Origin of the sequence: Flavobacterium flavigenum, assembly GCF_027111255.2 — a bacterium.
Lineage (GTDB): Bacteria > Bacteroidota > Bacteroidia > Flavobacteriales > Flavobacteriaceae > Flavobacterium > Flavobacterium flavigenum.
Genome location: NZ_CP114285.2, coordinates 5248102 through 5305772 on the forward strand (window position 1 = coordinate 5248102; position 57671 = coordinate 5305772).

Here is a 57671-nt window from a genome sequence, read left to right on the forward strand (position 1 = left end):
CAAAAATAATTTTTAAAATAGCGAGTAATGGTATCGCTAAAAACATCCCTGAAATTCCTGCAACACCACCTCCTATAGTAATCCCTATTATCGAAACCATAGCATTTATTTCGACTTTTGAGTTGATGATTAAAGGTACAAGTATATTATTATCAATAAGCTGAACAATTATGTTTACTACAAGAATACCTATAATCATAGATATTTCGGGTGTTCCTGAAAGAGAAGATAAGATGGTTAAAATACCTGCAATCATAATTCCGATGTAGGGAATTAAATTTAAGATTCCAGTCATAAGTCCAAGTAAAATAAAATATTTTGCTCCTATAATCCATAGTCCTAACCCTGTCAAAATAGAAACTACAAACATTTCAAATATAAGTCCCAAGATGTAATTGTTTATCGAAATTTTTATTTGAGTAATGATTTGTTGCAATTTCGCATGGTCTTCTTTATCGAATAATTTTGCTAAAAAAAGAATAAAATGAGTCTTATATAATAGGAATAAAAATGTAAAAACAACGACAAGCATACAATTAAACAAGACTTCACTTAATGATCCTATCGCCATTCCTATAGTTCCGTATCCATTTTGTACAGAATCGCTGGTTACTTTTTCAATGTACTTTTTTTGTTCCCATATACTGATTTGAAATTGTTCATGGATATAAGACTGGACATTATTAAAAAATGATATTGCATTCTTTTTAATGATATCAAAATCATTTGCAATGTCAGTAACCTGATAAGAAATGAAAGCTAGGATTGCAGCGATACAAAGTACAAAAATCAGGACTGAGAGAAATGAAGCAATATAAATAGGTAATCGTAATTTAAAATGCAAGAAAGAGTGTACCGGCAATAGTAAAACCGTAAACATAAATGCCAGCATCACTGGAGTTATTATATTACTACCGATGTAGGTTATTGCTCCAATACAGATCAAACTTAACAAAATAAATGTAAGTTTTGCATAAAATGGCAATTGTAAAGGTTGGTTCATTTTTTGATTTTTTAAACTAAAGTTGTGCTAAACAAATTTTAAAATTTATTTGTTTTAAATCGTTCCAGCTTTTAAATTTTAGTTTATAAAATTCCCATCAAAGGGTTAATCAAAAAATTCTTTGTCCTCATATACTGGAGGCATAATCGAAATTCCTTTTTGTAACAGAAGATTGTTTGGGTAGATAATTTTTTCCCCTTCTTTAGTTTTTAAATTCACATGAAAAGCATTGATATCCTCTATTTCTGCTTCAATAGGGAAATCTTTATCGTGGATTTTTATGGTATCACCAATTCTAAAAGGAAATGAAAAAAATAAGATCATTCCGGATGTTATATTGCTTAAAATAGACCACTGTGCAAACATAGCAACACCAATTACAGTGGCAATGGAAGAAACTGTTATAAAAATATCTTTCGTCTCAACCCCCCAAATAACAATCAAAGCTATTGTTGCCAAAATATTCATTAAAACATGAATGTATTTAATAACAAGATTGGTACGGTGTTCTAATAAGTGAGTAGTACTGGCGTATCTGCGTACCAATTGCGCAATAATAACCCGTAGTGCAGCTAAGGCTAATAGCAGAATTATAGTGGTTAGGATTTCCTTGCTATATTCTTTAAATGAAAACATAAATTTAATTTTACTCTAATATACTCAAATATTCGTAAACCTTTGCAGTTGGAAGCCCCATAACATTGGTATATGAACCTTCAACTTTTGCAACAGCCATAAAACCAAGCCATTCCTGTATTCCATAAGCTCCGGCTTTATCATAGGGTTTGTAGTTTTCAATATAATATAAAATAGTTTCGTCTGATAAATTATTGAAAGTGACTTTTGTAATATCGTGTAAAAGGGTAGCAGCAGAGCTGGTTTTAAAACAAACAGATGTAATTACTTCATGAGTTTTTCCCGACATCGATTTTATCATTTCGAAAGCTTCTTTATGATTTTTAGGTTTCCCTAATGCCCTGCTTTCGTGCCATACAATAGTATCACTGGTAATTAAGATTTCATTCTGTTTTAATTCTCCATCAAAGGCATTTGCTTTTAAGAGTGCTAAAAAGTCTGTAATTTCAACTGCTTTTAATTCTGGAGGATATATTTCTTCAACATCTTTTAACCTGATTTCGAAGTCAAGATCCAGGTCTTTAAAAAATTGCTGTCTTCGTGGTGAGCCTGATGCTAGGATTAGCTTGTATTTTTTTAGTTTTTCTTTAAGCATTATAATGAATGTTTAAGGTAATAACCACAATTGATAGAACTCCGAAAAGTAGAATGAGTTTGAGTACAGTGCTTAAATGATTGAACTCCTTTTTTGACTTTGCAGTAAATGTTTTGATTATAAAGTAAAGCAGTGGTGCCAAAACCAATACAAATGCATATAAAGTAGCTATAAATAGCCCATTTTCTACAAGATAATTTTTAATATAAAGCAATAATGAAATAAAAGGGATTATAGAAAGAACAGAAGCAATTTTTGCTGTTCGGCTAATACCAATAGCAATAGGAAGTGTATTCATTCCCTGATTATAATCTCCGTTAACATCTTCTATGTCTTTGATTATTTCCCTGATAAAATTAATCATAAAAGCAAATATGGCATAATCCGTTAAAATAGAAAACAAACTGGTCATTTGTGCTTTGTTTTCTGCTATTGTTGCCGGAAAAATATCGAAAATACCAATAATGATAACGCTCATTGCTAATAAAAAAGCTACAACAAGATTCCCTAAAACCATAATTTGTTTTAAGGTTGTGGAATAAAAATAAAGCATTGAAGCGATTAATATAAAAATAGTTGCAAATCCCGGTCTCTGTATCACATTCGATAAATAGAAACCAATTCCAACGCCAGTAATATTAAGGACGATATAAATGTTATAACCTAAAGATTCTGATACGGTTTTTCCAATGATAACATCCTGAGGTTTGTTTATCTGATCCGTTTCAGTATCAAAAATGTTATTAATTACATAGCCGGCCCCTGCAATTAAAACGGTACTTAAAACTAATAGAGCATATTGCCAGTCAGACAAGGCTAAGGGGATATTTTGACCTTTTAAAAAAGCATAACGAAATATAACCTGCATAAAAGCAAGCATTAACAGATTTTGATAACGAATAAGTTTGAGGTATTTCATTTTGATTTGAAGGTTTGGATTAACAATTAATAATTAAAAGCGGATAATTATTTAGTCGTGTTTTCCATTAAAATATTCCATCCATTTTCCCTGCACTTTCATGACTTGTTCGATAACATCACGTACAGCGCCTCTTCCGCCTTTAACATGCGAAACGTAACGACAGATATTCTTAATTTCAGGACTTGCATCTTGCGGGCAGGTTGGTAAACCTACTAATTTCATAACATGAAAATCAGGAATATCATCGCCCATGTATAACACATTTTCCGGTTTTATGTTATGTGTTTCAGTATACTGTTTAAAAGTCTCTACTTTATCAGGAGTTCCTAAATGTATGTCTGAAATCCCTAAATTACGCAATCTTATACGAACACCTTCATTGCTTCCGCCTGAAATAATACATACATTAAAACCACTTTCTACAGCAGCTTTCATTGCGTAACCATCGCGGATATTCATGGTGCGAAGCATTTCTCCTTCATTGGTTACAAAAACGGAACTATCTGTAAGTACGCCATCAACATCAAAAACAAACGTTGTGATGTCATTCATTATTTCTTTAAAGTGTTTTGCCATTATGTTGTATAGATTGTGTTAAGAGTTTATAGATATTTCTTTGGTTTTCATCAGTCAGATAATTAAGATGCGCCTCAATAGTAGTAGAATCATGTCGTTTCGCCGGCCCTGTCTGTGCATCAGCAGGACTAAGGAATTTTATTTTATCTGCAGTTTCAAGAATTAAAGGTTTTAAAATATCAAAAGGAACCTGATTGTTTTCACAAATTTCCTGCCCTATTTGATATAAATGATTCGTGAAGTTGTTCACAAAAACAGCCGAAACATGCAATGCTTTTCTTTGCTCTGAACTAATTGAAAAAACGGCTTCCGAAATACTTTTTGCTACGGTCTCTAAAATAGTGTAGTCTTCCGGATTTTTTGCTTCCAGACAAATTGGGATAATTGAGAAATCAACAGATTTTGCTTTAGAAAAAGTTTGTAAAGGATAAAAAACGCCTTTTCTGTTTTTTGAGTCTAAAACATCAATCGAAGTTGTGCCAGATGTATGAACAACCAATTGGTTTTTAAAGGGAAGATGTTCTGAAACCTCTGAAATAGCATCATCAGAAACAGAAATTATATATAAATCGGATTCATGCAAATTGGCAAACTCTGTAACAATTCGATCAGCATTCACTAAGTTAAGCACTGATTCTTTTTTTCTGGAAAAGACTTGTACAATTTCAATCTGTTCACTTTTAGTGAAAGCTTTTATCAAATGTTGTGCAACATTTCCGGAACCAATTACTGTTATTTTAATCATAACGCAAAATTAGCATTTTTTTAAAGAAATTGAAACGTCAAAGTTTTGAATTGCGCTTTATAAAATTTGAAGGCAGACAATATAATAAGTCTTTAAAATTGAATTGTAATAGAAAACCTGTTTAATTAGGAATGCTTTATTTTCAGAGTACTCTTTTTGGTTTTTATTAACAAAAGACAAATACTGCAAATCAACATTTTTAAGTACTTTTGTGCCACTTTTATACACAGTAATTCCTTCAAAAATGGATAAAAAAATATTCTCTTTTTTGTTTTCTACAAGATTAATGGCCATTCTTTTTTTAACATTTGCAATTGCAATGGCCGTCGGAACTTTTATCGAAAGTAAATACAATACTGATACAGCCCGAATTTTAATTTACAACACCTGGTGGTTTGAAGCTATAATGGTGTTTTTTATGATTAATTTCTTCGGAAACATCAAACGCTATCAGCTATTGAAAAAAGAAAAATGGGCAACTTTATTACTTCATGTTGCTTTTATTTTTATTCTTTTAGGAGCATTTATTACACGTTACATCAGTTATGAAGGTATGATGCCAATTCGCGAAGGAGCTGCTGAAAACCAAATCTATTCAGATAAAACATTTTTAACCGTTTTTGCAGATGGAGAATACAAAGGAGAAATGAAACGCAGGACTTTTGAGAAAAGTCTTTTGTTTTCACCCGTAACCAATAATGATTTTACGCTTTCAGGTCAATTTGATGAAACACCTTTTGAAGTTAGTTATGTGAATTACATCATGGGGGCCAAAGAAACCATAAAACCCGATCCAAAAGGAACTTTATATATTAAATTAGTTGAAGCCGGAGCCGGTGGGCGTGAAGAACATTTCTTAAAAGAAGGAGAAGTTCAAAATATCCATAATGTTTTATTTGCTTTGAATAAACCAACAGATGGTGCGATAAATATTAATACAACCGGAAAAGAATATACCATTCAGACTCCTTTCGAAGGTGATTTTATGCGAATGGCAGATCAGTTAAAAGGAAAGGTAACCAAAGATAATGTACAGCCTTTAATGATGCGTTCTTTATACAGTATTGGTGATATCCGGATCGTATTTCCGGATCCAGCAGTAAGAGGAGTTGTTGATTATGTATCGAATAATGACTACAAAGCTAAATCTCATACTGATGCTTTAATCGTAAAAGTTAAAGCAGAAGGTCAGGAAAAAGAAGTACGCCTTATGGGATCGAAAGGAAGTGTAGGAGAGCCTCAAACTGTCAAAATTGGAAAAATAGAATACAGTTTATTCTACGGAAGTAAAGCATATACTTTGCCTTTTAAAGTAAGATTAAACGATTTCATTGCTACTAAATACCCGGGAACAGAAAAAAGTTATTCTGCATTTGAAAGTAAGGTTACGGTTCAGGATTCAACAGAAACTTTTGATGCCAGAATTTACATGAACCATGTTTTAGATCATAAAGGATATCGTTTTTTTCAATCAGGATTTGATCCGGACGAAAAAGGAACAATTTTATCTGTTAACCATGATTTTTGGGGAACGTCAATTACTTATTTAGGTTATTTTATGCTCTATTTTGGTATCATGGCTATTATGTTTACCAAAGGTTCTCGTTTTACAGATCTAAAACGTAAACTTGAGAAAGTAAAAGAGAAAAAAGCAAAATTGATTACAATTTTAGTTTTGATGCTAAGTTTTAACGGTTTTGCACAAGAGCCTCATGTACATGCACCTGGAGATAATCATAATCACAACCACACGCACGCTCATAATGAAGATCCAAACGATCACGCTAATCATGTAACACGCCCGCCAAGCCAGAAGCAAATAGATTCATTACTGAATATTTATAAAGCACCTGAAGCTCACGCTGCAAAATTTGGTCGTCTGATTATTCAGGATGCAGGTGGAAGAATGAAGCCTATTAATACTTTCTCGTCTGAATTATTACGAAAAGTAAGCCACAGTGATACATATAACGGAATGAATTCTGATCAGGTATTCTTATCAATGACACAATATGGCCAGGTTTGGATTCAGGTTCCTATTATTTATTTAAGAGCAGGAAACGATAGTATCAGGAAAATCATTGGAGTAGATAAAGAGGCAAAAAACGCCCCTTTTGTGAAATTTTTTGATCAGAATGGTAATTACAAATTATCTCCTTATTTAGATGCAGCTTATAAAGCAGCAAACCCAAATCAGTTTGAAAAAGATTTCATTGAAACAGATAAAAAGGTCAACTTGATGGAATCTGCTTTAATGGGGGGTATTTTAAAAATATTCCCGGTTCCAAATCATCCTGGCGATAAATGGATTTCATATATGGAATTAGATCATGCAGGTTTAAAAGGAATGGAGGCAACGTATACCAAGCAGATTTTACCTCTTTATTTTAACGCTTTAAATAATGGTTCTATTTCAAAAGATTTTAAAACTGCAGATGATTTAGTCGAAAGTATCAACGGTTTTCAAAAGAAATTTGGAGCTAAAGTACGCCCGAGTGAAGAAAAAATTGATGCTGAAATTGCATACAATAAATATGATGTTTTTCAAAAATTAACATATTGGTACATTACAGCAGCAATCATCATGTTTATTTTTACAATCGTAAATATCTTTTTTGAAAAAAAATGGATTCGTTTTTGTGTAAATGCATGTCATATTGTTATTGGATTTTTCTTCGCATTGCACACTTTAGGCTTAATTGCACGTTGGTATATTTCAGGACACGCTCCGTGGAGTAATGCTTACGAATCTATCATATATGTAGCTTGGTCAACAATGTTTTTTGGATTAGCTTTCGATAGAAAATCAAAATTAACTGTTGCTTCATCAGCTTTTGTGACAGCGATGATCTTAATGTCAGCATATTTGAACTGGATTGATCCGGAAATTGCAAATTTACAGCCTGTTCTTAATTCATATTGGTTAATGATTCACGTTGCGGTAATTGTAGCAAGTTACGGTCCAACTGCATTAGGATTTATACTTGGTTTTGTGTCATTACTATTAATTTTCTTTACAACAGAAAAAAACAAAGCCAAAATGGATTTAAACATACAGGAAATCACATACATCAACGAAATGGCATTGACAATTGGTTTGATTATGTTGACCATAGGGAACTTTCTTGGAGGACAATGGGCCAATGAAAGCTGGGGACGTTACTGGGGTTGGGACCCAAAAGAAACCTGGGCATTGATCTCAATTATGGTATATGCTTTTATAATCCACGCCCGTTTTGTACCTGCATTACGAGGAAAATGGACATTCAATCTGATGAGTATGTTTGGTTTTATATCCATTTTGTTCACCTATTATGGTGTGAATTTTCACTTAGTTGGTCTGCATTCATACGCGAGCGGAGAAGCAAAATCCCTTGACTGGATATATTATTCATTAATTGCGATTTCAGTGATAGGGGCTATAACGTATCCTAAATACCGAAAATATTATAAAAAATAATATATGTTATTTATGTAGAAAGGTTCAGCTGTTATGGTTGAACCTTTTTTGTTTATCATAATGAAGTTTATTAAATTTGAAATTTTAGGAGCTATTTCCTGCTGTACACTATATCTTTTGTAGCGAACACCGCTACAAAAGGATGACGTTCCCATCAGGGCTAAATAAGAAATTTAGGTTTTTTTATCGCCTCTATGCTATTGATTATTAATGACAACAAGGCCTTATGGATGATAGAGCTTAGAATGATTTAGGTATTAAAGATTTTGTTTTCATAAGCCAACAAGAAAGGATTCGTGCAGGAGCTGGGGCTCTGTAGATTAATATAGCGGAGAGATTTTTTAAATAATTTATTCTAAAGATAATCAAAAACTGTAATTGTCTGGTTAAGAAAGCCTGGTAATCAATTTAGCGCAGATAATATTGTGCGATTTGTACGTCTGTGGGGCTTTAATTTTCAATCCAGCTATAGAATTTGATGTTGTTCCAGCCATAAATAGAAATACTCACTCCATCATTTTTTTTAATATTTTTAGCAGCATAATTGTTTAAAATAGCCGCCAGTTTGCTAAATTCCTGTGCATTACTATATTTAAAAAATTTGCTAGGATGATTGACCCAATTTCCACTAGTTGTTTCAGGATAAGGGATTCTTCCTTCGCCTTCGAACTCAAATTCTGTAAAATCCGGATTTTGCTTTATTAAGGCATAAAAATCATTATAAATTTGTGTGTTATCTTTATTTGTTCCGCAAAGGTAGGCAAATGAGTTTGTCGGGATTCTAAAAGTTTTGTTGTATAGTGAAGTTGTGAAATGCTTTTCGAGGGATGTAATAGCTATCTTTTGGTCATTAATCTCTATGGAATACTGATCAATTTTATCTCCGTTTATAAACGTAATTTTATTTGTGTTTTCCGGTAAGTCAATGTAGGATATTGCTGGTCCAATTGCAGTAAAACAGCCATTCGGTTCTGCTATTTTGTCGAGTCGAACGATGAGTTCGTTTCCTTTTGCAAACTGAGTAGTACTTATACCAAAATTGATGCAGGGAAATTCCTCTTCGGTAATTAATTTTAATTTTAAAACAGGTGATTGTGAGAAGTCTGTAGGATATACTTCCTCCGGCATAAAATTAATAGCCGGTACATTTGAAGTTTTGGTAATGTATTCACGATAGTCGGAATTATCGATCTTGTTGTCATCAGAACTGCAGGCATTAATCATAAATCCAATCAGAATCAGTAATGTAATTTTTTTCATAAGAGTTGTTTTATCTACATAGATGATTTTTTTTACAAAAAGTTGCGTATAAGCTATGTATAAAATAGGATATTAATTTTAATACTTGCCTGTTATTTATAATATTAGCACTAACGTTGTGAATCTGTACGGTCGGAATCTATAATAGATATTTTAAAAACGATATAAATCGTTCCAGCCCACGCTCCCGAACGAATCCTTTCTTGTGGCTTTTAAAACCTAAATTTCATCATGAGCAAAAAATTACTTTTCATAATGACTTTTAGTCCCGCTGTCCTTCCAATCTTTTATTTTTTAAAGAAAAAAATAAAAGGATTTTCCCTCCCATCGGGGCTAAATAAGAAATTTAGGTATTAATTAGTAAAACAGATAATCTGCAACATAGTCATCATCTTTATTAATACTGGTTGGGAAATTATTACTATTATATTCTAAAGAGTTAGTTGTATATTTTGTATTTGGTTCTGATGAATAACTATACGATATTTGGTTCTGCATATTTCCTGAATTGGTTGAAAATCCGCTATTATGCATAGAATCATAAAAAAATCCAAATAAAATTAACTTATTATAACCAGTAACATTCTTTAAAGGATGGTTCTTATTATCATAATGAAATATGATTGAACTTTTAGGTGAATTTCCAGTCAAAAATTCGAATTGGCTTATTTCCTGATTGTCTATTTTAAATCTGCCTGTATAATTGTAATAGCTGTTATAATCTGCAACATATGAAAACTCTACTGTCCCATTGGCGTTATAAATAAAATCAACAGTTACAGGTGCATCAAGATATTTTTTAAAACGTTTAAGTGTCCCGTCAGGATAGTATTCAAAATTAACGTATTGTAACAATTCATTTTCACTATTTGGATTTTGATACCATTCTATTTTTACTATATTGTCGCCCTGATATGTGAATACTTTTTTTTGTCGGTTACTTTTTTGCTGTAGTAATTTGTTTCCATCATAAGTAAAAATAGTTTCATAAGTTGTACCGTAATTATGTGTTACTATTTTCTTCAATAAAATGTTTGAGGAATCAGTTGTGTTATTATCATTAGTACATGATAAAAAGAATGAAAGGCATAGTAAAAAAATAATTTTCTTCATAGGTTTGGTTTCGGATTTACTGGATAAGATATGGATAGGAATGCATTTTGTACTCGCAAAGTAAAGCAAAAATAATTTGCCCCACGCTCCGATAGCGCAGAATTGCATTCTGTGCCCACCAACTAAATAAGAAAATTGTCTTATAATCTGATAAAATGTCAAACAAAACCACATCTAAAATATTTTCTAAACCTAATATAATTTAGTGCTGAAGTATAATATTTGTATTAAACAATTCTACATGTTTTGTTAGCTTTACTTTGCGGGCACAGAATACAATTCTGCGCTATCATTGTGCATAAATCTGCGCGATTGGGGTATTTTGTAAACGATGTAAATCGTTCCAGCCCATGCTCCCGCACGAATCCTTTCGTGTGGCTTTTGAAACCTAAATTTTATCATGAGCATAAAATTACTTTTCATAATAGCTTTTAGTCCCGCTGTCCTTCCAATCTTTTATTTTTTAAAGAAAAAAATAAAAGGATTTTCCCTCACATCGGGGCTAGACAAGAAATTTAGTTTTTTTATAGCCTTTATGTTATTGATTAATCAGGACAACAAGGTCTTATGGATGATAGAGCTTAGAAATGATTTAGGTATTAGATATTCTATTTTCATAAGCCCGCACGAAAGGATTCGTGTGGGATTGGGGCTTTAAGTTTGCCTATCACGTTGGTTTAGTAGCAGTTCTCTGTCTTATTTCCACTTGGCAATTAATTCCTGATCGATTTAGATCATCAGCGATTTCTTTAAATTTTGGAAAATGGTTATTCCAAGCTTTTGATTCATCAAAGATTATTTTGTCATCTTTATTGACTAGTTCCATTAGTTCTTTTGTAGGGCACTTAATAGCCGATTTAAGTTTTGAAATATCTTTTTTTCTATAAGGAATTTCTAAAAGCCAGTACTCTTCAATATTTTGAATTTTTAGTTCAAAATGATGAATCCAATCAACGAAAGGAGCAGATCCTTCAAATTCAGCAATTTTTCCATCTTTACTAATTAGCAAACGTCCAACTCCGATCCAATTCGTTCTTTGATTCCAATCCAGATGCTTTTCTTTTTCTTTACACCACAATAATGAGAAACAGTATTTATGTTCCTCAATTCCCTCTGTTAAAACAATCATTTCTTCTTCAAAATCTTGCTGATTAATCCAATAATTTGCCTTTTCTATTATTTGAGTTTTCATTAGGATTTTAAGAATTTCTACTACAGTGAATTTGTGAAAAAAACTTCGTTTGTATTTGATCAAATATAACAAAAAGTTTTGCCAAAATAAGAATTCCCACGCTCCTACATGAAAGGATTCTTGTGAGAGGAAAATATAAAAAAACACTTGCAAAACGTTTTTACAAGTGTTTAATTAAATTTTTATCTAAATAATCTTATCGCTTATTTACGATTTGATCTATTGTAGTAGTATAAGGAATTATCTTATTATTATCTTTTTTGAGATATTACCTATCTTTAAAATATAATTTCCTGTTTGTAAATCGGAGACAATTAATTTATCTTCTACAATCTCTGATGCATTATAGGATTTAACAAGTCTTCCGTTTATGCCAAATAATTCAATTTTTTTTGAATTCAAATCGATATTTTTAATGTAAACAAATTCACTGGAAGGATTGGGGTAAACAACCAGTTCATTTTGTTTATCAATATCATTCAATCCTAAGGTAGGTAAAGATATTTTGCTAACTTTATTTAAACCTGAACCTTGTCTGGCAACATATAATTCATTATTTCTTATTGTTATCCCATAAGCACTTCCTAGGCCAGATGAAAAAACACTTTGCGAGCCGTCTGCACCACCATTTGCCAAAAGATAAATACTTCCTCCAAAGCCAGTAGAGACATATAAATCTCCATTAGTATTTAACGTTAAATCATAAGGACTATTAATCCCTGTTATAAGATCAGTGACAGTTCCGGATGGTGATATTTTTACTACTTTATTTGCAGAGCCCCCACAAGCGACAAGTAAGTCACCGTTGGCATCAAAAGTAAGACCCCTAGGGGTTTTTAAACCTGATTTAAAAGTTGTTATGGTACCGGATGGAAAATCAATTTTTTTAATATTTCCAGGTCCGCTTTCTGAAAAATAAACAGCTCCTGAAGCATCAATTGCAACGCCATAGGCATTCCCAATTGCAGAATAATTGGTAATTGTTCCTGCCTGAGTTACTTTTGCTACACTAGTAAAGAACTCGCTGGGAGCCCAAATATTACCGTTACCATCTAAAGTAATTTGATTGGGAGAGCCTTCTAAGCGATTCGTAATTGTTGTTTTATTACCTAATAAATCAACTTTAATGATCTTGTAATTTAGATAATCTCCAATAAATAAATTTCCTTGACTGTCAAATACGATTCCCGATGGGGGACTGATAGAAGTAACGTAGTCTGTAACAGTTTGTGCACTTACTGTAAATGCACTAATTAAAAAAAAAAGTAAAGTTTTTTTCATTTTTGAATATGTTAATTAAGTTGCTAAATTAGTAATTAAATTCTTATTTAGAAAAGCACAAACATTTATAATTATATTAATTTTTTGACAAAATTGTAAAGCATTATTGCTGAGCTACTTAAAATTTAAGTTACGATATTGAACGAAATTTTCTGAATTGTATAATCCTTCTATTTGAAAATCCGCTCTTTCAAGTGTTGTTATCAAAGCTGCGAAAATCTCTCCGGCTTTGCGCCATTTTAAATTTTGTTATAAACGAAAACTTGTCAAAAGTCTCCGATTTTTAAACTAAAATCAATACAGATTATATTCTGTAAATGATTTTAGGTTTAAAACGCCTACAACAGGAGTATCTGCTTTTTGAACAGTTAATAATCCCAGCTCCCGCGAATCCTTTCGTGTGGCTTTTGAAACCTAAATTTTATCATGAGCAGAAAATTACTTTTTCACAATAGCTTTTTAGTCCCGCTGTCCTTCCAATCTTTTATTTTTTAAAGAAAAAAATAAAAGGATTTTCCCTCCCATCGGGGCTAAATAAGAAATTTAGGTTTTTTTATCGCCTCTATGCTATTGATTATTCAGGAAAGCAAGGTCTTATGGATGATACAGCTTAGTATGTTTCGGTATAAGAGATTCTGTTTTCATAAGCCCCCACGAAAGGGTTCGTGATGGAGAGGGGATTATTACTGTTTAAAAACACTTCGTAAAAAGTACGGAGACTTTAAGAGGTTTAGAATTATAAGGTGGTCAAAAAAAAAATTGCGCAAAGTCTATCTTGACATTTGCGCAGCTTTTTATAAGGAATACTTCAGAGAGTGAAACCACCAACTACGCCCAGCACCTACTTTTTAACAAACCGCATCACACCATCGCCCAGTTCCGTGCTCACCCGCATTAGATAGCTTCCATTAGCAAGTGTTGTAACATTCACACCACCTTGGGGTCCGGGTATTACATTTTCAAGTACCGACTGCCCTAAAAGATTATACACTGTTACCGACTGAATATTAGCTTGTTTGGGATTACTGATAAATACCATATCGCCCGCAGGAACAGGATAAAGCGCCAATTCAATCGTTTCAAATGATATAGTATGCAAAGACGTCTGCACCGTCACCACCGAAGTATTCGTCACAACAGGGAGATTGTAGTCAAAATAAATCGAAGCTGTATTCTCTAGCGCAGCACCTTCTGCAAGTGAATTCAATGAACGAATTTTAAAAACCAAATAGCCATCATTATTCTCATCAGCAAACCCAAGCTGTATGTTGCTGAACATAAACTCGACCTGATTACCTTGTATCACGCGGGTAGTAAAAGGATGGCTACCGTCTACCGGACTCAAACTAGCGATATCAAATTTAGTGGTATCAATCATATCGGTCACCTTAATATTTTGCGCCGATGCAGTACCCAAATTCTCGAATCGGATGCGGTAATACATATAATCACCTACATGTTCGGGGCGTACATGGTCACCTCCGAGGCAAATTTTATCGTTAGGGTCAAACGAATTTACTACCGTTTGTTCCAATGTCGCTTCATTATTCGTCGCAACTTCGTCTTGGGCAATGTTTACCTCTGCTGAAAATTTCAATACATCATTGCTGTTCAGTGGTGGCGTATCGGTAGGGGTGTTCAAGTTTAATTTTACAATATATTCAACTTCAGATAACGGTAATAAACCCGCAATATTCCATGTCACAGAGCCAAAACCTGCGCTTGCGGCCAAAGGGGTACTTTGGATGTATTCCGCCCTAGCGGCATCGTACGCAAATCGTACAGTACCTGTTGCCGTTTGATTGCCATTGTTCTTAACCAAAACTTTATAATAGGCATCAAAACCTGGTCTCGCTGTGTTAATTGGCACTATCACAACCGACAAATCATGGTGGATTCCAACTGCGGTCACACAGAAATTCTGGTTTGCATAATTCGTTGCCGATGGCATATTCAGACTGATACTTGATGGCGAAACGCTGAACCAAGTCGAATTGTCAAGTATGGGCGTGATAACACTTGTGCCATTTTTGAGCATTACGCTATGGTAACCATTGGAACTGGAATAATAAAAACTTTGGTTCGTACCGTTTACCAGTTTGTACTTAAGATACGGAAATCCGGGATCGGCATCCGTACACCCATTATTTTGCATGTCCAATCGGGTATAGCCGTTTACAAGGTAGCTATCTGTACCGAGCAAGCGAATCATGTTGGTCTTATTAAACTGACCTCCAATATCTCCATAATCACCACAGTGCAAGATCATACCGTTAGGTTGCTGCACTACCCTGCGTACCTCCGAGTATTCTGTAACCCTAACGCTAGTACCAGCCGTCGATGGCGAAAAAGAATAAGTTACTGAACCGTTTGGTAACAGCATAGCAATACCATAAATACTGCTCGCGCTAAAATTACCTCCAATCAGGATATTGCCGTTAGGTCGCACCAAAATGTCATTTATTACAGGATCTGTGTCATATATTGGGGATGTAAACGTGTTGTCATAACTTCCGTCGGGGTGCAGTCGTGCTAAGCTCTTAGAATTGTTACCGTCGCAAGAATCGAACCTTCCGCCCACCAGTATTTTTCCGTCAGGCTGTAATGCCAATGAAGACGTATAACCATTACGACCTGTAAAACCGCTGTTGATATCAAATGTTGGATCTATTGTGCCGTTGGCATTTAGTTTCTCAAGATGGAGGGACGTCCCAACCCCTCCAGGGTCCGGCATGCGTATTGAGCCGGCTACAATCAACTTGCCATCTGGCAATACCAATACGGCAATGCACTGCTCTATTTCGGGATGCTCATCATAAAAAGTGGTATCTAAAGCACCATCGGCGGTCAGGCGAAGCAGTTTTTTAGAAGAGTCATTTCCAACCAGTAGCTTCCCGTCTGGCAACAAGTTCAAACAGTAGATATAAGAAGACGCTGGCAAAGCTGGCGTGTCGAAGGTTGTATCAATACTACCGTCGGTGTTTAGCCGAATCATAGGTTTGATTACACCTGCTACAGTAAATTGGGACCCCAATATAATTTTGCCATCAGACTGTATCACTATCGGACATTTATGATTATTTGCCGTATTATCGGTCAATACCTTAAAAGTAGCATCACTTGAACCGTCTCCATTGAGTCGTTCTATGGTTCGCGTCCATCCCGTTTTGGAATCATATTGGGTAGCCTCAATGACAATTTTGCCGTCGGACTGAAGCGCCATATCGTTGACTTGTTTTTCATAATTATTCCAAACCGTAGCAGGAATGAATCCCGGATCGGCACTAGCCGCATTTTGCGCTTGAGATAAAGCAGGAAGCAATAAAAGTAAAAGTAATAGTTTTCGCATGTTTCAGATTTTGACCAAAGATAGTAAAGTAATGATATGAAACGCATTTAAATTGCAAGTGATGTGGAAGTTGAACTGGCTCGTTTACAACGAGTCCCTATTTACTTTTGAAAACCAAATAAAGCGTTTGCAACGCGGCTTTTTAGATAGATTACCTAAATATTAAAATTTATATTGACCATTTATTTTAGTAGTTACAAACTCCCTGCGCCATTTTAAATTTTGTTATAAATGAAAACTCGTCAAAAGTCTCCGACTTTACAACTAAGTTCAATAAAGATTATATTTTGTAAATGATTTCAGGTTTAAAACATCTACAACAGGATTATCTGCTTTTTCAACAGTTAATAATCCCGAATTATCAACATGATTACTTGCACTTGAATAAATATAATCTGATGGTTTTGCCACAAGACCAGACCACAAAAGGATTGAAATGTATATAATCTAATTTATACCACATAAAATCATTTGAATAAATTTCTTCAGCATGATTTCCGTATTGCCACCCGAGCCTGAAAGGCGAACTGACGAAGTAGAATTGATAGTCTTTATTTCTGCTGTGGCTTTGTGTTGCTAATTTAAAACGTTCCAACATCCATTGGCTTCGCCGAACCACTTCGTTAGGTTTCTTTTCTACTCTCGGGACTGTTTTGTATTTTTTCTAAAATTGATTTTGCGGTAAATTTTTTAAAATCCCGAATCAAATCAGATAGTTTTCCTTCTTCTGATTGTACAATTAAGTGAATATGATTACTCATAATTACATAACCATACAAAATCATGCCTTTGTTTTTAATGCAATAGTCTAAACTTTCTATGACTATGTCCCTATAAGTTTGCCTTGTAAAGATATCAATCCAGTCTACGACTGTAGCAGTTATAAAATGTGGTAAGGTTTGGTCACGAATTACGTATCCTTCTTTCATTTTAAGTTTTTTTTATAAATATAATGTTTTTGTATTTATAGCTGTTTAAAAAATATTTCGTAAAAAGTCGGAGACTTTTAAGAGGTTTAGAGTTTATAATTGTGTTAAAAAAATTGCGCAAAGTCAGAGACATTTGCCAGTTTTTTATAAGAACACTTCGGAGAGCGGGGGAGAACACTTCATAGAACAGGGAACTTAACTTTTTAATTTGAAGCTTTTTAAAGTGTTAGTGATTGTATTCTTAAACTCAGTTATGTAATAATCAGAAACTTTAGAATTAATTAGTTTTTTACTGTCTAAATCATAAACAGGATTTTCAAATTTTTCCAGTTGAAGCGTATTAAGATTTACTTTGTTATTTGTAGGAGGGATCATTAATTCTTTAGTTAAGTTATTGAAATGATAGATTCTAAAATTTGAAAAGAAAAATGCTTTATTTACACTATATGAATTTATTGTAAAAATTGAAAAATTATGCTCAGTATAGAAAAATAAATCTGTTGCATAAAAAGGATCGTAATGAGTTAGCTTTCTATAGATTATTAAATCTTGTATGGAATTATTTGTGCAAAAACTGGAAAGTGTTTCTATCACACTTTTATCAATTTTTCTTAAATCATTTAATTTTTCAATATTAGCAAAATCATATTCTAAAAATTTATGATTAATCTGTTCTTCAGTTAAAAGTTTTTCGGTTAAATCCTTTATATTAAAATCTAAGGAGTATTCTATATTAGTTTTTATCTTACTTAATTTGTCAGAATTAAAATATCCCATGCTTTCATTTATGTTGCTGATGATTCCAACTTGGCAATAAAAAAATTGAGAGCATAAAATTAATATTGCGGATAAATGTAATTTATTATGCATTTTAATTTTTTAAATGTTTATAATTGTGCAGGACAATTCTGCGTTATCGTTACTCGTTAGCGCAGTTTTGTAAACTGTGCCCACTCTAATTGGCAATTAAACATTTTGCCTGCTTACTTTGCGTGCACAGAATACAATTCTGCGTGATCGGGATTATTCTGTAGCCGTTGAGTCTACACTGACTGCCATAGTATCAATTGCTTCTGAAGTATTTTCATAGCTGTTTATTTCATTATTATTAAAGGCATTTTTTACTTTTTCAGAAAGAAACACATTTCCAAATAGTCCATATCCAATGCTTTTACTTTCGCCTTTCCATGTGATTTTAGTAATTGAAAACAAAATGTAATTGTCTCGCATTACAGAATTTTCAATTATCTTTTCAGCCAATGAGCTTCCAAACAAAACTCCTAATCTTTCCATATCAGATTCATTTTCTGATATAGAATTTTGAACAACTTGATTTATAACTGATTTTACAGCTTGCTTGTGTTCTTCATTGCTAGGGTTAGTAAAAACTGCTATCAAAAGAATAATAGCAAAAATTATAACTATTTTGTTGGATTTTTTCATAATATTTTCAATTTAATTTTTGTTTTTTTTAATTCCGATAGCGTCGGGTTTACTTTGTGGGCACAGAATGCAATTCTGCGCTATCGTTAAGTGTAAATCTGAACGATCGGGTTAATTGTCTGTGTATATGTTTGAATTTATTGACACAAATTCATATTCGTTATTATTTTATTTGAAAACATTTTGACAATTATCTTTGACGAAACTTAAAGTTATCAATTTTATCCATTTTAAAAATTAGAGTTTCATCTTTTTCTTTGTCAAATAAGAATAGATTCTTTTTTGTTTCTCCTATGTATATTAGTTTATTATTTGTTTCAATAACTTTTTCGCCATATGTAAAAAATATCAATTTAGATTGCTCATTTTCATATCTTAATTTATATCCTTTCTCTATAGAATTTGATATTGTAGATAGATTAAATAAAATAAGTGCAATAAAACCTATGTAAATTATAAAAGAAGAAAAAGTATTGTGATTTTTTACAAGTGTTTTTAAGATTGTCTTTTCTGATAATATATATATTATGGCGCATATTATATAAGCTATTGGGTAAATCAACCCGATATAATTTTTAAAAATTAGGGCTATAATTACATAAATAATGAGAAAAAAAATTATAATCCATCCTAAATTATTATTTATAAAATTTTTAGGTTTTGAGATTTCATGTTTCAATCTTTCTAAATTATAATTTTCTATTTCATTTTCTTCTTTTGATATTTTGTCATCGACAAAATATGAAATGGTTATAATTATTAATATTAATAAAATAATTAGGATGGCCTTGTTAAAGAATAGTAATGGGATTTCAGATATTTCTAAATAATTAATTATCTCTATATCGAAAAAATAATAATAAGATTGAAGATGAATGTATCCAAGAGTAGTGAGGATAATAAAAATTAAAGGAAAAGATTTTATAATTGTATCAAGTTCAGCTTTTAGCATTTATTATTGTTAATTAAATTATGTTTTCTTTTCACGTTCAATGGATACTTGCTGGTAACTTACTTATATCAGCCATAAAATGGCATAAATTAGTTCTTTTTTGTTGGCTTTGTGCTAAAAGTTAGTAATGATTAATGTTGCTAATATAGGAAAAAGTTTTATAAATTATTAGTTGCACATTATTAGGAATAGGTCGAATAACAAAACATATGTTAAATTGTAAATCGCCTAGCCCTGATAGAAGGGAAAATCCTTTTGTGCCGGGGTTCGGCACAAAAGATTCTAACGAATAGCAGGAACCAGCTCCAAACAAAAAAATGCCGCAAAACCCTAAAGTCTCACAGCATTTTCAAACAAATCAATAATTAAGCGTACAGCTTATTCCTTTATAGCATCCCCTTCTTTAGTTTCTTCACTGGCGATTTTTACCAGTTTGTCTTTCGGGTTCAGGTTTCCGAATATTTCAATTTTATCGTCGATTTCCCTTCCTTTTTTGACATCAACTCTTGTGGCTTTGTGATTGACCACTTTGATGACAAACATCCCTTCCGCAGCATTTACCAAAGCCGATTTTGGCACTACAAAAGTGCTGTCTTTTGCGTTAAGCGGTAACAAAACTTCGGCTACCATTCCCGGTAATAAGTTTCCTTTGGTGTTGTGAACGTCCATTTCTACACGTTCAGAACGTAGTTTCAAATCCAAAGCGCCAGACATTCTGGTAATCGTGGCTTTAAAAGTTTCCGGCAATGATTTTACGTTAAAACTCATTTCGTCGCCGTTGTGTAAATATCCCGTGTACAATTCCGGTACTGAAACCGCCAGACGCAGTTTGTTTTGCTGCTGAATCGTCAATAATGGCGAACTTGAAGAAGGACCAACGAACGTTCCTAAATTCACGTTTCTCGCTGCCACGACACCGTCAAAAGGCGCACGGATTTCAAGATAACCTTTCATAATTTTCACTTCTTTATGAGCGGCAATTGCTGCCTGATATTGCGCGTAATCCGAGTTTTTCTTTCCGCTTGCCATTTCAAGGTCGTTTTTAGAAATCGTTCCTTCGACTTTGCTCGTTTCGTACAAACGGTTGTAGGTACTTTTGCTGGTAGCGTAAATAGCTTCCATCGATTTTAGTCTGGATTCGGCTGCAGCCAGCTGTGAACTGATTTCAGGTGCTTCAAGAACGATCAAAAGCTGTCCTTTGGTGACTTTCGAACCAATATCAACTTTTAATGTTTTGACGAAACTGCTTACTTTGGCATACAAATCGACTTGCTGAAAACCGGTTAATTCGGCCGGTAGACGCAATTCGGTCGTCAGTTTTTCTTTGGCTAACAGAAACGTTTCTGTTTTCGGTTCTATTTCTGCTGTAACAACTTCTTCTTTCTTAGAATTACAGCTGTTCAGGAAAAATAATGCTGCAAAAAACAGCGGGCTGTATTTTATAATTTTAGTGTTCATTTTTTGGTTTTATATAATGAATATGTTTTAAGCTTTTGGGTGAAAGTGAATAAAATTTAATTTAACACATAGAATCATAGCTCTTCTTTACGGGTAAAGGCGTTTCACTTTTTTCAATGCACATAGCTATGTGTGAAAACTAGTTTTTTCTTTTACCTTTTTTATTTATAACTTAAATCTATTGTTTCTATGTGTTAAAAAATAATTGCACTCAACGGGTTATGACTTTCAACTTTATGACTTTCCAACTTTCGACTTATTTATTGATGAAATATAATGGATGCTTTCTTCGTCTTCAGGATCTAAAGAAACAGATTGTGTCGTTGTTTTTTCCTGTGCCCACGCAAATATCTGAGGCAGGATCAGTAATACGGCAAAGGTCGAAAACAATAATCCGCCGATAACCGCTCTTCCTAACGGAGAAACCTGATCGCCTCCTTCGCCATGACCAATCGCCATTGGCAGCATTCCGGCAATCATCGCTACCGAAGTCATGATAATCGGACGAAGACGCAGTGCCGCAGCTTCACGGGCTGACTCTAAAGCGTTTCCGTTTATTTTGCGCAGCTGTTCGGCGTTTGTAACCAGTAAAACGGCATTCGCAATCGAGACCCCAACTGACATAATGATGCCCATATACGATTGTAAATTAAGCGTTGAACCTGTAAGGGTCAGCATTAATAACGCACCCAAAACTACCGCCGGAACTGTGGTTAAAATCACCAGCGACACCTTGAACGACTGGAAATTAGCGGCCAACATTAAGAAGATTACAAAAATGGCGACCAATAATCCTGTTTGTAAACTGCTTAATGTTTCGCTCAATACTTTACTCAGTCCGATTGGCGTGACAAACAAGCCACGTGGTAATTCGCCTAATGAACTGATCGCCGCATCTACATCTTTCGCTGCCGTCCCCAAATCGGTTTGATTGATGTTTGCTGTCACTGTAATGTATGGCATTGCCCCTAAATTGTCATTTTCACCGCTCACATAACCAGGTGTAATTTTTGCCACGTCACTCAAAACAGGACGAAGCGAGTTTTTCAATACCGGAATTTCACCAATATCAGTTTTGCTTTTCATTTGATTCAACGGAACCTGAACCTGAACGTTTACAGATAAACCGGTTCGCTCGTCAATCCAAGTATTTTTTTCGGTATATCGTGATGATGAGGTCGAAGCAATCAGCGAACGCGAAATATCATTCATATCGACGCCCAGTTCGGCAGCACGGGTTCTGTCAATATCGATATTCATGGCCGGATAATGAATTGGCTGACCAATTTGTACATCCCTGAAATAGTTTATTTTCTGTAATTTTTGAACGATTTGATTCGCGTACAATTCATTTCGTTTTTTGTCTTTCCCAGCAATTCGGATTTCAATTGGAGTAGGAGAGCCCTGACTCAAAACCTTATCCGTTAATTCGATAGGCTCAAAAGTCATTTTTACATCAGGTAGCACCTTTTTGATTCTTGCCCTGAATTCATCTTTAAACTCATCCATGTCAGCATGGTAATCTTTTAAACTTACCTGAAAAACCGCTTCATGCGAACCTGCCATGAACAGATAAATCGGGTTGATGGAGAATAAAGAGGGATGCTGACCCACATATACCGAAGATATTCCGATATGCTCGTTGCCTACCATTTTTTTAAGTTCTTTCAAAACTACAATGGCTTTTTCTTCGGTACGTTCCAAACGGGTTCCGTCGGGAGCACGCATTCTCAGCTGAAACTGACTCGAATTTACTTTCGGAAAAACATCTTTTCCAATAAAGCTGATGAAAACTATCGCCAGTACGGTTGCAGAAACCAGATAAATGATACTCGTTGCTTTTTTATGAATAAATAAACGGTCTAACAATCTCATAAAACGGATTCTGAATCGCTCAAAACCACTGACTTTTCCGTTGCCATCTGTATCCGTTCTTTCAACGTAATCTTTTTTCTGGGTGATCAGTTGTTTTTCAGATTCCGGTGTTAATCCGCAGGCGTTAAATTCGGCTTCATCATCTGTAATTTCAGGTGTGTGCTCGTGTTTTGGATGCGCTATCATCAGCCAGTTTGCCATTACAGGAACAAAAGTCTGTGATAGTAAAAACGAAATCACCATTGAAAATCCAATTGCCAAAGCCAACGGCAGGAATAACGCTCCGGGAATACCAACCATAGTAAACGCAGGTGCAAAAACGGCCAGGATACAAAGCAGGATCAGTAATTTTGGTAAAGCGATTTCCTGACAGGCATCCCAAATGGCGAGTGCTTTTGGCTTGCCCATATCGAGATGCTGGTGGATATTTTCTATCGTAACGGTACTTTCATCTACCAGAATTCCAATCGCCAGAGCCAGTCCGCTTAAAGACATTAAGTTAATGGTCTGTCCGAATAATTTCAGAAATAAAACTCCGGAAATAATCGAAATTGGAATCGTTAAAATTACAATTAACGCCGCACGTCTGTCACCTAAGAATAATAAAACCATTAATCCCGTTAAAACCGCTCCGATAATTCCCTCTGTAATTAAACTTTTAACCGAATTGATTACATAAACCGACTGGTCAAATTCGTATGATAATTGTACATCTTCCGGAAGTGTACTCTGGATTTTAGGTAATTCCGATTTTAATTTCTGAACCACATCCCAGGTCGAAGCATCTCCGGCCTTTGCAATACTGATATAAACCGAACGTTTCCCGTTAACCAAAGCATGTCCGTTCGTAACATCGGCACCGTCTTTTACGGTGGCAACATCACCTAATTTCAGGTTCTGAACCCCGCCTTTAAATAACGGAATCTGCTCAAAATCTTTAATTTCTTTAATGGTATTATTGGTCGGTGTCAGATAGTTGGTATTTCCGATTCTCACGTTTCCGGATGGCGCCGTCTGATTGTTGATGCGAATCGCTTCCACAATCTGATCAGGTGTCATATTGTGCGAACGCAGTAAATCAGGATCAACGTTAACCTCTACTGTTCTTGGGCTTCCGCCAAAGGGAGCCGGAGATAATAAACCGGGAATGGATGTAAAAGAGGCACGAACATACACATTGGCCAAATCCTGCAGTTCGTTGTTGGAACGGATTTTACTGCTCAAAACCAATTGTCCGATAGGCAGGGAAGAAGCGTCAAAACGAATGATAAACGGAGGCTGTGTCCCCGGAGGAAATGCCGCCTGAATTCGGTTCGAAAGCGCACCCAGTTCGGCAGCAGCCTGAGCCATATTCGTGTTTTCGTAATAGGTCAATTTCATGATCATCAACCCTTGGATATTCTTGGTTTCTACCGATTTTATACCATTGGCAAACGGAAGAATATTTACGTAATTTTTGGCAAAATAAGCCTCCATCTGATCCGGTGTGTAACCACCAAAAGGATGTGCAATATAAATTACCGGCAAATTCATTTTTGGCAGGATATCTACCTTTATATCTTTGATGGCACCAATTCCGAAGAAAAATAAACCGGCCACCAAAACCAGTATAGAGATGGGTTTGCGGAGTGCAAAACGTATTAAATTCATTAGGCGCTATAATTAAAATTCATTTATAAATAAGTCAAAATTGCCCGTTGCGGCTACTTTCAGCAAATACGATTGCCATACATTATTGTTGACGATATCACGATCGATTTCGGCACGGTTTAAAACATACATCGTCTGCGTTAAATCGGTTAAATCGGTTAAACCGTTTTTGTATAAAGTCGATTTTTGCAGATAAGCTCTTTTGGCAGCATTGACCTGAACGGGTGCTTCGGCATAATTTTCGAGAGTGACTCTAATTTTATCTTCTGCAAAATTCAATTGCGATTTTAGTTCCCTGTCAGCCTGATTGTATTCTTCCTGCAAGGCTTGCGAAACAAATTTCTGCGCACTCACTTGTTTACTGGATCTGAAAGGCGTGGTCAGGTTCCACGTAATCCCAACTCCGATTAAATAATTGGTACGATCCGGATTTACGCCATCCCAGTAATTTCGGTTAAAAGCGGTCTGATCTGATGCATAAGCCGAATCAAATCCTGAAGCCCTGGTCTGTAAAACCCCAAAGGCACTCATGGTTGGATAATAAAAACGTTTGTATAATTTAACCTGCTGATTGCTGTAGTCGATTCTGGTTTTATAGAGTTTCAGTAAAGGATGCAGGCTGTCTGTTGAAACATTATTTTTGATAAGTTCTTTTGGAATCTGAGTTACAAAAAGCGTATCCGCAACAAAATCCTGAGGCGAAACCCCCATTAAATCGACCAGTTTATTGTTTTGTTCCTTAACGAAATTTTTAGCGAGGTTCAGTGCCATTTTAGCTTTTGAAACTTCGGCTGTAGCCAAAGTCGAATCCACTCCTGCCAGTAATCCGTTTTTTACCCTGGCAGCTGCAGTCCTTTTAAAAACTTCAGCCCGGTTCAGGTTTTTTTGCTGCGAAATCAATAATCTTTGGCTTGCCAGTAAATTTAAATAAGCTGCTGAAATTTTGATTTCCAGTTGGAATTTCTCCTGGATCAGATCATTTTCTTTTGCCTGAACATCTATTTTGGACAGATTGATTTTTTCTTTTGCTTTTCCGAAAGTGAAAAAATCCCAGTTCATATTCACTAAATAAAGCGCACCAAATGCCGAATTCCAGTTTTGTTCCGGAAGCGGTAATCCTGACGAAGCTACGCCCAGACCTCCAAATCCGTAAAGCGGTCCGTTTTGTCCGTTTACAGTTCCGTAATCCTGCTGTGCCGATAAGTTTAAATTTGGTAAATAATCGCGTTTGGATTGTTTTAGCGTTTCCCGTGAAGCATTGGTGTAATTGTTTTTTGCTCTGACTGAACCGTAATTTTCAAGCCCGGTTTTTATAGCGTCCTTTAAAGACAAGGTTTGAGAATGACTGTTTAGGGCAAAAATCAGGAAAAATAATAAAGTAATTTTTTTGAAATACATAAACCCAAGTGTAAAATTATACCCCAAATTTATTTCTGAATTCAGAATAAAAACCTTTATAAATGATGTACTCCACTAATAAATGACGAATTGAATTGGTCATTTTTTGGAAAAAATAATTAAATATTTGTTCGTACTTTGTAAACTATTTAAATACAGAAGATGAATAAAAAGCTGAATAACATGATGGAAAACAAATGGTGGCAGGAAATTGCCGTCGTTCTTTTTTCATTCACGGTTTATACCCTAAAAAATGACTGGATGCTTTTTAGCTCTTTTAGTTCTATTTTGATGGGGATATTTTTCTACTGTATTTTATACATGCATGCCCAGTTTAACCGGTTTTTTATACTTCCCATTTTATTTAAAAACAAAAGGCCGGTAACTTATGTTTTTTTAACACTTTTAGGTGTTTTTATTTTTTCAATTGTTTTATATCAGATTACTTCTTTGAGCATGTTTGCGAATTGTCGTTTATATCAGAATTCGCATCAACGTAGTTATATCTATCAATTGGCTAGTGTTTTAGGCACTTTGGTTTGTATTTTGAGTCCGATCATTGTTTTTAAATTTTACAGGATCAATAAAAAACAGACAGATGAAACCCTGCTTTTCAACCAGATGCAGCTGAATTCATTAAAGGGACAATTGAATCCGCATTTCCTGTTTAATACTTTCAATACACTTTACGGAATTAGTCTTCAGTTTCCGGACAGAACGCCTGATTTGATCATGAAAGTATCGCAACTGATGCGCTATCAGCTCGAAAGCAATAACAAACAATGTGTTTCCCTTGAAGAGGAGCTGGAATTTATAAACAGTTATATCCAACTGGAAAAGGAACGTGTCGGGTATCGTTGCGACATTACCTACGATTGTAAAATTGACAACGAAAATGCCTATAAAGTATCGCCAATGCTGTTGATAGCCTTTATAGAAAATGCTTTTAAACACGGAACCTGTGCTATCGAAAAATGTTTTGTACGCATTATAATTACAGTCGAAAATGGTTTGCTTCATTTACACGTTGTGAATTCCATTCCGAAGAAAACCGATGTGGTTTCTACTAAAATTGGACTAAAAAATACGATTGAAAGACTGAATCTGATTTATGGAAAAGAATATAAATTAAATATTCAGGAGGATAAAAATACCTACATAGCCGACTTGAAAATACAACTGAAAAAGTTTGTGTAATGAAGGAAACCAAAAAATGCATTATTGTAGATGATGAGCCGGCAGCACATTATGTTTTGGCCAATTACATCAAACAGAATCCGCAGCTGGAACTTGTTTTTCAAGGTTATAATGGTGTTGAAGCGATGGATTATCTGCGCGAAAACAAAGTTGACCTTATGTTTTTGGATATCAATATGCCGGAAATTTCGGGAATGGAGCTGCTGAAAATTATTCCGGCCCATCCTAAAACGATTCTAACAACAGCCTACTCTGAATTTGCTTTGGAAAGTTATGATTATGGCGTGATTGATTATCTGTTAAAGCCTATTTACTTTCCAAGATTTTTAAAGGCCATTGATCGTTTCTTTGCTACAGAAAATATAAAAAGCAGAGAGGAGGAACTTGTCAATTCTGTTACTGTGAAAGTGGATGGCTATTTTATGGATATCGAATTAGACCAGTTTTTGTTTGCACAAAGTTTTGGTAATTACGTAAAAATCCACACTTTAAAAAGAACCTATTTAGCTTCAATTACAACCGCCGAATTAGAAAAATGCCTGCCTGAAAAAAGTTTTATGCGTATTCATAAATCCTATATCGTAGCATTGGATAAAATTGAAGAAAGTGAAAAAGATTTTGTCATCATTAAAAATGAAAAATTGCCCATCGGTATTACCTACAGAAGGGAATTAACGGATCGGTTAAAGAATAAATAGTTTAGAAATAAGTGCTTACTAATTCAGTTATTTCAAAAAAGAAGCCTGCTAAGATTCATTTCCTGCAGGCTTTTTGATTTATTAATTTTCAATTTATATTCTTTTGTTTTTCTTAAGATTGTAAAATTTAATCAAAAGTTTATTTTTATTTCATTTATAAGTAGTAAATTTATTACTGTTTTTTTCAGGATTATTAATTTTAATAATAGAAAAATGAGAAGAGTGTCTTTAATTTTCGCATTGTTTAGCTTCAGTTTTCTAGTGGCGCAGGAAGGAACAAATATGAAAAAAACAGTAATCCCTCCAGAACTGGTAAAAGCTGCTTTTGAAAAAGAATATCCTGGCAAAATTCCAGTCTGGTCTGAAGAATATGTGGGTGATGATAATGATGAAATTCGCTATGAAGCTAAATATAATGTAAACAATACCACAAAAGCACTTGCTATTTATGACAATTCAGGAAATATGAAAGCGTATGAGCTCCAGATTCCTTTGAGTAAACTTCCACCAAAAGCACAAACCTATCTGAAAAAAAATTATCCGGCAAAGACGATAAAAGAAATTACAGTAGTGGTGGATGATAAAAACAAAACGACTTATGAGGTGGGAATCGAAAAAGATTCAAAATTTTACGATCTCATTTTTGATAAAAATGGAGGGTTTGATGTCAGCATCGAAAAAAATTAAAACCAGTTTACTTACTAATTCAATATATTTTTAAACGACAAACCCGATACGTTTTATTATCGGGTTTTGTTTTGTATAAAATTAATAGTGAGGCTGATTATTATAAATACATGCCACCGGAAACTTCAATTCGCTGTGCGTTTACCCAGCGTGCATCTTCGGTACATAAAAAGGCAACAACCCCGCCAATATCATCCGGTAAACCAACTCTTCCCAAGGCTGTTACACCGGCTATAGTTTTGTTTAACTCCTCGTTGTCACGAACAGCACCACCACCAAAATCGGTTTCAATAGCCCCTGGTGCTACAACGTTTGCCCTGATTTGTCTTTCGCCTAATTCTTTTGCCTGATATTTTGTCAGGGTTTCAATAGCTCCTTTCATAGAAGCATACGCCGCATAACCAGGGAATGAAAATCTTGCCAGACCGCTTGATATATTTATAATTCCGCCACCATCGTTCATTATCGAAAGGGCTTTCTGGGTTAAAAAGAACGGTCCTTTAAAATGAATATTAGTAAGCTGATCAAATTCTGCTTCAGTTGTCCCCACAAAAGAATTATGAATTCCAATTCCTGCATTGTTTACTAAAAAGTCAAATTTATCGGTTTTGAAAGTATTTTTCAGAGTAAGAGAAATGTTCTCCAAAAAAGAGTCAAAAGTATTGGATTCAGCCACATTTAATTGAAGGGAAGCTGCTTTTTGACCTAAATTTTCAATTTCTTTTACCACTTCATCAGCTTCTTCTTTTTTGCTGTTGTACGTAATAATTACGTCAATTCCTTTTTTTGCAATCGCAATTGCCATATTTTTTCCTAAACCTCTGCTGCTGCCTGTTACTAAAGCGATTTTTGTATTTACTGCCATTTTATTTGTGTTTTAAATTGATGCGTCAAAGGTATAATCTGGCAAGCTTTAGAAAATTGTAAATATCAAATAGAAGTTTGCGAAATTCAAATCAGGAGATCAAAAATCAATGGCAATGTCAATATCAAAAATCAATATCAAAAGGTAACTTGAAAAAATCAACTTCAACTCCATAATCTAAATCAAATTCCAATTTCTCATTTTATGTCATCCCGAGCAACGAGGAATCTCTGTAAGTAATTCTGCAAAGATTAGAAAATTACGCTACAAAATTTATTGCGGAGATCCCTCGTCCCTCGGAATGAACTGTGTTTATAAGCAAATTTATTTTTAATTATTTTGTAAATAGTATTCATTTTTCGATGCTAAAGCAAAAGCTTGTTTGAGCAGTTTATTTGCTACAGCAATTAAAGCAACTTTTCTAGCTTTCCCTTTTTCGACTAATCTATCGTACAATTCCCTGCATGCATTATTACATTTTTTGGCAGACCATGAACAGATATATAGCATCGCCCTTATTCTGCTCATACCCATTTTACAGATCTTTGATCTTCCTTTTACACTTGTTCCAGATTCAAAAATGCGCGGACTTATCCCAATATAAGAGCTCAGCTGTCTAGCATTGTCAAATTTTGTAAATCCTCCGCTGATTACAATTAATAGAACAGCGGTTTTTCTGCCTATTCCAGGTATGCTCTGCATTTGTTTGAAAAGCCGGCTGTGGTGGCAGTTTATAATTGTCATCATTTTACTCTCAATACGGCTGATCTCAATTTCTAATCCAGCAATCATTTTATCCAGACTCTCATTCAATACAATTGATTCCATAGTATTTTGTTTAAAAGCCTCTTTCTGTCTCATAAATCCAGTTCTGGATTTATTCATCTGTTCCACATAAGCCTGCATCTGTTTTATTTCAAGGACATACTCTGCTTCAGGCTTCCATAGACCCGGATTTTCAGCCCTTCCATATTCTGCAATAATTACAGCATCTTTCTTATCTGTTTTAGTTCGAGACAGTCGCATCTGGCTAAAACGTCTTATAACCAAAGGGTTTACAACACTAAGAAATAGATTCTGATCAAATAAGTATTGCGCTAATTTTAGATAGTATGGTCCGCTGGCTTCCATTACACAAACATCCAAATCTTCATTAAGCAGTTTTTTAAAACTTGCAAAGCCTTCATTATCATTACTAAACTTGTAATGTGAATATTTATCTCTTTCATTTTTAATGGCAACATCAAAACTTAATTTTGATATATCGATACCAATGTAATTTTTGTTTTTTGTCATAACTTTGTTTTTAGGTAAAGTAAACGGAAGAAATCTGCTATTGGCTTATCAATCCTAAATACAGGCTCTTAGCCTAATGAACTGTCCAAGCTCAAAAGCAGAGAGGGAAGGAACTACCATTTCGAACAGTCTTTTTAAGACAAATGACAATACTCAGTTTTTATCTTTCCCTTTCTTCTGTTGAAAATTTTTCATTATAAATTTACTTAAAAACTAAATCTTCGATGTTTATGCAAACATAGGATGACAAACTGGATGGCAACTATATCAAAAATTAAAGACAGAAGTCAAATTTAAAACCTGAAACTTTAAACCTGAAACAAAACAAATCAGTTTCTAAAAGCTAAAGGCGTGAATGTTGTTTGTTTTTTAAAGAAATTGGAGAAATGTGCCAATTCTTCGAAACCTAACGAATAAGCAATTTCAGAAATATTCCAGTCTGTTTGTTTTAAAAGAATTTTAGCTTCTTTAGTCAAACGATTGCTAATGAGTTCAGTAGTGGTTTTTCCGGTATTTTCTTTTAGAACTTTGTTCAGATGATTGACGTGAACAGATAATCTTTCAGCAAAATCTTTAGCAGTTCTAAGTTCAAGACGCTGATGTGTGGATTCTATTGGGAATTGCCTTTCTAACAATTCAGCAAATAAAGAAGAAACCCTTGCTGCCGAATTGTGTTTGGAATAAAGTGCCGTAATAGGTTGTAATTTCTGCCCGAAGTGAATCAACTCAGCCACATAATTCCGAATCAAATCATATTTGTAGATGTAATCAGAGTTGATTTCTTTTTGTATTTTGTTGAAAATCAATTCCACTTCTAAAACTTCTTCATCAGAAAGCTGAAAAACAGGATACCCGTCTGAAGCGAAAATAGGAAGGTCGTCCAGATTGATTCCGTTTTTAGATAAAAAATCATTCGTAAACACACAAAACTGTCCGGACTGATCTGTTACCTGCGGAAGGTAGTTGTAAGGAATTTTTGGTGTTGCAAACAAGAGTCCCTGTTTCTCGATTTCAATTACTTTATCGGCATATTCAGCCGTGTTTTTTCCTTTGATCAGACTTATTTTGTAATAGGATCTGCGGTCGTAAGGCATGGCGCATTTTCCTTTAAGACGTTCAAAAAGTTCCCGGATATTAAAAATATTGAAATGACCAATTTCTTTCTGAATATCGTTTGGTAAAAGCGAGTTGGGTTCAACAGTTGAACCTTCAGTGATATCCTGATAAAATGAATCTAATGATTTCATGAGAGTGAGTTGTAAAATTCAAATATACGAAATTTTATTTCACGCATATTTTACAGATTTTAATTCTCATTTTTGTCGTAAACTTTTCAATTAAAACAAACTTCCCTGTACAAATTCGGGTTGTGCATTTCCGTTAAATGTAAAAGTATCAATTACAAAAAACTGTTTTTTAACGGAGTCTAGTTCTCGTAAAACAATTTCTTTACACAAAAATTCAATCTCAATAGTTGTAAAAATCTGGGATGCTATTTTGATATTTTCAGATGTAAGTTTTCTTCCAATCGAAATATGCGGGTCGTCACTTTTTTTCAGTTTTAAAGATTTCAAAGCTTCCTGAACCTTTTTCATCATTGGTTTTAGGTTATTTTTCGAAACTTCATTCGGGGCAATAAAAAAGGCACCGCTGTTTTCATAAGAAGAAAAATGATCCAGATAAACATGGAAAGGAGTAAAAGTATCGCAGGTTTTGAAAAGTTTTTGTTTAAAACTATCGATTTGTGAATCGTCAATGGTGAATTCGCAGATCGTAATATGTGCTACAGAATTACAGCTGTTATACCAGTTTATTTTGCTTTTTAAATAATCCTTCATTGTTTTGACAGAATCAATAACATCCTGTGAAGGATAAATCGCAACCGAATACTTTTTCTCCATTTTTAAAGCTCTCCTTTTTTAAACAACCGGTCATAAATTTCCGATTTCAACAATCCGCTTCCACCACCAAAATGCTCAATGATTTCAACTTCCGGATGTGCTTTTAAACAAAATGCTGCAAATTCTTTTTCGACATGATCCTCAATAGCAGAACTTAACAAAACAAAATCAACCTTATGCTGTAAAAAATAATCCTTGGCCAATTCTTCATCACTGAACCCAACGGCACTCCAATTTTCATTAGCATTTACCAGCCGAAGTAAAATTTCAAGTATAGGCTGATTTTTACCCAATATTAAAAAGTCATATTTTTTCATGATAAGATATTTATAGTACAAAAATAGTTTATATAAGTCAAAACCAACTTAATCCAGATTAAGAATAACATTCGATAGAGATAAAAAAATAATGTTTTGAGTTAATCGAATTCTTGTTAAAATTCGAAATTTGAGTAACAAACAAAATCAGTATTAACTAAAAAAATCAATATTATGTTACGTTGGACAGTCATTTTTATTATCCTGGCTATAGTAGCCGGAATATTTGGTTTCGGGGGTATAGCTGCCGGAGCTGCAAGTATAGCGAAAGTATTATTCTTTATATTTATCGTATTGTTCCTGTTGTCTCTGATTGGCGGCAGAAGAAAAATTTAGAACAGTATTTAAAACAATCTAAAAAAAACGACACATGTATTTCGGTAAATGTGTCGTTTTCAATTAAAATGAAAATAGAATCATGAGAACTAAAAGCGGTGCTTACCAGGATGTGTACATAAAGCGTGAAGATGAAATGGTAAGCTTGAAAAATGATGTGACGGATTTTTGCGAAAAATACATAAAACCTGTCCATCCAGAAAACTGGGACTGGTCGGTTCGTGATTTTGAAAATCCGGAAAATGACCCTACTATTGAAGAAGCAAGGGTAATTGGCCGACTTGTTTTTAAAGACCTTAGTGATGAAAAAGAAACTGACGTTGATCTTTCTACCATGAACAATGTCGAGTCGATAAAAGCATATTTAAATCCGGCAGGCAAATACGAAGCCTTTAATATGGAGGAGTTTGCTTTTGCTTTAAAAGTAGAATTGGAGCATGGTAAAATAAAGGATGTCAATGTAACCCATAATCATCCTTTTTTAACAGCTATGATTGCGCTTGCTCATATGACAGAAAGCCTGACGTATTATAAAAGATTAAAAGTAATGGAAGCCGAAGGTGAAATCTATGAAATCATGCGTAAGATAGAAAGTTCAGACGGTTTTGAAAAAGATAAATGGTACAAAGAGCTCATTAAAGCTGAAGAAGAACTTGCAGAAGCAAGAGCTGGTTTGGCGGAAAGACTTGAAAAAATGGATGATATTCCGCCTCTCGAAAAAATTGGGGATTAATTGCCATAAAAAAAACCGTTAGATTTTTTTTTGACACTGTCCTTAAAAGTGTGTAAGTTTAAAAATAACGGGGTTTGACTTTTTAATTAAAGTTGAACCCTTTTTTCAAATATAGTTAAGAACTGATTGAGTATTAATCCCCAATTATGGATTGGCATTGTCCATTTTTTGGTAGCTTCTCTTAAAGCCAAATATACAGATTTTAAAACAGCTTCATCTGTGGGGAATGATAATTTATTTTTGGTGCATTTTCTAACCTTTCCATTTAGATTTTCAATTAGATTAGTGGTATAAATTATTTTCCTAATTTCTATAGGGAAGTCAAAAAAGACTGTAAGTTCTTCCCAGTTTTCCTGCCAGGATTTAACGGCATAAGGATATTTTTGATTCCATTTAAAGGCAAAATCTTCAAGAGCAGCTTTAGCAGCTTCTTTAGTTGGAGCATCATAAATCTGCTTCATATCTTTAGAGAACTCCTTTTTATCTTTCCATACTACATAACGCGCTGAGTTACGTATTTGGTGTACTACACAGATTTGAGTCTGTGATTCAGGGAATACATTTTTAATAGTCTGAGTAAAGCCGTTTAGGTTATCTGTAGCTGTAATTAATATATCCTCAACACCTCTGGCTTTTAAATCTGTTAAAACCCCTAACCAAAAGCTGGCACTTTCATTCTTGCCTAACCACATGCCTAAAACTTCTTTTTTTCCTTCTCGATTCAGACCAACAGCAAGATAAATAGTTTTGTTAATAACCTTTGAGTTCTCTCGAACTTTAAAGACAATCCCATCCATCCAAATGATTAAATAAACAGGTTCTAACGGGCGATTTTGCCAAGCTGTTATATCATTGGAAACTGATTCGGTAATTCTGGAAATAGTGGAGGTTGATATGTCAAATTTATAGACTTCTCTTATTTGTTCTTCAATATCACTAACAGTCATTCCTTTGGCGTAAAGAGAGATAATTACATTCTCTAATCCATCAATCATGCTTTGACGTTTTGGAATAATCATGGGATTAAAAGAAGCTTCCCTGTCCCTGGGAACCTGAATGTCTGATTCTCCAAATGAAGTTTTTATTTTCTTATTGGAAAAACCATTACGAGAATTCGATGAAGCTGTCTTTTCGTGTTTCTCATATCCTAGATGAGAATCCAGCTCCCCCGATAGAATAGCTTCTATTCCTCGTTTTTGTAATTGAGCCAGAAAACCGTTTAGGTCTTCACCTGTTTTGAATTGTTTTAAAAATTCATCTGATAATAAATCTTCTTTTTTCATAAGACTGTGTAAAAGTTAAAGTTAAAAAAAATGATGGTGATTTAATAACCCCATCATTTTTTAACTTACACAGTTAGTGAGACACTACCTTTTTTTTACCGGTTTTTTTTATGCCATTTCTAAATTTTAGAATTTTCTCGGATCATTTGCAGGATAATTTTCTTCATTTTCTTCTTCCTGAACATCATCTTCCTGATATTCGTAATTATCCTCTTCTTCAATTTCTTCTTCATCCTGATCGATATCTTCCAGATCTTCTTCTGTTTCATTAAATGTGTTTTCGAATGCATCAGAAGGATTGTCAAACTCGTCATTAACCACTCTTTCATCGCCGTCAAGATCGATTTCTTCATCCATGTCATCTAAATTGTCGTCGCCTTCCAAATCTCTGTCGGAATGAAAATCATCATTTAAGTCGTCTAAATCGTCTTCATCATTTGTAATTCGTTCATCTGGATTTGGTTTATTCGGGTCGTGACCATTTCGAACTGTAAATCCCTGTTCGGCGATTTCTCTGTTAGTTTGTTTCTGTTCATTGTTCTGATACAGTTCCTCATTCATAAGGACATTTTTATCTGTATTATTTTGATCTATAGTGCTCATAATCGTAGTTTTATGGTGTGATTAAATTATTCAGCCTTATGATTATTCATTTCGTTGTTCAAACTGATCATAATCCAGGTTTTCGTCATTTTGTATACCTTCCTCTTCCTGTTGTGTTTTTTCAGGTTTGTAATAATTATCATCTTCCTGATGTTTTTTTACATATTCTTCTTCACTGATGCTTCCGTCGTTTGGAATATTCTCATTTCTAAGTATGTTTTCCTTTTTCAGCAGTTTATCAATCGCTTTTTCGATTAGCAAAGCAGCTTCAGGATCTAAAAAGCCTCCTTGAAATTTTTGTTGAAAGTACAATTGCGCGTTTTCGTAATCGTTGTATTTGTTAGTATGATATGTGATATGCGTTTTCATGATATTTGTTTTTAATAAATTGATATTACAAATTTATCTATCATTTCAAAGGAAAACCTTACACGATTTGCTCGTCTCGTTTCATAATATACAGGTGTTCATCTTGAAACTTTGAATCTAAATGATATAAGTATGTGCTTTGTTTAACAGTCTAATTTTGAAATCATTAAAAGTAATAATAGATAAAATATTAGAATTATGAAAACTGATAATAAGCAACAAAAAGAAAATGTAGAAAAAGCAAAAAGAAGCGATACGACAAAAGCAAAGTCAAATGCTGCATCGGGATTGACAGAATTGTTTGAAGATAGTCTGAAAGATATTTACTGGGCAGAAAAAGCCCTGGCCAAAGCGCTTCCAACAATGGCAAAAAATGCTACTTCAGCTGATTTGATCGAAGCATTAAATTCTCATCTCACCGAAACAGAAGAACATATTATCCGTCTGGAACAAGTTTTTGAGCTAATAGGCAAAAAAGCGGCTGCCAAAAAATGTGATGCTATGGAGGGATTAATTGAAGAGGGCAAAGGAATTATAGAAGAAACAGAAGTGGGGGTTGTACGCGATGCAGGAATAATTGCAGCGAGTCAAAAGATTGAACATTACGAAATTGCCACTTACGGAACACTAAGACAATTTGCCGAGACATTAGGGTTTGAAGAAGCAGCAGCCCTATTAGAGCAAACGCTTGATGAAGAAAAAGAAGCAGACAAAAAACTCACTGAGGTTGCTGTTAATACAATAAATGTTGAAGCAGCAGAATTGGAGTAATTTCAAAATTATTAAAAAAAGTGCAGTCCTGCTGCGCTTTTTTTAGTTTAAATTAAATGAATTATGCCGGAAGGTCCATCTATAGTGATATTAAAAGAAGCAGTACAGCAATTTTCGGGGCAAAAGATTATCGATGTTTCCGGGAATAGCAGTATTGATATTTTGAGGTTAAAAAAGAAAACGATACGTGAGTTTAAAACCTGGGGCAAACATTTTTTAATTTGCTTTGATGACTTTACTGTCAAAATACATATGCTGATGTTTGGTACTTACCGGATCAACGAAAGAAAAGAAACGGTACCAAGATTAAGACTGGTTTTTGCCGATGGGGAAATCAATTTTTACACCTGTTCTATTAAAATCTTAGAAGGGGATGTCAATCTTCATTATGATTGGGAAGAAGATGTTATGAATGAAAACTGGAACCCCGAAAAAGCAAAAAAAAGTCTGGATAAGATTCCTAAACAGATGATTTGTGATGCTTTGCTGGAACAAAATATATTTTCAGGGGTAGGAAACATCATCAAAAATGAGGTCTTGTACCGATGTAAAATCCACCCGGAATCCCGGGTTGGTAAAATTCCGAAAAAGGATATCGAAAACCTTATCGTTGAGAGCGTTGTTTACAGTTTCCAGTTTCTCGATTGGAAGAAAAATTATGAACTAAAAAAACACTGGCTTGCCCACACAAAAAAGACTTGTGTACGCTGCGAACTACCTATTATAAAGAAATATACAGGCACTAAAAAGAGAAGAAGTTTCTTTTGTACTAATTGTCAAAAATTACATCAATGAAAGATGAAGTTTTAATAGGTTGTTCCAGTTTTAATAACCGCTTTTGGAAAGGTATTTTTTACCATGAAAATCTTCCGGTATCTAAATGGTTTGAATACTATTGTGAACATTTTGATACATATGAATTTAATGGCAGTTTTTATAAATTCCCAACAATAAAGATTTTCGAAAATTGGTATAAAAAAGCGCCCGATAAGTTTATATTTTCTGTTAAAGCTCCCAAAGAAATTACACATATTAAAAAATTTGAAAATTGTAAAAACCTTATTGAAGATTTTTATACTGTTTCAAAAAATGGGTTAAAAGAAAAATTAGGCTGTATTTTGTTTCAGTTTCCACCCGGATATCACTACAGCACGGAAAGGCTTAACAATATAATTGCCAATTTAGATTCGGAGTTTAAAAATGTTATTGAATTTAGGCATGAAAGCTGGTGGAATGATGATGTCTGGGCAACCTTTCTTGAAAATAACATTACGTTTTGCAGTGTTAGTTACCCAGGTCTTCCGCAGACTGTTTTCACTGAATTTCCTTTAATTTATATTAGATTTCATGGTAATACTGAGCTTTTTTATTCGGGTTATTCTACTGCCGAATTACATCAGGTTAAAAATAAGCTGAAATACAAAAGTGCCTTTGTTTACTTTAATAATACGGCAAGTATTGAGGGAATATTGAATGCTTTGGAATTCAAAAAAATATAAAAAAAGCGGCAGTTGAATTCAATGCCGCTTTTAAAATTTTATAATTCAAGATTGCCTTCAATTCCGTCATCCATAGTTTTTCCGGTAACAAAAGCAACTGTCATTTTAGCAATTGCGACCATTTTACCGTGTTTATTGTTCCAGTAATAACCGTCTTCAGGAACAAATTTTATGATACTAAGATTAGGATCGTCTTCACCACCGGTCATCCAGACTTTAATAATTGGATTCCATAATTCTTTAATTCTTTTTCTGTCGTAAGAAACAGAAGCGTTGCCGTGAAGGAAAAGAAATTTATCGTGCGGTTGGGAAAATACTAATTCAACTTTTGAATTTTTGTTAATTTCAGCATTCTTGTTACTGTTTTTATCTGATAAGAAAAAAATATTTCCATCTTCATCAATTTCCTGAAATGACATTGGTCGTGATTGTAATTTTCCGTCTTTGTAGGTACACAGCATACAAGTTTTAATGTCCTCAGCTAAATCTTTTATTTTTTCAGCTGCAGAAGTATTTTTAAGGTCTTTTTGATCTCCCATGACTTTATTTTTAATGTTGATTTTAAATATATGTTAAAATAAAGATCAGAATTTTCTCTTTTTTAATAGTTATATAATTCATTTTTAGGATTATGATATTTCTATTTTTAATTTTTTAGAAATTAAGAATTTATTGATAATTCTATTTATTTCTCTATCTTTGAAGTCGAATTTTTTTCAAGGATACTTATGAATGATATGATTATATTCTACACGGATGATGACGAGGATGATTTAAGTATTTTTGCAGACGCTGTGGAGTCATTACAAAAAAAAATAATATTACAAACTTATACAGGAGGCGAAAAATTGCTAAATGCAATTTATAATCCGCCGCCAGTTCCAAGTATTGTTTTTTTAGATTTGAACATGCCAGGAAAAAACGGCTTTGATGTTTTGGCCGAACTGCGTAACAGCGATTTTAAAATAAATATCCCTATTATTATTTTTTCTACTTCAAATGAGCCCGGAATCATTGAAAAATGCCGTGTTCTTGGAGCCAATTTATTTATAACCAAGCCTGTACTGATGAAAGATATTGTGAAATCAATTAATCATGCATTGGAAATAGACTGGAAAAATTTTGTTCCGACAATAAGTAATTTTGTTTATAAATCATAAAGTCTTTTATAACTCTGGTAAATAAATATCGAAAGTAGCTCCTTTGTCTTTTTCGCCAGTAGCAGTGATGATTCCTTTATGGTTTTCTACAATTTTTTTTACTATTGCCAATCCAATTCCGGTTCCGGCAAATTCACTTTCAGTATTTAGACGTTGAAAAACTTCGAAAATGCGGTTTTTGTATTCCGGCTCGAAACCAATTCCATTGTCAGATATCTGAAGGTGGTAATACATTTTATCAGGAAAATCGACCTGCATCTTTATTTTACTTCCCATAATTCTGTCTGCATTAATTTCTATAATAGGAGCAATCCCATTTCTGGAAAATTTAAGCGCATTTCCAATCAGATTGTGTAATAATTGTCTGAATTGAAATGTAATAATGGTAGCTTCACCTAAAGGATGAAAATTGACAATAGCTTTTTTTTCCTCAATACGCTCATAAAAATCGCTATGCACTTCTTCGGCAATTTCATCTAAATTAGCTTTTACAAATATCCTCTCAGCTGAATTAGTTCTGGAATACATGAGCAAATCCTGAATTAAAGTCTGCATTCTTTTCGCAGAAACTTCAATCCTGCCTAAATATGTTTTGGCTTTTGCCGAAATGTTTTGTTCGTCAAGGTCAGACAAGCGGCTGGCAAAAGTCTGAATTTTTCGAAGCGGTTCCTGCAAATCATGACTTGAGATATAAGCAAATGACTGCAGTTCGATATTCATATTAATAAGATCCCTGTTTTTAAGCTCTAATTGTGCAGTACGTTCAGAAACTTCTCTTTCAAGTTTGTCCGTAAAGTTTTTCTGATCCTGAATGTCTGTGCTGGTGCCTACCCACATTTGTATATTTCCATATTCGTCTTTCTGAGCTATTGCCCGGCTTAACTGCCATCTGTATTCACCGTCATAACGCCTGAAACGGTGTTCTAACAAAAAATCGTTACCGGTTTTTACAGCCTCCATCCAGCTATTGATATTTTCTTTCTGGTCATCAGGATGTACAATTTGAATCCATCCCTGTTCTTTTAAATCATCTATAAATAACCCCGTGTATTTATAAACAGATTTATTAAAGTAATTCACGTTGCCCGATGGGTCGCTGGTCCATATGTGTTGAGGCATGGAATCTGCAAGAAGTCTGAATTTTTCCTCACTTTTCATTAAGGTTTGATGGCTGTTTTTTTCATCGGTAATATCTAAAACAGTTCCGAGCATTTTAGTAATATTTTTATTTTCATCAAAAAAGAGTTTACCGTGAACTCTGATCCAGCACACTTCAGCGTCTGGTTTGATGATCCTGCACTCATATTTATAAATACCTGTCTGAAGTGCAAGTCCGAATGCTTTTTTCAAAACAGCGAGATCGTCTTTATGTATCTGTCTTTTAATTTTTTGGCGTGTTATTACGCTGCCTTTTTCCTGTCCGAAAATTTGAGGTAAATTTTCAGAATAAATAATGTTGTCTGTTAAAAAATCTAAATCCCAGGTAGCAATTTCGGCAATTTCAATAGCCAGTCTTGTTCTTTGCTCAGCGACTTCTACTTTTTTGCGGGCTTCCACTTTATTTGTCACATCATAAACAGTAATCATTATGCCGTTTACCGTCCCATTTTTTTCAAAAAGAGGAGTATATTGATAATCGAGATAAAATTTTTCCAGTTTTTCTTTCTGTTGAATGTAAGCTATTGATTCATTTTCACGAATTGTTATTCCTTTAGAAAGGACATCATTTAAGAGTTCGGGATATTTTTGATCCAATAGTTCAGGGAATACCTCCAGAATAGGTTTCCCAATGGTTTCATCTGTCTTTCTTTGCCAGATTTTTTCCATCATTGCATCATTAGCTATTTCAATGACATGGTTTTTTCCCCTGAAGATCGTCATGGCTAGCGGTGATTCCATTACAAATTTCCGGAATGCTTTTTCACTTTCTGCCAAAAGATGACGTGATTTTACAGCTTCTGTTACTTCATAGCAAACAGTAATAACACCGGTAATCTCATCATTTTCTTCCCTTAAAGGATAGAAAACCAAATTAAAATAACCTAATTCTTCCTTGCCATGACGGTTTAAAGTTACCGCAAGTTCATCCGTATAATAAGGTGTTCCATCGTTATAAACTTTTGAAAGTAAAGGATAAACTGTTTTTCTTGCTTCCGGGACTGCTTCAAAAAGCGGCTTTTCCAGAATTTCATCCTTGCTTTTATCGATAATCTTAAGGTAGGTGTCGTTTGCTGTTTCTACTACTAAATCGCTTCCTTTTAAAATTGCGATTCCAACAGGAACCTGTTTTATAGTATTCCTGAATTTTTTTTCACTTTCTTCTACTTTATTTCGGGCACAAACCTGTGTAGTAACATCATTTGCAATAGCTACAATTCCTGAGATAGTTCCGTCAGGCTCTTTTAAAGGTTCATAAACAACATTTATAAAAGTGTTTTCAATCTTACCATTTCTTGTTAACCGTACCGGGAGTTCATAATCCCTGAAAGTTTCACCATTTGTATATACGTTGTCCAAAATAGCTTCTAGTCCCTGACCTGCAGCTTCCGGAAGTGCCTCAAAAATAGGTCTGTTTATAACTTCATGTTCCTTTCTTTCCCAAATTTCCAGCATACGTTCATTGGCTATTTCAACAACATATTCCTTGCCTCTAAAAATACACATTGCATTTGGTGTCTGAAGAATGTTATTAAGATAACGTTTGTTGCTTTCTTCTAATTTTTTGACCAGGTTGACCTTGTCTGTTGTTTCATTGCAAATAACTAAAACACCTGTCGGTTTACCTACTTCGTCGTTAACCGGGCTGTAACTGAAAGTCCAGTATACATCTTCCATTTTTCCGTTTCTGTAAATGGGCAGCAATTGATCTTCATGCCAGGTTGCTTCTCCATTTATGAGCACATTGTCAATAAGAGGTTTTATGAAATCCCAGATTTCAGGCCAGAAATCAGCTCCTTTCTCACCTAAAATAAAAGGATGTTTTCCCTCGTTTCCGAGGCTTGGGCGATATGCATCATTATAAAAACAAATATGTTCAGGTCCCCAGAATAAAAACATAGGGAATTTCGAATTTAAAAGTATGCCAAGTGTTGTTTTTAGACTTTGTGGCCATGTCTCAACAGGACCAACTAAACTTTTACTCCAGTCTTTAGCCCTTGTTAATTCTCCCATTTCCCCGCCTTTTGCCAGGAAATCCTGATTTATGTGAATCATTTTTAATTGAATATTATAAAAAAAAGAGATGATGCTTAGAATCAATAAATGTAGTGATTTATAAATAAATTCTTAGGCCATAAAGTTCTTAAAATTGTACTTTTTGCATTTTTAACAGATCATCTGAATGAGATAAAAAAAAAATTTTTTGAGTTAAAACGTCGGTTTTAAAAGGATGAACTTTGCTAAGTAAGGTTTGGGAAACTTTAAAATAAATCAAATAATTCAAATTGCCATGAAGAACGAACTTTCAAAACACGAATTAGAATATCTTGATGAATATCAAAAAAAAGGATATTGCTGTAATTTTTTATTTCAGGACGGAACCCTTTTAGAAACCGAATCGAAATATTCTTATCAGCCTGAAGAAATTTTTATTGTTGCCCATCACCGATATGAGGGAATGAGCAATCCTGAAGATATGTCGATTTTATATGTTATAGAAACAGGAGATGAAAAAAAAGGAACTTATTTATTAGGATATGGACCTGCTGGAGATTTAGAAGCGGCTGAATTTTTTAAAGACATACCAGAAAAAAATTATTCGGCTAATGCTGATATACAAAAGCTCACTTAAAAGTAATTTTAGATTTATAGATAAATAGGTTAAGGATTTTTTTATTTTGCTGAAAAAACAGCTGTTTTGGACATTGTGTCTGGATCAGCTGTTTTTGTTTTTGCACGAATTTACATAAAGTATTAATTATGAAAGTTGTACGAAAAATTATATAACACTAAATGTTTGTAGTTGGACGAAATTTGAATTGTTCAAAAGAAGATGATTATGTAATAGTTAAAAATTTGAACACTTAATTATTTGAACTTTTAATTATTATCAAATGAAAAAACTTTACTTAAATACAGGCGGGATTAATACCATTTTTAACGATCTTAAAGATAGTCTTAATGGAACTTTGACTTTAGAAAACAATCAATACAACTTAAAAGTTAAGTCCAAAAATGCAAACGGAACTATAAGCGGTATTACGCTTAATAAACAAATTTCATACATTCAGTTTGATATTGTTTTTAATGAAGATATTGAATTGAGTATGGAGTCATTTGCTAATTCACCAATTCTGTTTACGTATTGTTTTGAAGGCAATGTCACACATAGCTTCGGGATTAACGGCGAAAGAAAAATAATAAAACCGAATCAAACAGGTATCATACGAAATACTTCCAATATTAATAGTGTTTTGTATTTTGAAGGGTATAAACATATAAAGTTTGCCATGATTTGTAATAATACCTATCATGCAGCAGTATCTGAAAACAGCAAATTGTTTTTAGATTTAAAAAACAGATTTGTAAGCAAGTCAGGGAGTTATATCTATGTGGGGCAGCAAAATTCAAAAGTTACTGAAAAAATTAAAGAGTTCAATGCTCTTCCTCAAAAAGGAATCGTTAAGAACCTCTTGAAATATCGAATTTTAGAAAATATCCTGCAAATTGAACTTGACCAGCATACTTATGGATATAGAAAAAATATACAGCCAATTTTATCATTGGCAAACAGACAAATAGTAGAGCTAAAAAGGGTTTCGAACTTTAATGTTCTTGAAATATTCTCAGGAGCCGGTTTATCAGGACGAAATTATTTTCCAAGATTATTAAAAGAAAAATATCATTTGCCCTTTAATAAATCATACAATCAAAAACTAGTTAGCTAATAAGCCTTATATATTGAAAAAAAACAGCTTTTACCAAAGCTGTTTTTTTTATTACAGAGTTTACGATTATTGTTCTTTTTCGTAGTAAATTAGAAAATAAACCATAATTAAATTTAAAAATAAAGAAACGCTATTCGTAACGATTATAGGTAAATCTTTTTTCAAAATCCCGTAAACAACCCATATAGCGATTCCAAATGTCAGGACGCCAAAGGTAAGCAGTGAAATTTGTTTTACCTTTTTTGTTTTCCAGACTTTTATAATTTGCGGAATTACCGAAATGGTTACGCAAATACCCGCAAAAAGACCAATCACATCAATATAATTCATAATTTTGATTTTTTAGTTAGCCTCCTACAAGTTCACCGCCGTTAATGTGAATAAATTGGCCGGTTATATAACTACTATCCTCAGAAGCTAAAAAAACATAAGCCGGACCAACTTCAGAAGGCTGACCTGCACGCTCCATTGGATTGTCTTTTCCAAAATCAGAAACCTTATCGAATGTTGCAACAATCAACGGTGTCCAGATAGGTCCGGGAGCCACTCCGTTAACCCTGATTTGTCTTTTTGCCAGCATAGTTGATAATGATCTGGTAAAAGTTAGAATGGCACCTTTTGTACTCGAATAATCCAAAAGATGTTCGCTTCCTCTGTAAGCCGTAACCGAACTTGTATTTATAATGCTGTCACCTTTATCTAAAAAAGGTAAAGCGGCTTTAGTTATATAAAAATAGGGGTAAATGTTGGTCTCGAATGTTTTTTGAAGTTGTGCTGCAGTAATCTTTTCAAGTTCATTCTGAGGAAACTGAACTGCTGCGTTGTTTACAATTATGTTTATTTTACTAAAAGTTTTTACACAGCTTTTTATGGCGCTTTTACAGAATTTTTCATCTTTCAGATCACCGCTTATTAACAGGCATTGCTGGCCTTCTTTCTCAATAAGCTCTTTTGTTTTTTGAGCATCTTTGTCTTCATTCAGGTAAACAATTGCAATATTTGCGCCCTCCCTGGCAAAATGTACAGCAACACTTCGTCCGATTCCGCTGTCACCTCCTGTTATAAAGGCTACTTTTCCCAAAAGTTTTCCGCTTCCGTTATAATTTTCTTTAATAATTTCTGGTTCAGGGTTCATTAAATATTCGTTGCCGGGCAAATCTTGTTTTTGTTCAGGAAATGTTTTTATCTTTTTCATAACTCATTGTTTTTTACATACTATCTACTAAAATAGCCCTAAACCCCAGTAAGTATTGACTTAAAAGAATTTTAGATTGTCGCAAAAGGTGTTTTGATTTATAAATAATATCAATATGGGAATTATGTAATTAATATCTTTTTAAATAAAAAAAGTGTTAATTTTTTTTTAGATATATTTGAGGTTTTATAAAATTTAACTTAGAAGTAAATTTTCAAAATTTACAGTAACTATAACACTTTAGCTTACAAATAGATGGTATTAATTGTAGACGATATAAAGGCAAATATACTTGCCCTAAAAAAAACTTTAGAGCTGCATAATATCGATGTAGACACCGCAGAATCAGGTGAAGAGGCGTTAAAGAAAATTTTACAGATAAATTATTCCCTCATCATAATGGATGTTCAGATGCCTGGACTGGATGGTTTTGAGGTAGTGAAAATCCTTTCCGGAAACAAAAAAACAAAAGATATTCCTGTTATTTTTCTTTCAGCACTTAATATAGAAAAAAAATATATTTTTAAAGGTTATGAAACCGGTGCAGTAGAATATATTACGAAGCCGGTTGACTCTGATTTGCTGATTTTAAAAGTAAAAACATTCCTTAAGATTTACGAACAGCAGAATCAGTTAAAAGAGATGAAAGAGCTTCTGTCTAAAGAAATCAAAATTAGAAAAGAAGCTCAGGATAACCTGGAAATAAAAATTACAGAAAGAACCAAAGAATTAATAATAAAGAATGAAGAACTGGAACTTAAAAATCATGAACTTCAGCAGTTTGCATGGGTAGTTTCACATGATTTGAATGAGCCAATCCGAAAGATTCAGATTTTTATTAAAATCATTAAAGATTTATATCTTGCCAAAGATGATAAAGCGGTTGATTATGTAAACCGAACTATTAAATCAGCTGAAAGAATGCAGACTTTAATTACTGATTTACTCGCTTATTCAAGATTATCTGCAAAAGTACAGCCTGAAAAAACAGATTTGAATGAAGTTTTGCAAGAAGTGCTTTCTGATTTTGATTATCTGATCGAGCGTAAAAATGCTACAATAAAAACTAATGTACTTCCCACAATTGATAGTATTCCGAGCCAGCTGAGGCAGGTTTTTCAAAATTTGATCGGAAATGCCCTTAAGTTTTCTAATAATAGCGAAAATCCAGTAATCGAAATCACTTCAGAATTGATTGAAACTAAAGATTTCGATGCAAGCCCTTCTCCAAACGGAAACTATTGCCGTATCACTGTAAAAGATAACGGAATTGGTTTTGATGAAATTTACCTGGACAGGATTTTTATCATTTTTCAGAGTCTGAATGATCGTCAAAGTTATGAAGGAACAGGTATTGGGCTCGCTATAGCCAAGAAAATAATCGAAAAACATAACGGATTAATTACTGCCAAAAGCCAAATTGGCAAAGGGGCAAGCTTTATTATAGTTTTACCTTTAGAATATCAGGAAATAAAATAATTAATATAAAATAGCATTAGATTGAATCGCCATAAGAAGACATACTAACGATTTTATGCGAATTGCATTACAGGAAAAAGAGAAATATAACCAGCATATGAAACAAAACAACTTTAAAAGAAATTTATTAATCAGTTCATTAGTTTCTTTAATTATATTAATGATAAGCTCTACAGCTTCATTTTTAAGTATAAGAAGCCTTTTAAACAGCAACTACTGGGTAAACCACACTCAGGAAGTGATTTATAATCTTAACGAAGGAATATCAATACTTACCGATGCCCAGACGAGTATGCGGGGTTATTTAATAACCGGAAATGAACAGTTTCTGGACCATTACAATGATGCCGAAAAAAGATCGGATAAGATTTTTGGCATAATGGACGAACTTACACAAGATAATCCTTCCCAGCAAAGAAACCTAAAAGAAGTAAAGGAACGTACGAATGTTTTTTACAAATACCTTCACAACCTGGTAGTAAAAAAACGATTGGGCGGGCAAACTGCTACTTTTGATCTGAACGAAGGAAAAAAAATGATGGATGAACTTCGTGCATACTACAAAGGCATTGAAAATACTGAACAGGTACTTTTAAAGCAACGAAATGCTAATTCTCAGCGATATGGTAATTATAGTTTTATTTTAATTATTGCAGCTTTCATAATCGCTTTTATTATAACAATAATGTTCTTACTGCGTATTTTAAAAGATTATAATGAACGTTCTTTTCTTCAGGAAGAGTTAGAAAAAAAGGACAGGGAAACTGCCGAAAGAATTCACGCAATAAGTACAGTTGCATCTAATATTTCACAGGGAAATTACGATATAAGGGTCGATGATACAAAGTCTGATGCATTAGGCAGCGTTGGAGAGTCTTTAAACAGTATGGGGATTTCCTTAAAATCATCTTTTGATTTATTGTCTCAAAAAGAATGGCTGCAGACCGGTATTGCCCAGCTAAATAATGTGATGATTGGAGATAAGGAACTCGAAACACTATCGAAAGACGTTATTGAATTTTTGTGTCAATATACGAAAAGCAGTGCTGGCGTTATTTATTCAACAGAAGGGGATGAATTGTATGCAATTTCGGGCTACAGTTATCTTCCCAACAAAAGCAGGGAACACATCAAAAAGGGAGAGGGATTGATTGGGCAATGCGTGGCTTCAAGAAAAATACTGGAATTAAAATCATTTTCTGAAAATGATGTTCAGATTACCTATGCCCTTGGTGAAATAAAACCTAAACATATTGTTGCTGTCCCTTTAATTGATACCAAAATTGAAGGTGCTTTTGAATTAGCAAATGTAAAAGAGTTTACTGCAATTGATTTAGAATTTCTACAGACTGTTTCCAATAATATAGCGATTGCCATAAAATCAACCCAAAACAGAAAACGTGTTTTGGAACTTCTTGAGGAAACCCAGGCACAATCAGAAGAGTTAAGAATTCAGCATAGTGAACTCGAAGCTATGAACGCCGAATTGGAAACCCAGACTGAAAAGCTACAGGCTTCAGAAGAAGAATTAAGGGTGCAGCAGGAAGAGCTGGAACAAACCAATGAAGAGTTATCAGAACGAAGTGTGTTATTAGAAGAAAGAAATACTGAAATTCAGAAAAAATCTGAAGCACTGGAACTTACTACCCGCTACAAGTCGGAGTTTTTGGCCAATATGTCACATGAGTTAAGGACTCCTTTGAATTCTATTTTGCTCTTAAGTCGTTTATTATCTGAGAATAATAACAAAAGCATGAATTCTGAAGAAATTGAGTTTGCTAAAGTGATCCAGAGTTCAGGCAATAGTTTGCTAGGCTTAATTGATGAAATACTGGATTTATCTAAAATTGAAGCCGGTAAAATGGAGCTGGAGTTTTTAGATGTTTCGACCAAAGAAATAACAGACAATCTGTCAAGTTTATTTTCGGTAGTAGCAAAAGAAAAAAAGATAGACTTTGAAATCATCGCCAAAGATGCGCCTGTAGTTATAAAAACCGACAAAATGCGTTTGGAGCAAATCCTTAAAAATCTAATTTCAAATGCGATTAAATTTACAGAAAAAGGATCTGTAAGCTTAGAAATTAAGTTGAATGACGACGATGATAAAATAATCTGTTTTATTGTAAAAGATACCGGAATCGGAATTCCATTGGATAAGCAGCCATTGATTTTTGAAGCTTTCCAACAGGCAGACGGATCTACGAAAAGAAAATATGGCGGAACCGGTTTAGGCCTTTCAATAAGCAGGGAACTGGCCAAATTGCTTAAAGGAGAAATTATCTTGCATAGTAAAGTAAACGAGGGAAGTACTTTTACCTTATGCCTTCCTGTTTTTGGTTCTGAAATGAAAAAGGTAACAGTCGAAAAAACAACTGCAATAGAAATTGAGCCAAATGAAATTCCTGATGCGGAAAATCAAAAATACAATTATATCAGTACTGTTATCCCGGATGAAATTGAAGATGACCGAAATTCTATTTCACAAGATGATAAAGTTATTTTAATTGTTGAAGACGATATTAATTTTGCAAAATCATTATTGAGCTTCACCAGGGAAAAAGGATATAAAGGAATCGTTGCTGTACGAGGGGATTATGCATTAAATTTTGCGTTAATATACAAACCAATTGGTGTTTTACTTGATATAGAGTTGCCTGTAAAAAGCGGATGGGAGATTTTAGAAGAGCTTAAAAATAACTCGCAGACCAAACATATTCCGGTTCATATTATGTCATCGCATAAGCTGAAGCAGGAGAGCTTACTAAAAGGAGCGGTTGATTTTCTGGACAAACCTGTCGCGTTTGAAAAAATTCCGGAAGTTTTCATGCGAATAGAGCATATTATCAGTAAAGAAGCGCAAAAAGTACTGATTATTGAGGATAACCCTAAACATGCCAAAGCTTTGGCTTACTTTTTAGGAAGTAATAATATCAATTCTGAAATTAAAAGTGAAGTTTCTGAAGGATTAAAAGCACTCAATAAAAGTGAAATAGACTGCGTAATTTTAGATATGGGAATTCCTGATAAACAGGCTTATGAAATTCTGGATGGCGTTAAGAAAAGTCCGGGCTTGGAAAATCTTCCTGTAATTGTATTTACCGGAAAAAGCTTGTCCCTTAAAGAAGAAGTAAAAATTAAAAAATATGCCGATTCTATAATCGTAAAAACGGCGCATTCATATCAGAGAATGCTGGACGAGGTATCTCTGTTCCTGCATTTGGTTGAAGAAAATAAAGGTTCGGAAGGCAAAAAGCAAAGCCATAAGAAACTGAATTTACTTAATAATATTTTATTTGATAAAACGGTTTTAATTGTAGATGATGATGTTCGTAATATTTATTCGCTGACAAAAGCGCTTGAAGTCTTTAAAATGAATGTAATAACTGCATTTGATGGTAAGGAAGCTATTAAAATGCTTGAAGACAATCCAAATACAGACATCGTTTTACTGGACATGATGATGCCAAATATGGATGGGTATGAAACAGCAGAAAAAATACGAAGCAATCCAAAGCATTTAACTTTGCCATTAATTGCCGTTACAGCAAAAGCTATGACTGGAGACCGGGAAAAATGTATCAGGGCAGGAGCTTCAGATTATATCACGAAGCCAGTAGATATTGACCAGCTGCTTTCATTGCTGCGAGTATGGCTGTATGATAAAGTTTAATTAAAAAGTAAAAATATGCATAAAAAAAGGGTTTTGATTGTGGATGATGATTCCAGAAATATTTTTGCTTTAGAAAATACGCTCCGTGCCAAATCATTTGAGTGTTTATCATGCCTGAGCGCTGAAGAAGCTTTAAAAATATTAAATTCGGATGAAAATATAGATGCTGTTTTAATTGATATGATGATGCCTGAAATGGATGGCTATGACGCCATTCCTTTGATAAAGAATATACCTTCGCACGAATCAACTTTTGTTGTAGCTGTGACGGCTCAGGCTATGAATGGAGATAAAGAAAAATGTTTGGAGGCTGGTGCAGATGATTATATTTCTAAACCGGTCGATGTGGATAAATTGCTTTTGATGTTAAGCAGAATTTAAAATTTTATGATAGAAGATATCGAATTAGAAACCTTTATAAATGAAGTGTATGAATATTATGGTTTTGATTTTGGTAGTTATTCAAGAGCTTCTTTAAAAAGACGTGTAAACAGGATATATCAACTGGATGGATTTATTCATTTTGGTGAATTTTTATCTAAGGTCAGATACAATCCTGACTATTTCAAGCATGTTATTGATGAAATTACAGTAAATGTTACCGAAATGTTTCGGGATCCTGCTTTTTATACTGTAATCCGTAATCAGGTTCTGCCTTTATTAGGTACAAAACCTTTTATTCGTTTATGGCATGCAGGATGTTCTACAGGTGAAGAAGTGTATTCTATGGCCATTTTATTAAAGGAAGCAGGATTACTGCATAAATCCCTAATTTATGCTACAGATATAAATGCAAAGGTCCTTGATTCAGCCAAAAAAGGAATCTTTCCATTGAGAATGATGAAGGAGTATTCAGAGAATTATCGCGATTCAGGAGGAAAAGAAGATTTTTCGAGTTATTATACTGCCAATTATGGTATTGCAAAATTTAATGAAGAACTATCCCAAAAAATGGTTTTTTCACAGCATAATTTAGTTTCTGATACTTCATTTAATGAATTTGATATAATTTTTTGCCGCAATGTCCTGATTTATTTTGATAATGATTTACAAAAAAGGGCAATTAGCTTATTTGATGATAGTCTGGCGATTTTGGGATTTTTAGCTTTGGGTACAAAAGAAACCATAAAGTATTCCATATCTCCGGGCAAGTATAAACAATTAGATAAGGAAAAAATATGGAGAAAAATCAAGTAAATCCAGATTTTAAAGTTGTAATTATAGGAGGCTCAGCCGGAAGTTTAAATGCGCTAATGCAAATCTTACCGCAGTTGTCTGTTATAAAATCTTTTGCTATTGTAATTGTTGTGCATCGGAAAAGTACAGATGAGCAAACTTTTGAAGAACTGATTGAAATAAAATCACCTGTTAAAGTAAAAAAGGTTGAAGATAAAGTAGCCTTAATACCCGCATTTATTTATATAGCCCCGTCAAATTATCATTTGTTATTTGAAAAAAACCACACGCTGTCACTTGATACTTCTGAAAAAGTAAATTACAGCAGACCAAGTATTGATGTGTCGTTTGAGTCAGCTGCTGAGGTATATAAAGAACAGCTAATAGGGATTTTATTATCTGGTTCAAATTCCGATGGCACAGAAGGATTAAAAGCGATTAAAAGTCAAGGCGGAACTATAATTGTCCAGAATCCGGATTCAGCTGATATGCCTTTTATGCCTAATCACGCTATCCAGAATACAGTTCCAGATTATGTTTTAAATATTCATGAAATTCTTCAGTTTATTCTTTCAATTGATAAGTAAGTTTAATTATTTTAGTAGTTTGAAAAAGTAAAACTATAAAAATATTGACTTAATGAATTCACCTGTTTATGTTCTCGGTACCGGACTTTCGCACAACGGATCGGCAGTTTTACTAAAAGATGGACGTGTTTGTGTGGGCATTGAAAAAGAAAGGTTAAGCCGAATCAAACATGATGGGGGAAATGATAACCTCGCAATCCAGTATTGCCTGGATGCGGAAGGGATTCAGCTAAAAGATATTTCGCTTGTAGTACAGTGTGCCAATTTCGAAATCCCGAATCGCAATCAATTTAAAGGAAAAAGACTTTTTGCAGCAGTACCAGATTTGAAAATTGTTGATATTTCGCATCATCTGGCTCATGCCTACAGTGCTGTTGGAACCTGCCCTTTTTCAGAATGTGCCGTAATGGTTATTGATGGCTGCGGGAGTCCTCTTGAACAGTTTCTAAGATTGCATCCTGAACAAAAACAATATATAAACCCTGAATTTCTTGATGGAGTTGAGATGTTGTGTGAAAAAGACAGTTTTTACCATTTTGATGGGCAAAAATTAACGCCTTTGATTAAGGATTTTAGTAAAATGGCTGAAAAGTCAGGCGGTTTGTTTTCACTCCGGACCACACAGCATTCTATAGGAGGATTTTATGCAGCTGTGAGTTATTACGTATTTGGGGATATGGATGATGTGGGCAAATTAATGGGACTTGCACCATTTGGAAAATCAGGAATTTTTGATTTTGAAGCTTTTGAATTTAAATCAGGAAATCTGTTTGTAAATGAAGACTGGAAAAATCAGTTTACAAATCCTTCAAAAGGGTATGAGTATTTCAAAAACAACTTTGAGTATTACGCCAATGTGGCTAAATGGGCTCAGAAACAGGTCGAAAATGCAGTTTTACAATGTATTTATAACCGACTGGCAAAATTTCCTCATAAAAATCTATGTTATTCCGGAGGGGTTGCGCTTAATGCCGTAGCCAATGCCAAACTGCAGGATAGCAAAATAGCTGAAAATATTTATTTTGAACCCGCTGCCGCAGATAATGGGCTCGCTTTAGGCTGTGCATTTTATGGCTGGCTGGAATATTTAAATATGCCGAAAGTTCCTCATGACGGAAATACATGCTTTGGCAAAATGTATAGTAATCCTGAAATTGAGTCAGCATTTGAAAAGTCCGAATATAAAAAATACAATCCTAAAAAGTTTTCTAATGAAGATGATTTGGTAAATTATTGTGCAGAAAAATTAAATGAAGGAAAAACAATTGCTTGGTTTCAGTCAGGATCAGAATTTGGTCCCCGTTCTTTGGGGCGAAGAAGTATTTTGGGGCATCCAGGAATTGAAGGAATGAAAGACCATATCAATCTAAAGATTAAATTCAGGGAAGATTTTCGCCCTTTTGCACCTGCAGTTTTAAAAGATAAAGTACAAGAATATTTTTTGTATGGGAGAAAAAGTCCCTATATGATTTTGGTAGATAAAACAAGACCGGAACATTTGGAAAACCTTAAAAATGTTACCCATAGAGATGGTTCTGCAAGAGTTCAGACTGTTGAGGAAAGCTGGAACCCAAAATTTGCAAAGTTGCTAACTGCATTTTATAAACAAAGCGGAATACCCGTTTTACTCAATACAAGCCTCAATAAAAAAGGAATGCCTATTGTTGAAACTCCCGAAGAAGCACTTCATTTATTCGAAATTACAGCTTTGGATATTCTAGTGATGGAAGATTATGTAATTGAAAAATAACAGCTATTCTAAATCTTTCAATATGATATCTAAATTTGGCGGATTCATGCGTTTGAGTTCAGCGATTATAAGCTGCTTCTCTTTTTCAGAAGTTTCTGTAGCAGGACGTATAAATTCATTTTGACTGGCATGCTTAAAAAATAAATGATCGGTCCAGTCATTTCGAAGCCCGTCAATAACAAGGTGTATTCTGTCTTCAGTTCCGCGATTTGCGACCGAATGGGTAAAATTAGCATCAATATACCAGCATTCTCCTTCGTTCATAATCAAACGGTTTCCGTCTAAAATGAATTCAACTTCGCTATTGGTAATAATTGGGATATGTAATCTGAAACATCCGTCTTCATACCCCAGGCAATTATCGGTATGTGGTTTAACTTCGGCACCAACATCGAGTTTTAACAATCGGACAGCAGTTTTTTCGAATAAAAAGCTATCCAGAATTTCCTGAAAATAACTACAGGATTCCATGATTTCGGTAGGAACCAGTTTTTCATCACCGTTCGGAAGTGCAAAAATCGAATCAGATTTTCCGTTTTGTGACATTAAGGCTATAGAAGTCCATTTTCCGGAATAATCATTTGTATTGTAATGATTTATCCATTTTTTATCGATGATTTTACGAACATCCGTTTTAAGTTTTTCAGGATCAAAAAACATCGGAAATTTTATTGAGCGTACTAATTTATCCATAATTTAATCTCTTAGCCATTTTAACATTTCTGGAAAAGGCTCTTTGCCTTCTTTCTCAGCGTTTACTTTTCCTAAGGCAAGTCCGGCCCATTCAAGAAAAGGCAATCCAATATAATTTTCATTTGTAAAATTTGAAATCAGCCATTCTGATTCGTTTTTGTAACCGTTGGGATGGAAGACAAATTCAATAGGTAGTTCTAAATGTTTTGCAGCTGCGAAAGACCAAAGAATGGCACCCATTTCCTCGCCCTGAGAAGGCCAGTCAGCAGCCATTTCATCTGTTCCGACAATTTTTCTTTCGGCTGAAGTTGTTACAGCCAGATGCCCGGCTTCATGAAGAATATCACCCGGATATAATAATTTTTCATAATCAATATAAAGACAATTTGGACCTAAACTCAATCCTGGCAGAAATGAAGTTTCTAACTGCTTTTCAACAACATCAATTCCAATTTCGTCCAAAAAGGACAGTACTTTTTCTAATTCGGCAGATTGTTTTTCTATGATCATAATTATTTCGGAATTAAGTCAGTATACCAGAATCCGTAATCAAAAGCATCTGTGGCGTTGGTGTCACAGGCTGTATTAGAGGATTCTGTTTTTGGTTTTTCATATTTTCTATATACGGTTTCACCAATTTCGAAATTGATGGCTTCTGAGAAAATAGGTCCGTTAAAAGTAAAAGTATGAAATTCACCATTTTCACCACAAACATCAACATCTTCAGGTAAATCATTTATAAAATCCTGATCTATTATTCGACCAACAAAACTTTTGTCCAGATAACGTTCATTAACACAAACCACAATTGTTTTAAAACCTAAACCGATGAATTCCTGAATCAAATCAGAAGTCGGGATTTTCCAGATTGGGAAAACGCCTTCAAAGCCCATTTCAGCTAATTTGTCTTCACGGTATTTTCGTAAATCTTCCAGAAAAATATCCCCAAAAACAGAATGTGTTATTCCTTCTTTTTTTAATCCGGACAATGTTTCAGTCATGACATTTTCATAGACTTCCATGGTTGGCATTTCCGGAATCTGCATTATTTTCAAAGGTAAACCAAGACTTTTAGCCTGTGCTTCGAGTAATGCTGTACGAACGCCATGCATAGAAATTCGTTGATATTGCTGATTGACGCTAGTCAGTAAACATTCAATTTTGTATTCAGGGTTTTGAAGAATTTTGTATAAAGCGAGAGCAGAATCTTTCCCGCTGCTCCAGTTGAATAAGGCTTTTTTAGGTGTTGACACGTTCAGGTAATTTTTCTAATGTAAACATACAAATTTCATTCGATTTGTTGGTGAAACCTTTGTAACTTTGGATTTTGCCTTCAATTTTATTCAATGAAATACATTTTATTATTTTTCACCGCCTTCGGTTTTGCACAACAAATCCAATTTGTCGATTTTAAATCGGTTTCAGCACAATTAAAACTAAATGCAAATGAAAAATCGGTTTCAGGTTCTGTTAACTATCATTTTGAAGTTTTAAAACCAATAGATACTATAAAGATTGATGCTAAAAACATGGAATTTTCCAAAGTAACAATCAATCAGAAAGAAACGGTTTTTATTAATACAGGCAAGCAGCTACAAATCGTTGATCATTTTAAGGAAGGCGAAAATCAATTGACTTTTGAATATACTGTAAAGCCTAAACAAGCCTTGTATTTTGTAGATATTGAAAATGCCGAGGCACAAATCTGGACACAAGGGCAGGGAAGATACACAAGTAACTGGTTTCCGAGTTTTGATGATGTGAATGAAAAATTGATTTTTAACCTCGGAATTACCTACGATAAAAACTATCAGGTTATCTCTAACGGGATTTTAAAAGAAAAGGCAGAAGAAAACAATCAGTTTCACTGGCAATATCAAATGGAAAAGCCAATGAGTTCTTATTTATTAATGCTTGCCATTGGAAAATTTGATAAAAAAGAATTCAGATCAAAATCTAAAATTCCGCTTGAATATTATCTTGAATCTAAAGATGCAGACCGTTTAGAACCGACATACCGTTATTCGAAACGTATTTTTGACTTTTTAGAGAAAGAAATAGGAGTAAAATACCCTTGGAAAATAAACAGACAAATTCCGGTTCGTGATTTTTTGTATGCCGGAATGGAAAATACAACTACAACGCTTTTTGCTACACGTTATGTCGTAGATTCGATTGGTTTTGAAGACCGAAACTATACTAATGTTGATGCACATGAGCTTGCACATCATTGGTTTGGAGATCTGATTACCGCAGAGAGCAGTACGCATCACTGGCTTCAGGAAGGTTTTGCAACCTATTATGCTTTATTGGCAGAAAAAGAAATTTACGGAGAAGATTATTTTTATTCCAAATTATACGATACGGCGCAACAGCTCAAATTTGCTTCCAGAACCGATTCAATTCCGGTTTTGAATCCCAAAGCCAGTTCACTGACTTTTTACGAAAAAGGAGCCTGGGCATTATTTGTTCTGCATGAATCTATTGGTGATAAAGCATTTAAAAAGGCAATAAAAAGCTATTTAAAGAAGTATGCTTATCAAACTGTTAACACGCAGGATTTCTTCAACGAAATTAAAAAAGTATCCGATTTTGATTTGGATAAATTTCAGAAAGCATGGCTGGAAACTACTGCTTTTGATACCCCGACAGCGAATGCTTTATTGATTAAAAACAAAGCAAT

The 57671-nt window shown here is 34.0% G+C and carries 52 protein-coding genes (2 of these 52 only partly in view); 19 read left to right on the top strand and 33 right to left on the bottom strand.

Annotated features, from left to right (window positions below; genetic code table 11):
- The 6 genes from OZP09_RS21775 to OZP09_RS21800 form a co-directional block, all read right to left on the bottom strand.
- A protein-coding gene (locus OZP09_RS21775; RefSeq protein WP_281310001.1) for an AI-2E family transporter crosses the window boundary here: on the bottom strand, nt 1-1003 show its 5' portion. 98 nt of this gene lie to the left of the window's left edge; 1003 of the gene's 1101 nt are visible here — the first part of the coding sequence; its start codon is at nt 1001-1003; its stop codon lies beyond the left edge, outside the window.
- A 105-nt stretch (nt 1004-1108) separates the two neighbouring features.
- Nucleotides 1109-1639, bottom strand: coding sequence for a mechanosensitive ion channel domain-containing protein (locus OZP09_RS21780; RefSeq protein ID WP_269235719.1), 531 nt, complete (start codon nt 1637-1639; stop codon nt 1109-1111).
- Nucleotides 1640-1649: 10 nt separating this feature from the next.
- On the bottom strand, nt 1650-2234 hold the full coding sequence (locus OZP09_RS21785) for a Maf-like protein (protein WP_269235720.1): 585 nt from the start codon (nt 2232-2234) through the stop codon (nt 1650-1652).
- Entirely contained in the window at nt 2227-3153 is a 927-nt protein-coding gene (locus OZP09_RS21790) for a geranylgeranylglycerol-phosphate geranylgeranyltransferase (protein WP_269235721.1), read from the bottom strand. The genes OZP09_RS21785 and OZP09_RS21790 overlap by 8 nt, the downstream gene beginning before the upstream one ends.
- A gap of 51 nt (nt 3154-3204) precedes the next feature.
- Complete coding sequence (locus OZP09_RS21795) at nt 3205-3732, bottom strand: KdsC family phosphatase (RefSeq protein WP_269235722.1); 528 nt, start codon at nt 3730-3732, stop codon at nt 3205-3207.
- Nucleotides 3716-4477: a Rossmann-like and DUF2520 domain-containing protein gene (locus OZP09_RS21800; protein WP_269235723.1), complete on the bottom strand. Its 762-nt coding sequence runs from the start codon at nt 4475-4477 to the stop codon at nt 3716-3718. Before OZP09_RS21800 ends, OZP09_RS21795 begins: the two co-directional genes overlap by 17 nt.
- Nucleotides 4478-4721: 244 nt before the next feature.
- On the opposite strand from OZP09_RS21800, the gene OZP09_RS21805 reads away from it, so the two are divergent.
- Complete coding sequence (locus tag OZP09_RS21805; RefSeq protein WP_281310002.1) at nt 4722-7937, top strand: cytochrome c biogenesis protein CcsA; 3216 nt, start codon at nt 4722-4724, stop codon at nt 7935-7937.
- Between the two features lie 450 nt (nt 7938-8387).
- On the opposite strand, the gene OZP09_RS21810 is transcribed toward OZP09_RS21805, so the two are convergent.
- The 12 genes from OZP09_RS21810 to OZP09_RS21865 all read right to left on the bottom strand — a co-directional run bounded on the left by OZP09_RS21810 (nt 8388) and on the right by OZP09_RS21865 (nt 25837).
- Entirely contained in the window at nt 8388-9197 is an 810-nt protein-coding gene (locus OZP09_RS21810; RefSeq protein ID WP_269235724.1) for a hypothetical protein, read from the bottom strand.
- 357 nt (nt 9198-9554) lie between these two features.
- A complete protein-coding gene (locus tag OZP09_RS21815; protein ID WP_281310003.1) occupies nt 9555-10310 on the bottom strand; it encodes a hypothetical protein in 756 nt (251 codons plus the stop codon).
- Between the two features lie 667 nt (nt 10311-10977).
- Nucleotides 10978-11502 (bottom strand): hypothetical protein, encoded by a 525-nt coding sequence (locus OZP09_RS21820; RefSeq protein ID WP_269235727.1) that lies wholly within the window; start codon nt 11500-11502, stop codon nt 10978-10980.
- 240 nt (nt 11503-11742) lie between these two features.
- Nucleotides 11743-12783 (bottom strand): Vgb family protein, encoded by a 1041-nt coding sequence (locus OZP09_RS21825; protein ID WP_281310004.1) that lies wholly within the window; start codon nt 12781-12783, stop codon nt 11743-11745.
- An 841-nt stretch (nt 12784-13624) separates the two neighbouring features.
- Complete coding sequence (locus OZP09_RS21830) at nt 13625-16132, bottom strand: DUF7619 domain-containing protein (RefSeq protein WP_269235729.1); 2508 nt, start codon at nt 16130-16132, stop codon at nt 13625-13627.
- A gap of 623 nt (nt 16133-16755) precedes the next feature.
- Nucleotides 16756-17061: a transposase gene (locus OZP09_RS22630; RefSeq protein WP_349293614.1), complete on the bottom strand. Its 306-nt coding sequence runs from the start codon at nt 17059-17061 to the stop codon at nt 16756-16758.
- Nucleotides 17062-17256: 195 nt separating this feature from the next.
- Nucleotides 17257-17931: a hypothetical protein gene (locus OZP09_RS21840; protein ID WP_269235730.1), complete on the bottom strand. Its 675-nt coding sequence runs from the start codon at nt 17929-17931 to the stop codon at nt 17257-17259.
- Between the two features lie 153 nt (nt 17932-18084).
- Entirely contained in the window at nt 18085-18504 is a 420-nt protein-coding gene (locus tag OZP09_RS21845) for a DUF4359 domain-containing protein (protein WP_269235731.1), read from the bottom strand.
- Between the two features lie 190 nt (nt 18505-18694).
- Nucleotides 18695-19456, bottom strand: a complete 762-nt coding sequence (locus tag OZP09_RS21850; RefSeq protein ID WP_281310005.1) for a hypothetical protein — start codon at nt 19454-19456, stop codon at nt 18695-18697.
- 378 nt (nt 19457-19834) lie between these two features.
- The gene (locus OZP09_RS21855; RefSeq protein WP_269235734.1) at nt 19835-20914 is read right to left on the bottom strand and encodes an efflux RND transporter periplasmic adaptor subunit; all 1080 of its coding nucleotides are present in this window, start codon (nt 20912-20914) and stop codon (nt 19835-19837) included.
- Between the two features lie 234 nt (nt 20915-21148).
- Nucleotides 21149-24439: an efflux RND transporter permease subunit gene (locus OZP09_RS21860; RefSeq protein ID WP_269235735.1), complete on the bottom strand. Its 3291-nt coding sequence runs from the start codon at nt 24437-24439 to the stop codon at nt 21149-21151.
- A gap of 12 nt (nt 24440-24451) precedes the next feature.
- Nucleotides 24452-25837, bottom strand: coding sequence for a TolC family protein (locus OZP09_RS21865; RefSeq protein ID WP_269235736.1), 1386 nt, complete (start codon nt 25835-25837; stop codon nt 24452-24454).
- A 162-nt stretch (nt 25838-25999) separates the two neighbouring features.
- Between OZP09_RS21865 and OZP09_RS21870 the strand changes: the two genes are divergently transcribed.
- The 3 genes from OZP09_RS21870 to OZP09_RS21880 all read left to right on the top strand — a co-directional run bounded on the left by OZP09_RS21870 (nt 26000) and on the right by OZP09_RS21880 (nt 28419).
- The gene (locus tag OZP09_RS21870; RefSeq protein WP_269235737.1) at nt 26000-27034 is read left to right on the top strand and encodes a sensor histidine kinase; all 1035 of its coding nucleotides are present in this window, start codon (nt 26000-26002) and stop codon (nt 27032-27034) included.
- On the top strand, nt 27034-27732 hold the full coding sequence (locus tag OZP09_RS21875; protein ID WP_269235738.1) for a LytR/AlgR family response regulator transcription factor: 699 nt from the start codon (nt 27034-27036) through the stop codon (nt 27730-27732). The genes OZP09_RS21870 and OZP09_RS21875 overlap by 1 nt, the downstream gene beginning before the upstream one ends.
- A 213-nt stretch (nt 27733-27945) precedes the next feature.
- Complete coding sequence (locus tag OZP09_RS21880; protein ID WP_281310006.1) at nt 27946-28419, top strand: PepSY-like domain-containing protein; 474 nt, start codon at nt 27946-27948, stop codon at nt 28417-28419.
- Nucleotides 28420-28519: 100 nt separating this feature from the next.
- Here the strand turns inward: OZP09_RS21880 and OZP09_RS21885 are convergent, their stop codons facing one another.
- The 5 genes from OZP09_RS21885 to OZP09_RS21905 form a co-directional block, all read right to left on the bottom strand.
- Nucleotides 28520-29284, bottom strand: coding sequence for an SDR family NAD(P)-dependent oxidoreductase (locus tag OZP09_RS21885; RefSeq protein WP_269235740.1), 765 nt, complete (start codon nt 29282-29284; stop codon nt 28520-28522).
- Between the two features lie 330 nt (nt 29285-29614).
- Nucleotides 29615-30580 (bottom strand): IS110 family RNA-guided transposase, encoded by a 966-nt coding sequence (locus OZP09_RS21890; RefSeq protein WP_269235741.1) that lies wholly within the window; start codon nt 30578-30580, stop codon nt 29615-29617.
- A gap of 329 nt (nt 30581-30909) precedes the next feature.
- Entirely contained in the window at nt 30910-31827 is a 918-nt protein-coding gene (locus OZP09_RS21895) for a helix-turn-helix domain-containing protein (protein ID WP_269235742.1), read from the bottom strand.
- A 90-nt stretch (nt 31828-31917) separates the two neighbouring features.
- Entirely contained in the window at nt 31918-32481 is a 564-nt protein-coding gene (locus OZP09_RS21900; RefSeq protein ID WP_269235743.1) for a 2'-5' RNA ligase family protein, read from the bottom strand.
- Nucleotides 32482-32483: 2 nt separating this feature from the next.
- Nucleotides 32484-32798, bottom strand: a complete 315-nt coding sequence (locus tag OZP09_RS21905) for a hypothetical protein (protein WP_269235744.1) — start codon at nt 32796-32798, stop codon at nt 32484-32486.
- A gap of 174 nt (nt 32799-32972) precedes the next feature.
- On the opposite strand from OZP09_RS21905, the gene OZP09_RS21910 reads away from it, so the two are divergent.
- Together OZP09_RS21910 and OZP09_RS21915 are read left to right on the top strand one after the other, a co-directional pair.
- Nucleotides 32973-33134 (top strand): DUF1328 domain-containing protein, encoded by a 162-nt coding sequence (locus OZP09_RS21910; protein ID WP_269235745.1) that lies wholly within the window; start codon nt 32973-32975, stop codon nt 33132-33134.
- Between the two features lie 82 nt (nt 33135-33216).
- Entirely contained in the window at nt 33217-33867 is a 651-nt protein-coding gene (locus OZP09_RS21915; RefSeq protein ID WP_269235746.1) for a DUF5661 family protein, read from the top strand.
- An 86-nt stretch (nt 33868-33953) separates the two neighbouring features.
- Here the strand turns inward: OZP09_RS21915 and OZP09_RS21920 are convergent, their stop codons facing one another.
- The 3 genes from OZP09_RS21920 to OZP09_RS21930 all read right to left on the bottom strand — a co-directional run bounded on the left by OZP09_RS21920 (nt 33954) and on the right by OZP09_RS21930 (nt 36122).
- The gene (locus tag OZP09_RS21920) at nt 33954-35150 is read right to left on the bottom strand and encodes an IS256 family transposase (protein ID WP_281310007.1); all 1197 of its coding nucleotides are present in this window, start codon (nt 35148-35150) and stop codon (nt 33954-33956) included.
- A gap of 126 nt (nt 35151-35276) precedes the next feature.
- On the bottom strand, nt 35277-35753 hold the full coding sequence (locus OZP09_RS21925; protein ID WP_269235747.1) for a hypothetical protein: 477 nt from the start codon (nt 35751-35753) through the stop codon (nt 35277-35279).
- A gap of 42 nt (nt 35754-35795) precedes the next feature.
- Nucleotides 35796-36122, bottom strand: a complete 327-nt coding sequence (locus OZP09_RS21930) for a hypothetical protein (protein ID WP_269235748.1) — start codon at nt 36120-36122, stop codon at nt 35796-35798.
- 198 nt (nt 36123-36320) lie between these two features.
- Here OZP09_RS21930 and OZP09_RS21935 point away from each other — a divergent pair, with 198 nt between their 5' ends.
- The 3 genes from OZP09_RS21935 (at nt 36321) to OZP09_RS21945 (ending at nt 38392) form a co-directional block, all read left to right on the top strand.
- Nucleotides 36321-36893, top strand: coding sequence for a YciE/YciF ferroxidase family protein (locus OZP09_RS21935; RefSeq protein ID WP_269235749.1), 573 nt, complete (start codon nt 36321-36323; stop codon nt 36891-36893).
- Nucleotides 36894-36956: 63 nt separating this feature from the next.
- Nucleotides 36957-37688, top strand: a complete 732-nt coding sequence (locus tag OZP09_RS21940) for a DNA-formamidopyrimidine glycosylase family protein (protein ID WP_281310008.1) — start codon at nt 36957-36959, stop codon at nt 37686-37688.
- On the top strand, nt 37685-38392 hold the full coding sequence (locus OZP09_RS21945) for a DUF72 domain-containing protein (protein WP_269235752.1): 708 nt from the start codon (nt 37685-37687) through the stop codon (nt 38390-38392). The genes OZP09_RS21940 and OZP09_RS21945 overlap by 4 nt, the downstream gene beginning before the upstream one ends.
- Nucleotides 38393-38430: 38 nt before the next feature.
- On the opposite strand, the gene OZP09_RS21950 is transcribed toward OZP09_RS21945, so the two are convergent.
- A complete protein-coding gene (locus tag OZP09_RS21950; protein ID WP_269235753.1) occupies nt 38431-38931 on the bottom strand; it encodes a pyridoxamine 5'-phosphate oxidase family protein in 501 nt (166 codons plus the stop codon).
- 189 nt (nt 38932-39120) lie between these two features.
- Here OZP09_RS21950 and OZP09_RS21955 point away from each other — a divergent pair, with 189 nt between their 5' ends.
- Complete coding sequence (locus OZP09_RS21955; protein WP_281310009.1) at nt 39121-39552, top strand: response regulator; 432 nt, start codon at nt 39121-39123, stop codon at nt 39550-39552.
- Nucleotides 39553-39558: 6 nt separating this feature from the next.
- On the opposite strand, the gene OZP09_RS21960 is transcribed toward OZP09_RS21955, so the two are convergent.
- Nucleotides 39559-42765, bottom strand: coding sequence for a PAS domain S-box protein (locus OZP09_RS21960; RefSeq protein ID WP_281310010.1), 3207 nt, complete (start codon nt 42763-42765; stop codon nt 39559-39561).
- Nucleotides 42766-43000: 235 nt separating this feature from the next.
- On the opposite strand from OZP09_RS21960, the gene OZP09_RS21965 reads away from it, so the two are divergent.
- Together OZP09_RS21965 and OZP09_RS21970 are read left to right on the top strand one after the other, a co-directional pair.
- Nucleotides 43001-43342 carry a hypothetical protein gene (locus OZP09_RS21965; protein ID WP_281310011.1) on the top strand — a complete coding sequence of 114 codons (342 nt, stop codon included), beginning with the start codon at nt 43001-43003 and terminating at the stop codon, nt 43340-43342.
- Between the two features lie 262 nt (nt 43343-43604).
- A complete protein-coding gene (locus tag OZP09_RS21970) occupies nt 43605-44438 on the top strand; it encodes a hypothetical protein (protein WP_269235755.1) in 834 nt (277 codons plus the stop codon).
- Between the two features lie 66 nt (nt 44439-44504).
- Here the strand turns inward: OZP09_RS21970 and OZP09_RS21975 are convergent, their stop codons facing one another.
- Together OZP09_RS21975 and OZP09_RS21980 are read right to left on the bottom strand one after the other, a co-directional pair.
- Nucleotides 44505-44768 carry a SemiSWEET family sugar transporter gene (locus OZP09_RS21975; protein ID WP_269235756.1) on the bottom strand — a complete coding sequence of 88 codons (264 nt, stop codon included), beginning with the start codon at nt 44766-44768 and terminating at the stop codon, nt 44505-44507.
- Nucleotides 44769-44784: 16 nt separating this feature from the next.
- Nucleotides 44785-45633: an SDR family oxidoreductase gene (locus OZP09_RS21980; RefSeq protein ID WP_281310012.1), complete on the bottom strand. Its 849-nt coding sequence runs from the start codon at nt 45631-45633 to the stop codon at nt 44785-44787.
- 255 nt (nt 45634-45888) lie between these two features.
- Between OZP09_RS21980 and OZP09_RS21985 the strand changes: the two genes are divergently transcribed.
- The 6 genes from OZP09_RS21985 to OZP09_RS22010 are packed head-to-tail and all read left to right on the top strand — an operon-like array spanning nt 45889 to nt 54295.
- On the top strand, nt 45889-47112 hold the full coding sequence (locus tag OZP09_RS21985; RefSeq protein WP_281310013.1) for a hybrid sensor histidine kinase/response regulator: 1224 nt from the start codon (nt 45889-45891) through the stop codon (nt 47110-47112).
- 55 nt (nt 47113-47167) lie between these two features.
- Nucleotides 47168-50782 carry a response regulator gene (locus tag OZP09_RS21990; protein ID WP_281310014.1) on the top strand — a complete coding sequence of 1205 codons (3615 nt, stop codon included), beginning with the start codon at nt 47168-47170 and terminating at the stop codon, nt 50780-50782.
- Between the two features lie 15 nt (nt 50783-50797).
- Nucleotides 50798-51163, top strand: coding sequence for a response regulator (locus OZP09_RS21995; RefSeq protein WP_223682982.1), 366 nt, complete (start codon nt 50798-50800; stop codon nt 51161-51163).
- Between the two features lie 6 nt (nt 51164-51169).
- On the top strand, nt 51170-51979 hold the full coding sequence (locus tag OZP09_RS22000) for a CheR family methyltransferase (protein ID WP_281310015.1): 810 nt from the start codon (nt 51170-51172) through the stop codon (nt 51977-51979).
- Nucleotides 51961-52545 (top strand): chemotaxis protein CheB, encoded by a 585-nt coding sequence (locus tag OZP09_RS22005; protein ID WP_269235762.1) that lies wholly within the window; start codon nt 51961-51963, stop codon nt 52543-52545. The genes OZP09_RS22000 and OZP09_RS22005 overlap by 19 nt, the downstream gene beginning before the upstream one ends.
- A gap of 52 nt (nt 52546-52597) precedes the next feature.
- On the top strand, nt 52598-54295 hold the full coding sequence (locus OZP09_RS22010) for a carbamoyltransferase family protein (protein ID WP_269235763.1): 1698 nt from the start codon (nt 52598-52600) through the stop codon (nt 54293-54295).
- Nucleotides 54296-54298: 3 nt separating this feature from the next.
- Here OZP09_RS22010 and OZP09_RS22015 read toward each other — a convergent pair whose 3' ends face one another.
- The 3 genes from OZP09_RS22015 to OZP09_RS22025 are packed head-to-tail and all read right to left on the bottom strand — an operon-like array spanning nt 54299 to nt 56241.
- A complete protein-coding gene (locus OZP09_RS22015; RefSeq protein ID WP_269235764.1) occupies nt 54299-54988 on the bottom strand; it encodes an aspartyl/asparaginyl beta-hydroxylase domain-containing protein in 690 nt (229 codons plus the stop codon).
- Nucleotides 54989-54991: 3 nt separating this feature from the next.
- A complete protein-coding gene (locus OZP09_RS22020) occupies nt 54992-55498 on the bottom strand; it encodes a hypothetical protein (RefSeq protein ID WP_269235765.1) in 507 nt (168 codons plus the stop codon).
- A gap of 2 nt (nt 55499-55500) precedes the next feature.
- A complete protein-coding gene (locus tag OZP09_RS22025; RefSeq protein WP_269235766.1) occupies nt 55501-56241 on the bottom strand; it encodes a Dph6-related ATP pyrophosphatase in 741 nt (246 codons plus the stop codon).
- Between the two features lie 93 nt (nt 56242-56334).
- On the opposite strand from OZP09_RS22025, the gene OZP09_RS22030 reads away from it, so the two are divergent.
- Nucleotides 56335-57671, top strand: partial view of a M1 family metallopeptidase gene (locus OZP09_RS22030; RefSeq protein WP_269235767.1) — the 5' portion only. It continues 724 nt past the right edge of the window; only the first 1337 of its 2061 coding nucleotides appear in the window; it begins with the start codon at nt 56335-56337; the stop codon falls past the right edge of the window.

What these genes read in the sequence shown, in the direction of transcription:
- OZP09_RS21910 (WP_269235745.1), top strand. Translation starts at nt 32,973, where the DNA reads ATGTTACGTTGGACAGTCATTTTTATTATCCTGGCTATAGTAGCCGGA.
- OZP09_RS21940 (WP_281310008.1), top strand. Translation starts at nt 36,957, where the DNA reads ATGCCGGAAGGTCCATCTATAGTGATATTAAAAGAAGCAGTACAGCAA.
- OZP09_RS22015 (WP_269235764.1), bottom strand. Translation starts at nt 54,988, where the DNA reads ATGGATAAATTAGTACGCTCAATAAAATTTCCGATGTTTTTTGATCCT.
- OZP09_RS21840 (WP_269235730.1), bottom strand. Translation starts at nt 17,931, where the DNA reads ATGCATAATAAATTACATTTATCCGCAATATTAATTTTATGCTCTCAA.
- OZP09_RS21790 (WP_269235721.1), bottom strand. Translation starts at nt 3,153, where the DNA reads ATGAAATACCTCAAACTTATTCGTTATCAAAATCTGTTAATGCTTGCT.
- OZP09_RS21945 (WP_269235752.1), top strand. Translation starts at nt 37,685, where the DNA reads ATGAAAGATGAAGTTTTAATAGGTTGTTCCAGTTTTAATAACCGCTTT.
- OZP09_RS22020 (WP_269235765.1), bottom strand. Translation starts at nt 55,498, where the DNA reads ATGATCATAGAAAAACAATCTGCCGAATTAGAAAAAGTACTGTCCTTT.
- OZP09_RS21820 (WP_269235727.1), bottom strand. Translation starts at nt 11,502, where the DNA reads ATGAAAACTCAAATAATAGAAAAGGCAAATTATTGGATTAATCAGCAA.
- OZP09_RS21890 (WP_269235741.1), bottom strand. Translation starts at nt 30,580, where the DNA reads ATGACAAAAAACAAAAATTACATTGGTATCGATATATCAAAATTAAGT.
- OZP09_RS21830 (WP_269235729.1), bottom strand. Translation starts at nt 16,132, where the DNA reads ATGCGAAAACTATTACTTTTACTTTTATTGCTTCCTGCTTTATCTCAA.
- OZP09_RS21970 (WP_269235755.1), top strand. Translation starts at nt 43,605, where the DNA reads ATGAAAAAACTTTACTTAAATACAGGCGGGATTAATACCATTTTTAAC.
- OZP09_RS21870 (WP_269235737.1), top strand. Translation starts at nt 26,000, where the DNA reads ATGAATAAAAAGCTGAATAACATGATGGAAAACAAATGGTGGCAGGAA.
- OZP09_RS21855 (WP_269235734.1), bottom strand. Translation starts at nt 20,914, where the DNA reads ATGAACACTAAAATTATAAAATACAGCCCGCTGTTTTTTGCAGCATTA.
- OZP09_RS22010 (WP_269235763.1), top strand. Translation starts at nt 52,598, where the DNA reads ATGAATTCACCTGTTTATGTTCTCGGTACCGGACTTTCGCACAACGGA.
- OZP09_RS21795 (WP_269235722.1), bottom strand. Translation starts at nt 3,732, where the DNA reads ATGGCAAAACACTTTAAAGAAATAATGAATGACATCACAACGTTTGTT.
- OZP09_RS21930 (WP_269235748.1), bottom strand. Translation starts at nt 36,122, where the DNA reads ATGAAAACGCATATCACATATCATACTAACAAATACAACGATTACGAA.
- OZP09_RS21785 (WP_269235720.1), bottom strand. Translation starts at nt 2,234, where the DNA reads ATGCTTAAAGAAAAACTAAAAAAATACAAGCTAATCCTAGCATCAGGC.
- OZP09_RS21985 (WP_281310013.1), top strand. Translation starts at nt 45,889, where the DNA reads ATGGTATTAATTGTAGACGATATAAAGGCAAATATACTTGCCCTAAAA.
- OZP09_RS21900 (WP_269235743.1), bottom strand. Translation starts at nt 32,481, where the DNA reads ATGGAGAAAAAGTATTCGGTTGCGATTTATCCTTCACAGGATGTTATT.
- OZP09_RS21995 (WP_223682982.1), top strand. Translation starts at nt 50,798, where the DNA reads ATGCATAAAAAAAGGGTTTTGATTGTGGATGATGATTCCAGAAATATT.
- OZP09_RS21845 (WP_269235731.1), bottom strand. Translation starts at nt 18,504, where the DNA reads ATGAAAAAATCCAACAAAATAGTTATAATTTTTGCTATTATTCTTTTG.
- OZP09_RS21895 (WP_269235742.1), bottom strand. Translation starts at nt 31,827, where the DNA reads ATGAAATCATTAGATTCATTTTATCAGGATATCACTGAAGGTTCAACT.
- OZP09_RS21960 (WP_281310010.1), bottom strand. Translation starts at nt 42,765, where the DNA reads ATGATTCACATAAATCAGGATTTCCTGGCAAAAGGCGGGGAAATGGGA.
- OZP09_RS21780 (WP_269235719.1), bottom strand. Translation starts at nt 1,639, where the DNA reads ATGTTTTCATTTAAAGAATATAGCAAGGAAATCCTAACCACTATAATT.
- OZP09_RS21810 (WP_269235724.1), bottom strand. Translation starts at nt 9,197, where the DNA reads ATGAAAAAAATTACATTACTGATTCTGATTGGATTTATGATTAATGCC.
- OZP09_RS21920 (WP_281310007.1), bottom strand. Translation starts at nt 35,150, where the DNA reads ATGAAAAAAGAAGATTTATTATCAGATGAATTTTTAAAACAATTCAAA.
- OZP09_RS21915 (WP_269235746.1), top strand. Translation starts at nt 33,217, where the DNA reads ATGAGAACTAAAAGCGGTGCTTACCAGGATGTGTACATAAAGCGTGAA.
- OZP09_RS21880 (WP_281310006.1), top strand. Translation starts at nt 27,946, where the DNA reads ATGAGAAGAGTGTCTTTAATTTTCGCATTGTTTAGCTTCAGTTTTCTA.
- OZP09_RS21865 (WP_269235736.1), bottom strand. Translation starts at nt 25,837, where the DNA reads ATGTATTTCAAAAAAATTACTTTATTATTTTTCCTGATTTTTGCCCTA.
- OZP09_RS21975 (WP_269235756.1), bottom strand. Translation starts at nt 44,768, where the DNA reads ATGAATTATATTGATGTGATTGGTCTTTTTGCGGGTATTTGCGTAACC.
- OZP09_RS21815 (WP_281310003.1), bottom strand. Translation starts at nt 10,310, where the DNA reads ATGAAGAAAATTATTTTTTTACTATGCCTTTCATTCTTTTTATCATGT.
- OZP09_RS21850 (WP_281310005.1), bottom strand. Translation starts at nt 19,456, where the DNA reads ATGCTAAAAGCTGAACTTGATACAATTATAAAATCTTTTCCTTTAATT.
- OZP09_RS22000 (WP_281310015.1), top strand. Translation starts at nt 51,170, where the DNA reads ATGATAGAAGATATCGAATTAGAAACCTTTATAAATGAAGTGTATGAA.
- OZP09_RS21805 (WP_281310002.1), top strand. Translation starts at nt 4,722, where the DNA reads ATGGATAAAAAAATATTCTCTTTTTTGTTTTCTACAAGATTAATGGCC.
- OZP09_RS21905 (WP_269235744.1), bottom strand. Translation starts at nt 32,798, where the DNA reads ATGAAAAAATATGACTTTTTAATATTGGGTAAAAATCAGCCTATACTT.
- OZP09_RS22630 (WP_349293614.1), bottom strand. Translation starts at nt 17,061, where the DNA reads ATGAAAGAAGGATACGTAATTCGTGACCAAACCTTACCACATTTTATA.
- OZP09_RS21800 (WP_269235723.1), bottom strand. Translation starts at nt 4,477, where the DNA reads ATGATTAAAATAACAGTAATTGGTTCCGGAAATGTTGCACAACATTTG.
- OZP09_RS21925 (WP_269235747.1), bottom strand. Translation starts at nt 35,753, where the DNA reads ATGAGCACTATAGATCAAAATAATACAGATAAAAATGTCCTTATGAAT.
- OZP09_RS22005 (WP_269235762.1), top strand. Translation starts at nt 51,961, where the DNA reads ATGGAGAAAAATCAAGTAAATCCAGATTTTAAAGTTGTAATTATAGGA.
- OZP09_RS21935 (WP_269235749.1), top strand. Translation starts at nt 36,321, where the DNA reads ATGAAAACTGATAATAAGCAACAAAAAGAAAATGTAGAAAAAGCAAAA.
- OZP09_RS21990 (WP_281310014.1), top strand. Translation starts at nt 47,168, where the DNA reads ATGCGAATTGCATTACAGGAAAAAGAGAAATATAACCAGCATATGAAA.
- OZP09_RS21965 (WP_281310011.1), top strand. Translation starts at nt 43,001, where the DNA reads ATGAAGAACGAACTTTCAAAACACGAATTAGAATATCTTGATGAATAT.
- OZP09_RS21875 (WP_269235738.1), top strand. Translation starts at nt 27,034, where the DNA reads ATGAAGGAAACCAAAAAATGCATTATTGTAGATGATGAGCCGGCAGCA.
- OZP09_RS21860 (WP_269235735.1), bottom strand. Translation starts at nt 24,439, where the DNA reads ATGAATTTAATACGTTTTGCACTCCGCAAACCCATCTCTATACTGGTT.
- OZP09_RS21885 (WP_269235740.1), bottom strand. Translation starts at nt 29,284, where the DNA reads ATGGCAGTAAATACAAAAATCGCTTTAGTAACAGGCAGCAGCAGAGGT.
- OZP09_RS21825 (WP_281310004.1), bottom strand. Translation starts at nt 12,783, where the DNA reads ATGAAAAAAACTTTACTTTTTTTTTTAATTAGTGCATTTACAGTAAGT.
- OZP09_RS21950 (WP_269235753.1), bottom strand. Translation starts at nt 38,931, where the DNA reads ATGGGAGATCAAAAAGACCTTAAAAATACTTCTGCAGCTGAAAAAATA.
- OZP09_RS21955 (WP_281310009.1), top strand. Translation starts at nt 39,121, where the DNA reads ATGAATGATATGATTATATTCTACACGGATGATGACGAGGATGATTTA.
- OZP09_RS21980 (WP_281310012.1), bottom strand. Translation starts at nt 45,633, where the DNA reads ATGAAAAAGATAAAAACATTTCCTGAACAAAAACAAGATTTGCCCGGC.